Origin of the sequence: Thalassobaculum sp., assembly GCF_040219615.1 — a bacterium.
In the GTDB taxonomy this organism is placed as follows: Bacteria; Pseudomonadota; Alphaproteobacteria; order Thalassobaculales; family Thalassobaculaceae; genus Thalassobaculum_A.
Genome location: NZ_JAVJSE010000010.1, coordinates 444393 through 497998 on the forward strand (window position 1 = coordinate 444393; position 53606 = coordinate 497998).

Genomic DNA, 53606 nt, shown 5'->3' on the forward strand with positions numbered 1-53606 from the left:
AGGTGCTGCTGGTACCGGGCGAGCGGATGGAGGTGGTGGTCGCGTTCGACCAGCCGGGCACGGCGACCCTGCGGACCCTGCCCTACGACCGCGGCTGGATGGGCCCCGGGGTCCCCGACGACGGCGACATGGCCCTGCTGACGGTGGCGGTCACCGCAGCCACGGCGCCGGCCGAAATGCCCCCCCTTCCCGCGGTCCTGCGCAGCATTCCGGCGCTCGGCGCCCCGGTGGTGACCCGACGCTTCGAGTTCGGCGAGGTGATGCCGGGCCACATGCACCACGGCGCCGGCCACGGCATGGCCACGATGGCCGCCGGGGCGAAGCCCGTCGACGCAGCCGCGGGCGGGGCGGCGACCATGACGGGGATGGCCGGCCACGACCATGGTGCCATGATGGCCAAGAGCCCGGCCGCCGAGACGAAGGCGATGCCGGCCATGGGCGGTCACGACCACGCGGCGATGACCGAGGCCGGCAAGGGCATGGCGGCGACCGGCAACCCGCCGGATCCCGGCATGGGCATGGCCTTCCAGATCAACGGCAAGACCTTCGACATGCACCGGGTCGACATCCGCCCGAAGGTCGGCGACGTCGAGCTCTGGGAGATCGTGAACCCGACCGACATGGACCATCCGTTCCACGTCCACGGCACCCAGTTCCAGATCGTCGAGTTCGAGGACGCCGGTGGGGTGCGCAAGCCGCCCTACCGGGCCTGGAAGGATGTCGTCAACGTCCGGCCGGGCGAGACCGCCCGGTTCCTGATCCGCCAGGACATGCCCGGCCTGCGGCTCTACCACTGCCACATCCTCGAGCACGGCCAGCTCGGCATGATGGCCAACGCCGAGGTGGTGGCGGTCGGCTGAGCGCCCGTCCCAGGGGGGGGCCGATGCGACCCGAAGGAAACTCCCGGCCGGACTTGCCGGCGGTGGACGCCGGCCGGCCCGGCACCGATGGCGGCGCCGCCGAGAGCCGGCTGGTCGGCCGGGCCGCCCGCAACAACGCGCTCTGGTGCGATGCGGTCTGCACGGCGCATGGCGCGGCCGGCGAGTTTCACGATACGGTCTGGCTCAACCGGCGGGGTACCCCGCGACTCTACCCCGACCTGGTGACGTTGCAGGACGCGGCCGTCGATCAGATCGATACCGTGGCCGCCCTTCTCGACAGCCCGCGCCCGGGCGGATGGGCGGTGAAGGACAGCTTCGGCCGTCTCGACCTCGATGCCCTGGGCTTCGCCGCGCTGTTCGATGCCGAGTGGATCCATCTCGCGGGCGACTGCGGGGCTGCGCCGCCCGACGGAGGCCGATTCAGATGGCGAGCCGCGAAGGATGCGGCAGGCGTCGCCGGCTGGGAAAATGCCTGGGCCGGCCGACCGGAAGCCGCTTCGATCTTCGCCGGACGCCTGTCCCCGGATGCCGGCATCCGGTTCCTGCTGGCCGTCGAAGGCGACCGCCCGATCGGCGGCGGTATCCTCTATCGCGGCGCAGGGGTCGTCGGGCTCTCGAACGTGTTCGCCGAGGACGGCCGGCTGGACGGGATCTGGGCCGGTCTCGTCGCCGAGGCCCGGGCCGCGTTCCCTGGCCCGCCGCTGGTCGGCTACGAACACGGCGACCAATTGGGCGCCGCCCGGCGGGCCGGATTCGCGTCGATCGGCGGCCTGAGGGTCTGGTACCGCTCCTGACGCCGCAGCGCCGGCGATACGTCCGGAACCGCCGCGCCCGGGTCGGCCGGACTAGGTATATTCAACAGGCGGGCACAAAATCCTGTGATCGCTAACGCTCTCTTCACCAGAGATTGCTAGAACACCGTCAAGACGACCCTTCCTTGACGGAACAGCGATCATGGTCACCCGGAATCCGGCGGTTCGCGCCGGATGCTGCCACATCCATTCTTTTCCCTGCAGGGCCCTGGTGGTCGGCCTGCTCGTGCTGGCGTGCCTGCTGCCGGCCGTCGCCTCCGCGGCGAGGCAGCACTACGTCATCCACGCACCGATCCGACAGGTGCTGGAAGCCGCCGAGGATTCCCGTGCGCTCTGCCACCAGCCGGGCCCCGCGAACGATCACCTGGTCCTGTTCATGCCGGTGCCGACCCGGACGATCCCGGTCTACTGGCACCCTCGCGCCGACCGGTTCATCCAGTATCCGGGGACGACCGGATGCGTCATCTGGAAGCGCCGCAACGCCGCCGCGGGCGGCAGCTAACGCCGCGCGTCGGCCGCCATCCGCACCGCCAGTGCGGCCAGCACCGTACCCATCAGCCAGCGCTGCACGGCGAACCAGGCCGGCCGTCGCGCCAGGAAGCCGGCGATCGAGCCGGCGGCCAGCGCGATCGCCGCGTTCACGGTTACGCTGACCGCGATCTGCACCGACCCCAGCAGCAGCGACTGCACCAGCACGCTGCCCTTCGCCGGGTCGACGAACTGCGGCAGCAGGGACAGGTACAGCACTGCGATCTTCGGGTTCAGCAGGTTGGTCAGCAGCCCCATGAGGAACAGCCGGCCGAGCCCGTCGGGCGGCAGGACGCGGACCTGGAACGGCGACCGGCCGCCGGGCCGAACCGCCTGCCAGGCCAGGTACAGCAGGTAGCCGGCCCCGGCCAGCCGCAGCGCGTCGTAGGCATAGGGCACCGCCAGCACCAGTGCGGTGATTCCGAAGGCGGCGCACAGCATGTAGACCAAGAACCCGAGCGCCACGCCGCCGAGCGAGACCAGCCCGGCCGCCGGGCCCTGGCAGATCGAGCGCGAGATCAGGTAGATCATGTTCGGCCCCGGCGTCAGCACCATGCCGAGCGCGATCAGGGCGAAGGCGGCGACGGCCGCGAGGTCGATCATCGCGAAGGACCTCAGCCGGCGAAGCGTCTGGCGCCGGCGACGCACAGCACCACCGCGACGGCCGCCGCCAGCAGCGGCCAGCCGACCGTCTCGCCCAGCAGCAGGGCGGCCAGCGCGAAGCCCAGGAAGGGCTGCAGCAGCTGCAGCTGGCCGACCGCGGCGATGCCGCCCTGGGCCAGGCCGCGGTACCAGAACACGAAGCCGATCAGCATGCTGAACAGCGCCACGTAGCCGAGCGCCAGCCAGCCGGACGGGCCGACGCCGTCCCACGACTCCGGTCGGGTCAGCACCGCCGCCGGCAGCATGGCGGGGAGCGACAGCAGCAGCGCCCAGCTGATCACCTGCCAGCCGCCGAGCCGGCGCGACAGCCGGCCGCCTTCGGCATAGCCGAGGCCGCAGACCACCACCGCCAGCAGCATCAGTCCGTCGCCGACCAGCGAGGCGTCGCCGCCGCCGCGCAGGGCATAGCCGGCGACGATCGCCGAGCCGGCGAGCGAGAACGCCCAGAACGCCGGCCGCGGCCGCTCGCCGCCGCGGATCGCCCCGAAGACCGCGGTCGCGATCGGCAGCAGGCCGATGAACACGATGGCGTGCGCCGACGTCACATGCCCCAGCGCCAGCGCGGTCAGCAGCGGGAAGCCGACGACCACCCCGAGAGCGACGATGACCAGGGAGACCAGGTCGCCGCGGGTCGGACGTGGCGGCCGCAGTACCGCCAGCAGCAGGATCGCGACGATGCCGGCGATGGCGGCGCGGGCCAGGGTGAGGAACAGCGGGTCGAAGGCCGCCACCGCGATCTTGGTGGCCGGCAGCGAGCCCGCGAATATGGCGACGCCGGCGAGGCCGTTGGCCCAGGCGGCGGCCGCGCGCGCCGGCGGCGCGACAGTCATCGGAATGGCGTTCATGCCGGCGATCATGACCGGCGATGCGGCCGGGCGACAGGGACGCTATAGTACGGTCTGGCCAAACTGTACTGGTCCAAGGAGGAGTACGGATGCCGGCGATGCCTTCCGTGCCCGCGTCCGGCGGGACCCTGGTCGAGGCGGTGATGGCGGAGATCCGCCGGCGCATCGAGACCCGCTCCCTGGCACCGGGCGCGCGGGTCCCGTCGCTGCGCCGGCTGGCCGGGACGCTCGGCGTGTCGAAGTCGACCGTGGTCGAGGCCTATGACCGGCTGGCCGCCGAGGGCGCGATCACCGCCCGGCCGGGCTCCGGCTTCTACGTCACCCGGCGCACCCGGCCGCTGTCGCTGGCGACCGGCCCGCGCCGAGCCGACCCGACCATCGATCCGCTGTGGATCATGCGGCAGTCGCTGGATCCCGCGTCCCAGCGGCAAGGCGGGGTGGCCCGGCCGGGGTGCGGCTGGCTGCCGACCGACTGGCTGCCGGACGCGGCGCTGCGCCGGGCGATGCGGGCGCTGGCCCGCGACACCGGCGCCGACCTCGCGGAGTACGACAGCCCGCTCGGCTTCGCGCCGCTGCGCCGCCACCTCGCCGACCGCCTGGACGGCCGTGGCATCGAGGCCGGCCCGGACCGCATCCTGCTGACCGATTCCGGCACCCAGGCGATCGACCTGGTGTGCCGCTTCCTGCTGCAGCCGGGCGACACGGTGCTGCTCGACGACCCCTGCTACTTCAACTTCCAGGCCATCCTGCGGGCGCACCGGGCGACCGTGGTCGGCGTGCCCTACACCCCGGCCGGACCGGACCTGGAGGCCTTCGAGCGGGCCGCCGCCGAGCACCGGCCGCGGCTGTACGTGACCAACGCCACCCTGCACAACCCGACCGGCGCCTGCCTGCCGGCCGCCAGCGTGCACCGGCTGCTGAAGCTGGCCGAGGCCCACGACATGGTGATCGTCGAGGACGACATCTTCGCCGATTTCGAGACCGCGCCGGCGCCCCGGCTGGCCGCCTTCGACGGGCTGGAGCGCGTGGTCCATGTCGGCAGCTTCTCCAAGACCCTGTCGGCGGCGGTGCGCAGCGGCTTCGTCGCGGCGCGAGGCGACTGGATCGACGGCATGGCCGACCTCAAGCTGGCGGCGATGTTCGGCAACGGCGCGATGGCGGCGCAGCTTGTCCACCGCCTGCTGGTCGACGGCAGCTACCGCCGGCACATGGACGGGCTGCGCGGCCGGCTGGCCAGGGCGATGGGCGAGACCGCGCGGCGGCTGGAGTGCGCCGGGCTGACCCTGTGGACCGAACCGCGCGCCGGCATGTTCCTGTGGGCCCGGCTGCCCGACGGCCTGGACTCCGCCGAGGTCGCCCGCCGGGCGCTCGGGCACGGCGTCGTGCTGGCCCCCGGCAACGTGTTCAGCCCGTCCGGGTCGGCCGCAAGCTACCTGCGCTTCAACGCCGCGCAGAGCGGGTCGCCGCGGGTCTTCGAGGTGCTGAAGCGCGCGATGGAAGAGGCGGCCTGACGCCCGTCGCGCCGTGGGTTGCCGGATCAGTTCCGCCGTCGGCGGTTCTGTCCGGAATGACGGCAAAGAGTGGAACCGACGATCATCCCCCCTCTCGGTCGTCATTCCGGGCAAGCGCAGCGCGACCCGGCAACCCACGAAGCGGCGGGCATCTCACCGCGCCGGCAGCGCCGCCTCGACGAGGCCGACCCACCAGGCCGCCCCGGGCGCCAGGGCGTCGTCGTTGAAGTCGTAGTACTGGCCGTGCAGGCCGCGGCCGCGGCCGGCGTCGCCGCCGTTGCCGAGGAAGGCGAAGCAGCCTTCCCTGACCGCCAGCATGCGGGCGAAGTCCTCGGCCCCGCCGATCGGCCGGCAGTCCGGGTCGACGTTGCCGTCGCCCAGCACGTCGCGCGCCGTGCGCACCACCAGGTCGGTGGCCTCGGCGGTGTTGATGGTCGGCACGAAGGAGTTGCCGTACTCGACCTCGCAGGTGGCGCCATGGGCGGCGCAGACCCCGGCCGCGATCCGCCGCATCAGCGCCTCGACCCGCTGCTGGTGCGCCGGCAGGAAGGTGCGCACGTCGCCGCGGATCCAGGCGGTCGACGGGATCACGTTGCGGACCCCGTCGGTGGTGATCTCGGTGGCCGACACCACGACCGCGTCCGACGGCCCGAAGCCGCGCGCCACGATGGTCTGCAGCGCCATCACCACCTCGGCGGCGATCACGATGGGATCGATCGTGTTCTGCGGCGCCGAGGCGTGGCCGCCGGCGCCGTGGATGACGATCTCGAAATTGTCCTCGCTGGCCATGATCGGCCCGGTACGGACCGCGAGTTGGCCGACCGGCAGCCCCGGCATGTTGTGGATGCCGAACACCTGGTCGACGCCGAAGCGCTCGAAAAGCCCGTCGTCGATCATCGCCTGGGCGCCGCGGCCGTGCTCCTCGGCCGGCTGGAAGATGAATACCGCGGTGCCGTCGAAACGCCCGTCGGCTGCCAGATGCCCGGCGGCGCCGAGCAGCATGGCGGTGTGGCCGTCATGGCCGCAGGCATGCATCACCCCGTCGGTCGCGGACCGGTGGGCGAAGTCGTTCTTCTCGACGATCGGCAGGGCGTCGATGTCGGCGCGCAGGCCGACCGCCCGGTTCGACGCGCCGCGCCGCAGCACGCCGACCACCCCGGTGCCGCCGATGCCGGTGTGGACCTCCAGGCCGAAGGCGGCCAGCCGCTCGGCGATCAGCCGGCTGGTCCGGACCTCCTGGAAGCCGAGCTCCGGGTGCCGGTGGAAGTCGCGGCGCCACTCGGTCATCGCCGCCACCAGCTCGGACGGCAGGTCCTGCGGGCGGGTCATCGGGCCACCGTCCCCGCCACCTCGTCGGCGCCGCGGCCGACGATCTCGCGGTAGATCTCCGGGTCGGTCGCACCCTCGGTACCGATCAGCAGCACCCGGCTGCCGGCGTCTAGGCCGAGCGCCGCCCAGGTCTCGGACCGCTCCCGGGCGGCCAGGAGCAGGGCCAGCCCGGCAACCCCGGACTCGCCGGCGACCACCCGCGGGTCGCCGGACTCGCCGTCGGCCAGCAGCCGCATGGCCGGCGGCACCCAGGCGTCGTCGACCGCCGCGAAGTCGTCGGCGCCGGTGTCCAGGATCTCCCAGGCCAGCGGCGACGGGTCGCCGCAGGACAGCCCGGCCATCACCGTCTCCTCGGCGATCGGGATCTCGGTGCGGCCGCCGCGGCGCGCGCTCTCCAGCAGGCAGGCGGCAAGCGCCGGCTCGACCACCACGAAACGTGGCGCGTCGGCCCCCCAGGCCTCGCGCAGCTCGGCGCATATCGCCGCCGCTACGCCGCCGACGCCGCCCTGCACCAGCACATGGGTCGGGCGCTCGGCCCCCATCTGCGCGACCGCCTCGGCGGCGATCAGCGAGTAGCCGGCCATAACCGCCGTCGGAACCTCGCGATAACCCTCCCAGGCGGTGTCGGACACCACCTGCCAGCCGCGCTCGGCGGCGGCGCGGGCGCATTGCCGCACGCTGTCGTCGTAGTTGCCGGCGACCCGCACGATCTCCGCGCCGAGCGCACGCAGCGCCGCCTCGCGGCCGGGGCTGACCCCGGCATGCAGGTAGATGACCGCCCTGGCCCCGGCCTGCTTCGCACCCCAGGCGACCGAGCGGCCGTGGTTGCCGTCGGTGGCCGCCGCGAAGGTGACGTCGCCGCCGTGCTCGCGAACCAGCCGCTGCACGGCGTAGGCGCCGCCCAGCGCCTTGAAGCTGCCGAGCCCGAACCGCCCGCCCTCGTCCTTCCAGCGCACCGCCGCGACACCGAGCCGGCGCGCCAGGCCCGGCAGGTCGAGCAGCGGGGTCGGAGCGTAGCCGGGCCAGGCCCGGATGGCAGCCTGCGCCTCGGCGCGGGCCTCGTGGGTCAGCACACCGGGCCGCGGCGCCGAACGGTCGGCGCGCGGATTGGCGAAGATCTCGACGGCGGGACGGGAAGCGGTCATGACGGGCTCCGGCGGCTGGGTAGCGAACACCCTAGCAACGCCCGCCGCCGTCAGTCTGCGGAGAAGCTCCTTCGACCGCAAGATTTCGGCGATGATCGCCCGATGGCGCATGAATTCCCCAACTCGTTCGGACCGGCTTCACACTGAGGCATGACAGCCGTGCCGCGCGGCATCGATCTGGCCCGACGACGCCGGCCCCGGTGCCGACATATGCTGGCCCCGACCAGACGCCGGGGAGCCGCATGAGCACAGGACAGACCGGAACCGCCGCGGGCCGCCGCAAGCTGCCGGCCCGTTACGCCGTCATCGTCACCCCGCTGATCATCTCGGTGCTGATGTCGTGCGTGGTGGCCTGCATCTCGACGGTCCGCGGCTACGGCCTGGAGCCGGGCTTCCTGTCCATCTGGATGCAGTCCTGGGGCACCTCCTGGGTGATCGCCTTCCCGATCCTGATCTTCGTGCTGCCGGTGGTCCGGCGGATCGTCGGGAAGATCGTCGAGCAGCCCTGAAGCCACGGCCGCTGGTCAACCCTCGCGGCCCGGCCGTATCGTCGCGTCATGACCACGACGCTCGTCACCGACCGGCTCCGGCTGGAACCTTGCGGCATGGACCACCACGACGGCCTTTGCGTCGTGAACCGCGACCCGGAGGTCATGCGCTACATCGGCGGCAGGCCGCAGACCGCCGAAGAGACCCGTGCCTGGATCGGCCGGGCCGAGACCCGCTGGACCGACCTCGGCTATTCCTGGTGGGCGATCCGGCCGGCCGCCACCGGCGAGATCGTCGGCGCCTGCTGCCTGCAGCACATCGAGAACGATCCGGTCCAGGAACTGGAGATCGGCTGGCGGCTGCTGCCGGCGCACTGGGGCCGCGGCTACGCCACCGAGGCGGCCCGCGCGATGATCGGTTTCGGGTTCCAGGAACTGGGCGCGCCCCGGCTGTTCTCGATCGCCGATCCGCGCAACACCGCGTCGATCCGGGTCATGCAGCGGCTCGGCATGCGCAGCCTCGGCCTGCGGCAGCACTACGGCACCGACGCCGCGACCTACGTGCTCGACCGGCCATGAGCCGGCGCCGGCCCGGAACCCGCGACCGATAGCCAACGGGGAAACGAGCTCGTTCCCGCTTCGGGATTCGCCCGGGCGGATGCATGATCGGGGACGCTCTCGGACCCCGAGCCCCCATAGGAGGACGCGCATGCCGCGAAGCAGCAAGCCCCGGACGCCCCGTGGCCGGCAAGCCCTGGCCGCCCTCGGTCTCTGCGCCGCGCTGGCCGGGCCGGCGGCCGCGCAGCCGCTCGGGACGGCCGAGCGCGGCGGCGCCCTGGCCGAGCGCTGGTGCACCGAATGCCATGCGACCGGGACCTCGCCGCGGGCGTCCGATGCCGGACCGGCATTCCCGACGATCGCCCGCACACGGTCGGACGACTACGTTCGCGGATTCCTCGCCAACCCGCATGTGCGCGGGCAGATGCCGCCCTTCGACCTGTCGACGGCCCAGATCGAAGACCTGGTCGCCTACCTGCAGTCGCTTCGGTAGTCCCGGATCGCCGGCGCCGCCGGCCGCGCCTCAGTGCTTCCGGGCCTGTACCAGGACCCCGATCACGGTTTCCTCGCCGAGGGCGCGGCAGGCCTCCATGCGGTGCAGGCCCTCGACCAGCACGTAGCGCTTGCCGTCGTGGCGCACCAGGATCGGCGCCTTCTGGCCCTCCTCCATGATCGCGGCGGCAAGCTGCTCGACGGTCTCCGGATTCAGGGTCGCGCGCCGCTTGGTCGGCACGTAGATCTCCTCGATCGGGATCTTCTCGTCCTTCATGGTCGTCCCAGTCAGCCGGTTGGTTGCCGGATCACAGCTTCGGCCATGGCCGCCGAGATGTCACTCCGTTCCGGCCCCGACCGGGGTCGGCCCGGACCGCCGGCCGCCGGTCTCAGAACAGCAGCCGGGCCGATACCGCGACGATGTCCACCGAGCTCTCGTAGTTGCCGGTCAGGTTGCCGCGGAACGTGCTCCCGGTGTCGGACGTGCCGAGGTCGAGTTCGGCGTCGGCGACGAACAGGTGGGTGTAGGCGGCGGTGACCGACAGCCACGGTGTCGGCTGGTAGCTGGCACCGGCCGACAGCCAGTAACGGTCGCCGTCCGGGATCCGCGGCGTCCGGTTGCCGGTGTCGAGCGGCGCCTGGTCGTAGGCGACGCCGGCCCGGAAGGTCCACGGCGAGTCGGCCGGCCGGTAGGTGGCACCGAGCGAGGCGAACCAGGTGTCCTTCCAGCCCTCGCGGGTGACGCTGTCGCTCTGGGCGGCGTTGTCGAACTCGATCCGCAGTTCGTCGAACACGCTCCACTCGGTCCACTCCAGGCCGCCCATCACGGTCCACTCCGGCGACACCCGCTGCCGGACTCCGATCGACAGGGAGGCCGGGGTGGTGACGGCGGCGCTGGCGCCGGTATCGCGGAACGCGCCGGTCGCCGCCGCCAGGGCAGTGCCGACCCCGCTGCTGCCGAGGTCGAACGCGGCATCGCCCTTCAGGCCGTGCTCGACCCGCGAGCGGTAGGACAGGCCGATCCGCGTGCCGTCCACCGGCTCGGCGACCGCGCCCAGCGAGTATCCGTAGCCCCAGTCGTCGCCCTGGACCTCGGTGAATCCGTCCTGGCTGCGGCTGCCCGGCACCGCCGCGGAGATGCCGGCCGCCCGGCCGATGGTGCCGAAGTCGACGGCGTTGCTGAGCGTCGCGTCGATGTACTGCGCCTGGATGCCGGCTCCCAGCGACAGCCACGGGGTCGCCCGCCAGGCGACCTGCGGCGAGACGTTGATCGTCTTCACCTGCGAACCGACCGCCTGGTACCGGCCGACCCAGTCGCGGCTGTAGTCGGTCTCGAGGCCGAACGGCACATTGACCGACAGCCCGACCCGCCAGTCCTCCGACGCCTGCCACATGCCGTACAGCGCCGGTACCAGCACGGTCACCGCGGCGTTGTCATCGCTCGCGTTGCCGGCGATCGGCGTCCCCAGGACGGTGGATGCGGCGGCGCCGTCGAGTTCGACCCGCGGAGCGATGTAGCTCAGGTGGAGAGCCGCCCCGTCGCCGGTGAACTGCGTCATCGACGCCGGATTGAAGAACATCGCGCTCATGTCGTCGCCGCCTGCCGCGGCTCCCGCAAAGGCGTTGCCCTGTGCCGTCGCGCTCTGCTCGCGGAGCTGGTAGCCGGACGCCTGCGCCTCCAGCGCCGGGGCCCACGCACCGGCCATGGCGATCAGCAGTATCCGTCCCGACCGGCCGCGACGATCGGTGGCGCAAATGCCCATGCGTCCCTCCCGGTCGACCCGCGGGCTTCCGGTCCGTCGCGTCGCACGGCGGCCTGCGGTGTCCGACTCGCTTGCCGGGCCGGCGGACCGGCATCGACACCCTATGCTAGCGCTCCCGCGCCGATCGACCGAACGGAAACGACGGTCGACGCGGCCACCGGGGTCCGCGAAGATCGGTCGGTACCCGCACCACCCGGGAATCCAATGGACGACTTCGACCGCAAGCTGCTGGCCCTGGTGCAGGAGAATGCCCGGCTGACAGCCGACCAGCTCGGCGAGCGGATCGGGCTGTCGGCCTCGGCCTGCCACCGCCGACTGAAGCGGCTGCGCGAGACCGGGGTGATCGAGGCCGAGATCGCGGTGGTGTCGCCGGAAGCGGTCGGCCGGGCGCTGACCATGATCGTCGAGGTCTCGCTGGAGCGCGAGCACCCGCACATCGTCGACGCCTTCAAGCGCTCGATGCGGGCCACGCCCGAGGTCATGCAGTGCTACTACGTCACCGGCGACGCCGACTTCATCATCGTGCTGACCGCCCGCGACATGAAGAGCTACGAGCGCTTCACCCAGCGGTTCTTCTTCGACAACCCGCAGGTCCGCCGGTTCCGCACCTTCGTGGTGATGGACCGCACCAAGGTCGGGCTCGGCGTCCCGCTGGACGACGACGGGTAACGCTCAGCACCGCCACGGCCACAGCCCGGAGCGGGCGGCGAGGTGATCCAGCGAGAACCGGCCGCCGCCCCAGGCCACCAGCGCCAGCGCCATCGCCGCCCAAGGCAGGTGGAAGTTCGCCCAGCCGTCCGGAATGGTGAGCTGGATGATCGCGGTCATCGCCAGCAGGCCGAAGGCGGCGAACCGGGTGCCGAGGCCGAGCACCAGCAGCACCGGCAGCGCGATCTCGGCGACGCCGGAGAGAAACGCCATCAGGGCCGGCAGCGGGTAGTCGATGGTCGCCCCGAGAATGTGCAGCTTGAACTCCTCCTCGAACAGATACACGGCGCTGTCCGAGAGCTGCAGGAAGCCGTCCCACTTGGTCAGGCCGGACCGGTAGAACGGCACCGCCAGCGCGACCCGCAGCGCGATCTGCGCGACCGGCGGCGCCACCGCCAGCACGCATCCCGCAGCCCGGCACACGGTGACCACCATCGACGGAGCGGTCGCTTCGTCGTCGCCATGCTGGCTCATTCAAGTGCTCCCTGTTCATCGGTACCCGCGAGGCCCGCGACCGCCCCCGCCTCGACCAGCGCGACCAGCGCGCCGCCGGCCTCGAATCCATCGTCCTCCCGCAGCGCCAGCGCGCCGGCCTCGCCGACGCCGGCACCGGCCAGCAGCGCCGCCGCGAAGGCGCCGGCCGCCGGATCCAGCGCCCGGACCTGGACCGCGTCCGCCGGCCGCGTGACCAGCGCGGTCTCCGGCCGCCACGGGCCGGCGAACGCCGGGGCCATTCCGCCGCCCTGGTGGGCCGCCCAGATCGCGACCGCCGGATACCGGCTCGCCACCAGCCGCGCCGCCGGATGCGGCACCACCCGGACCGCCAGCAGATCGTCGCCGCCCCGGTCGGCCAGCCGACCCGCCAGGTCGGCGATGCCGATCGCCGGCGCATCGGCGGCGTGATAGGCCCGGCTGCGCGCCGCCTCGACCGCCGCCACCTCGCCCAGATAGGGCAGATCCGCCGCCGGCTCGAAGCCGGCGACGAAGCCCGGAAACGCCGCGCCGTATTCGAACAGCAGCGGCGAGTCCGGCCTGTGCCCGGCGGCGAACGCCCGCGCCATCGCCCGGAAGAAATCCTCGCCGACGATCCGCTCGGTCACCGGGAATCCGGCCCGCAGCGCGTCGATCGGCCCGGTCGCCAGGTTGTTGCGATACACCGCGAAGCGCCGCACGGGGTCGGCGCCCGGCCGCGCCGACAAGCCCGGCGGCGGTGGGTGGCCGGGATCGGCGAGCGCCGCCGCGAAGGCGGCCAGGGTCGCGCTTTCAGCCATGCCCGGCTCCGGCCCGCAGCGGCTGCCTCGCGCACGCCGCGAGCACCGCGTCGGCGGCCATCGCCTCGGCGTGCAGCACCGGCCAGTCCGGCACGTCGTTGTCCCACTCGACCAGCACCGGCAGCGGCCCGGCCAGCGCCAGGGCGTGGCTGAGCAGCGGCCAGACGTCCGGCCGCACCGCACTGCCATGGGCGTCGATCAGCAGCCGGCCGCCGTCGGCCTCGGGCTCCTCGTCGTAGCCCGCCAGGTGGATCTCGCCGGCATGGCCGATCGGGAAGGCATCGAGATAGCCGTGCGGGTCGTAGCCGAGATTGGCCGCCGAGACCGCCACGTTGTTGACGTCCAGCAGCAGCGCGCAGCCGGTGCCCTCGACCAGCCGGCCGAGGAATTCGGTCTCCGGGATCGTGCTCTCGTCGAACGCCAGGTAGCTCGACGGGTTCTCGACCAGGATCCGGCGCCCGAGCGCGTCCTGCACCTCGTCCACATGCCCGGCGACGCGGGCCAGGGTCGCCTCGGTCAGCGGCACCGGCAGCAGGTCGTTGAGGTATCCGCCGGCATGGGTCGACCAGGCCAGGTGCTCGGACACCAGCCCCGGGCGATAGCGCTCGACCACGGCGCGCAGCCGGGCGAGATGGGAGCGGTCGAGCGGACCGGCCCCGCCGATCGACAGGCCGACCCCGTGGACCGACAGCGGATAGCGCTCGCGCACGGCCTCCAGCAGCCGGTGCGGCGGCCCGCCGGCGCCCATGTAGTTCTCGGCATGGACCTCGAAGAAGCCGACATCGGGATGCGTGCCGAGGATGGCGGCGCCGTGCGCCGGCTTCAGCCCGACCCCGGCCCGCGCCGGGATTGCGCCCGGCACCGGCCGGCGCCGGGCCGGTTCCGTCGTCATCGCGCTCAGGCCTTCGGCACGTCGCGGTCGAGGGCGGTCAACGAACCCTTGCGGCCGCCCGGCAGCTCGATGCCCTCGCAGGTGCCCTTCGGCACCAGCTTCCAGGCATTGCCCTGGTAGTCGACCTTCGAGGTGCCGGCGCAGGTGGTGCCCGGCCCGGCGGCGCAGTCGTTCTGCCCGGCCAGCGAGACGCCGTAGCACTTCTCCCGCTCGGCGGCGATCGCCGGGGCCTGCATCGCGGCGGCGGCCAGGGCGGTCACCAGCGAGCCCAGCAATACGGCATTCACGTCACGACGGTTCATTCGATCCTCCTGTCGGAATCATGTCCTGCGACAGAAGATAGCGCCGCGGCGGGACACCGCCGCTCACAGAAGCGTCAGGCCCGATCACGGCGGAGTCACATCGGCGTGTGGCGGAGGATCGCCACGCCTCAGCCGCCGAGGAACAGCCGCCCGACCTCGGGATTCTCCAGCAGTTCGTCGCCGCGCCCCGCCAGCGCGGTCTCGCCGGACACCAGCACATAGCCGATGTCGGCGAACTCCAGGCCCTTCTTGGCGTTCTGCTCGACCATGACGATGGTCTTGCCCTCGCTGCGCTGCAGGTCGTCGAGGATCTCGAACACCATGTCGATGAACCGTGGCTCCAGCCCGATCGACGGCTCGTCGACCAGCAGCACCTCGGGGTCCATCACCAGCGCCCGGCTGATCTCCAGCAGGCGCCGCTCGCCGCCCGACAGCACGCCGGCCGGCTTGTTGCGGCGCTCGGCGAGCCGGTCGTACTTGGCGAACACCTTCTCGGCCGCCTCCTTGGCCTCGTCGACGCTTTCCTTGAGGAACCCGCCCATCAGCAGGTTCTCCTCCACGGTCATGCCCGGGAAAACCGACTTGTCCTGCAGGATGTAGGCGACGCCGGCGGCCTTCAGCTTCTGCTGCGGCGATAGCCTGGTGACGTCGCGGCCAGCGACCGTGACGGTGCCGGAGAAGACGTTGGTGAAGCCGAAGATCGAATGCAGGACCGTCGACTTGCCGGCGCCGTTCGGGCCGATCAGGCACAGCGACTGGCCCTTGCCGACCCGCAGGTCGAAGTCGTGCAGGATCTCCATCTTGCCGTAGCCGGCGCGCAGCGACTCGATCGACAGGAAGGCCTCGCCGTCGACCAGTCCCTCGAGAGCCGCCACGGTCGGCCGATCCTCGGCGATCGCCTGGGCCTGGCGGACCACGTCGTCGACCGAGATGACCGTCGCGACGTCGCCGCTGCCGTAACCGCGGACCGCGCGCTCGGCGCCGGGTTGCGTCTGGTCGCTCATCAGTGCGCCCCCAGATAGGCGTCGATCACCCGCTGGTCGTTCTGGATCTCCTCCGGCGTGCCGGTCGCCAGCAGCTGGCCATGGGCCAGACAGGAGATCTGCTCGGCCAGGTTCATGATCACCCGCATGTTGTGCTCGATGACGAACAGGGTCACGCCGAGTTCCTGGTTGGCCCGCTTCAGCCGGTCGATCAGCCCGTTGATCAGGGTCGGGTTGATGCCGGCGGTCGGCTCGTCGAGCAGCAGCACCTTGGGCCGGTTCATCAGCGCCATGGCGAACTCCAGGAGCTTCTGCTGCCCGAAGCTGAGGTCGCCGGAGATCAGCCGCCGCTTGGTGTAGAGGCCGACGAACTCCAGCAGCTGCTCGGCCCGCTCCTCGGTCTCGGGGTCGCGCGCCGGGCGGAAGATGCCGCCGAACCCGCCGCCCCGGTGGGAAACCGAGATGACCATGTTCTGCATGCAGTTCATCTTCTTGTAGATGCGGGTCTGCTGGAAGGTCCGCAGCATGCCGAGCCGGGCGATGTCGGGGACCCGCATCCGCGAGATCTCGCGGTTCTCGAAGGTGATCGAGCCCTCGTCGATCGGGTGGTAGCCGACGATCGAGTTGAACAGGGTGGTCTTGCCCGACCCGTTGGGCCCGATCAGGCCGGTGATCCGGCCCTCCGGCACCTGCAGCGAGATGTCCTTGTTGGCGACCACGCCGCCATACGACTTGGACACCCCCTTCACCTCGATCTGGATCCTGCTGCCGTGTGCGCTCATTCGGCGGCCTCCACCTGGGTTCCCCCGGTTCCACGGTCGACCGTCAGCCCGAACGCCTCCGGCCACCTGTCCTGGGCCCAGCCCAATATCCCCTGCTGGAAGTACACGATGTTGACGATGATGATCGCCCCCAGCGCCACCCACTGCCAGCCGAGCAGGTAGGTCCAGGTCCACTCCTTGACCACGTGGAACAGGATTGCGCCCAGCACCGGCCCCCACAGCGTGCCCTTGCCGCCGACCAGGGCCATCGCGACCATGAAGATTCCGAAGGTGGTGGTCGGGAAGGCGACTTCCAGCGGTTCGATGAAGCCCGACATGTTGCCGAACACCGCCCCGCCCATGCCCATGAAGAAGGCCGCCACCGCCCAGGTCAGGACCTTGTAGCGGGTGGTGTGGATGCCCATCGCCTCCGCCTTGTCCTCGTCGTCGCGGATCGCGTTGATGGCGAGCCCGAACTGCGTCGAGTACAGCCAGCGGGCGGTCAGGTGGGCGGCGAGTGCCAGCACGCCCAGCAGGGCGTACCAGACCATGGTGCCCTCGCCGGCCGCCCCGGGGTAGACCGGCATCGAGATGCCGCCGCCGCCGCCGACATAGCCCCAGCCGCTGACCAGTTCGGCCACGGCAACCGCCAGCCCGAGGGTGCCGATTGCGAAGTACGGGCCGCGCAGGCCGAGCATGAACGGCCCGACCACCAGCGCGAAGATCGCCGCCACGACGCCGCCGGCCACGATCCCGAGGGCGAGGCCGGTGTAGTACTGCGCGTCGGTGAACTCGACCACGATGGCGCCGAAGGCGGCGGTGTACTCGGCGACGTCGAAGACCAGCCCGATCTGCACGATCGCCGCGGCGTACATGCCGAGCCCGAAGAAGATCACGTTGCCCAGCGAGTTGTAGCCCATCTGGCCGCCGGTCATGTCCCAGGTGACCGCCATCATGATCATCAGCCACATGACCGCGATCTGGGAGGCGTAGTTCGGGAACAGGACCGGGGCGACGAGGCCGGCGACGATCAGCGCCGCGTAGACAGACATGTCGAGCCTGGCGGCGCTCATCGGACCACCTGCCGCACCCGATAGGACTGCAGGAGCCGGTACATCAGGACGAGCACCAGCATGATGACCACGGCCGCCACCGCGAACTCGGCACCGAACACGAAGCCGGCGACGTTCTCCCACATGCCGAGCCCGAAGCCGGCGACGATCACCCCGGGCAGGTTCCCGAGGCCGGCCGCCGTCACGATGATGAAGGCGCGGATCGAGTAGACGATGCCGTAGTAGGGCTGGATGACCCAGATCATCGCCACCAGCACCCCGGCCGCCCCGCAGATCGAGGCGTTCAGCGCATAGGTGAAGGCGTAGACCTGGTCGGTGTTCACGCCCAGCACCCGGGCCGCCCGCGGATCCTGGGCGGTCGCCCGGATCGCCTGGCCCATGCGCGAGCGCTTCATGAACAGTACGATGGCCGCAGCCAGCGCCGCCGCCATCATCAGGCTGTATAGCCGGACGTTCTGGACGATGATGAAACTGCCGAGATGGACGCTGCCGAAGCCCGATTCCGCGACCTTCACCTCCGGGCCGTAGATCAGGTTGAGCACCTGCTGGATCAGCAGGCTGAGCCCGAAGGTGGCGAGCAGCGAGGTGAACATGTCGCGGTCGACCACGCGGCGGATGATCAGCAGGTAGATCAGCCAGCCGAGGCCGAACATCAGCACGATCGCCGCCGGCAACGCGACGATCGGGTGCAGCCCCCAGAGCGTGGCCTGATAGGCGATGTAGCCGCCCAGGATGACCATGTCCCCCTGGGCCAGGTTCTTCACGTTCATCACGCCCCAGACCAGCGCCAGCCCGTAGGCCACGAGGGCGAAGATCGCGCCGATGAAAAGACCCTGCAGCAACAGGTCCACGCCGAGGATCGGCGCCTGCCAGAGAAGGGACAGATTGTCGAGCATCCGGTGGTCCTTACGTCCGGTTGTCGTCGACCGCGGCCCCGTCCGGCGGGGCCCGGCGCACCGACGGGGCCTGTCGATCCGCAACGACGAAAGGCGGGAGAGGCAAGCCCCCTCCCGCCGCCGTCACGACTGTCGACGCCTCAGTATTTCGGCTTCCGCGGGTAACGCAGCTCCGACGAGGCCCATTTGGACGGCGCGACCACCCTGTACTCGCCGTCCTGGATCTGGCGCAGCACCATCGGCTTGGCAACGTTGTTGCCGGCCTCCGAGAACTTGATGCCGCCGTAGAAGGTCTTCATGTCGGTGGCGGCCAGCGCGTCTCGAAGCGCCTCGGTGTCGAACTGGCCGGCACGCTCGAAGGCGTCGGCCCACACCATCACCGCAGCGGTCGCCTGGGCGGTCTGGTACGGAACCGTCTGGTACTCCGGATACGCCTTCTTGAACGCCACGTCATACTCCGCGGCGGTCCCCATCAGCGGGTCCGAGTAGCTGAGCGTCTCGGCCCACTGGGTCGGGCACAGCAGACCCTCGGTGGCGCCCGCCCCGAACTTGCCGACCACGTCCGCGGCCTCGCAGTGCGTCATGGCGATCATCGGGGTCTGGATCTGCAGTTCCTGGATCTGCCGGCCGGCGGTCGCCGCCCCCTTCGAGTGCCCGGAGACCACCAGGAGATCCGGATTGAGCGCCTTCACCTTGGTCAGGGTCGACGTCATGTCCGACAGATCGCGCGGCAGCTTGTCGTCGACCACGATCTGCATGCCGTACTTCTTGGCGTCATCGACCACGCCGGCGCGAACGTCGAGCGAGAACGGATCGTTCTCGAACGCCATGGCGATCTTGACGTCGGACGGGTCCTTGCCCTGGCCCTTGGCCACTTCGGCGGCGAGCTCGATCGAGCTGGCGAGATACTGCTCGGAGGTCGACAGCACCGCGAAGAGATACTTGTAGCCCTGGGTGAACAGCGAGCGCGATGCGCCCTCGGCCTCCACCATCGGGATCTTGTACTTCTCGGTGACCGGCGCGATCGCCTTGGTCAGGCCGGACGAATACGGTCCGAGCATGAACTTGACGCCGTCCTGGTTGATCAGCCGCTCGGCCAGCTGGGCGCCACGCGCCGGGGTCGACTCGTCGTCGTAGTACTGGACCTTCAGCTTGTAGGACTTGCCGCCGACCTTCACGCCGCCGGCGTCGTTGATCTTCTTGACGGCGAACTCGTAGCCGTTCTGGGCGTGGATTCCGTTGGTCGCGTATTTCCCGGTCAGCGAAATCGCGGCACCGAGGATGATGGTGTCGCCCTCGACCTTGGCCTCGGCCGTGGCGGCCAGGCCGAGAGCCGCGAGTCCGGCCAGGGCCGACGTCAGGACACGTGTGTCCCTGCGCGAAAAGAACATGGAAACCTCCCTTCCCTGTCGTCTCTGCGTCCGTGCCGAGCGTCGGCGGGACGCGCGAAAGCCGCATTTTCCGCGGTCTTGTCAGGCAAGACGGTAGGTAATCCATCCGTCGAATGGAAGGGGTTTCTGCCAGATTCCGATTGTGCAGCGCAATATTCGCGGCATCGCCAGCCCCGCCGCGCTGAGGATAATCAGTCGAGGCCGAACCCTTTCGAGTTCAGGAATCGGGCAAGCTGCTTGCGCTGCGGGGTGGCATACTGGCGAGCCTTGTCTTCGGACCAGCCATAGAACTCGGCGACCCCGTATTCATTGGTCATGCGCTGTTTGTCGGCCGGGGTGCTGAAGCGGGCCTCGCGACGCCGGTCGTAGCCGTCGATCTCTTCCAGCAGGGCGGTGTCGTCGTAGCGATCGGTGTGCACGGTCACCGCCGGCGGCAGCCGCAGGCTGACCCAGCCCTCGCGGGCCGGCCAGCCGAGCCCCATGCCGGCCAGCGGGAACACGTTGTCCGGCAGTCCCAGCAGCTCCGAGACCTCCTCGATGCGGTCGCGGATCACGCTGATCGGGCAGCAGCCGAGCCCCGCCGCCTCGGCCGACCGGATGAAGGTCGCGAGCACGATGCCGGCGTCGACCGCGCAGTTCAGGAAGGAGTCGAGGTGGCCGTTCGGATAGGGCTTGCCGCGGGCTTGCGCGATCCGCCGGATCCGCCGGTTGTCGCCGCAGAACACCAGCAGCGACGGCGCCCCGGGCACCCAGTCCTGGCCGGCGACCAGGGCGTTGATCCCGGCCCGGATCTCCGGGTCCTTGACCACGATCACCGAGCACTGCTGCAGATCCGACTTGGCGGGCGCCGAGAATGCCCCGGCCAGCACCACCCGCAGCAGCTCGTCCGGCACCGGGTCGGGCTTGAAGCGGCGGTGGCTGCGGTGCCGCAGGATCGCCGCCAGCTCGCCCTCCGCCGGCATGTCGCGGCCGTCGTCGGTGGCGAGGCCGAAGCGGTCCTCGATCAGGTCGGCGATCGTCTTGTCGGTCATCGGCTCCTCCTTGGCCCGGCACATTCCGGCGGCTCGGCGCAATCCTGCGCGAAGCCTCCAGCCGATGCCAGCGACAGTCTCGCCCAGGCGGCCGCGTCACGCGTCGGCCGCCGCCCGGCCGCCCGTCACCTCGACGATCAGGTCGCGGAGCAGCCTTTCGGCCGGATCGCCATCGGCCGTCAGCCGCCATGCAATCGAGATGTCGAAGTCGGGCGACTCGAAAGGCAGTGCCCCGGCGCAAAGTCCGGCTCGCCCGGCCAGTGCGTCGGCCAGATAGTCGGGGACGGTCGCCAGACAGCCGCTACCGCGCAGCACGGCGGGCAGCACCGCGAAGCTGGCCAGCGACAACGCGATCCGCCTGCCGACCCCCAGGCGCGCCAGAGTCTCGTCGATATAGCCGACCATGTCGCCGGCGAAGGTCACCAGCACATGCCGGCGCGCACAGTACTGCTCGAGCGTCTCGACCGCACCGCCGCCGGCGTCGCCGACCACGCGGTACCCGACCGTCGCGATCCGGCGGACCTTGGCGGCGGCCGGAAGCCGGTCGAGATATCCCACCACCATCGACACGTCCCCGCGGTCCAGCAAGTCCGCCGCCCCGAGGTAGTCGGCATGCCGCACCGCCAGCCGCGCGTTCGGCATGCGCTCGGCCAGCGCGGACACGATGGCCGGCAGGAACGCCAGCTGGAGGTCCTCGGACATCCCGACGCTGAAGATGCGCTCCGCTGTCGTCGGATCGAACGCCCGCATCGCGGCCACGGAGCCGTCGATCCGGTCCAGCGCCGGGGCCACCGCTTCGAACAGCGCCAGCGCCAGCGCCAGTGCGGTCGGCTCCATGCGACGCCCGGCACGCACGAACAGCTCGTCCCCGACCTCGGCGCGCAGCCGCGCGAGCGCATGGGACAAGGCCGGCTGGCCGATCGAGAGACGGCGCGCGGCGCGGGTGATGCTGCGCTCGCGCATGATCAGCACGAAGGCCCGCAGCAGATTCAGGTCAAGCGAACGGCGATTATCCATGTGCATCACGTATATCAAAGCCATCGATTTGATTCATGATGAACTGCATGTCAGCGAACTCCGGTCGCCATCGACGGGAGAACGAGCATGCCGACGCAGACCGACGCATACCCGGACCTGGGGTCCGGGCGCCTCGATGCCGGGCCGCGCTTCGAGCGCGACGACCGGCGGACCCGCGACCGGGACCTTCTGCCGCGCGACCTGCTCACGGCGGAGGAGCGCTTTGCCGTCCGGCTCGCGGGACTGGCAGCGCTGCCGCTCGACGGTCCGGTGCTGAGCCACGCGTTCGGTGCCCTGCTCGCCGACGGCATGGCCCCCGAGTTCGCCGAGGACATCCTGGTCCAGATGGCCGCCTATCTCGGCTATCCCCGTGCCGCGAAAGCCCTCGACGCCCTTCGCCGCGCCGGCCCGCAGCCGGCCGCCGAGCCCACCGTCGAGCTCGCCGACCTCCCGGATCCGACGGACGAAGAGCGGTACCGGCGCGGGACCGGGGACTATGGCCGTATCAACGCCGCCGCCCTGGAGACGATCCAGGCGGCGTTCGACGAGCTGGCCGGCGACCTGGTCCGGATCACCTTCCGGTCCTTCGGCGACGTGTTCGCGAGCTCCCGGCAGCCGCTGCCGGTCCGCCAGCTCGCCACCGTGGCGGCGCTGGGGGTCCTCGGCGGCGCGGCCCCGCAACTGCGCTTCCACATCGCGGCGGCGCTGCATGTCGGCGTGACCCGCGAGCAGCTGGTCGAGGCGATCGTCTGGGTCCAGTACCTGGCCGGCATGCCCGCCGCCTACAATGTCCTGGTCGAGCTGAAGGGCGCGCTCGCCGCGGGCGCCGACGCGCCGCCCGCCTATCGGTAGTCCGACCGCCGGCTTGCCGCCCGGCGGACCGGCGGCCTACTCTCGCGGAAACGCATCCGGGCCGGGAGGAATCATCATGAAGATCGCGATCGTCGGTTGCGGCGCCATGGGGTCGATCTATGCCGGGCTGATGGCCGATGCCGGCAACGAGGTCTGGGCGATCGACGCCTGGAAGGACCATGTCGACGCCATCAACCGGGAGGGCCTGCGGGTCGAGGGGGCCTCCGGCGACCGGAGGGTGACGTCGATCCGCGCCACCACCGACGGCGCCGAGGTCGGGGTCTGCGACCTGGTGATCGTCGCCACCAAGGCCAGCGGAGTGGCCGCGGCCGCCCGCACCGCGCTGGGCCTGACCGGCCCCGACACCGTTATCCTGACCATCCAGAACGGCCTGGGAGCGGCCGACCGGATCGCCGAGGCGATCCCGACCAGTCAGGTCATGCTCGGCGTGGTCGGCGGCTTCGGCGCCTCGATGAGGGGCCCGGCCCATGCCCACCACAACGGCATGGAACTGGTCCGGCTCGGCGAGATGGACGGCGGCGAGACCGACCGGCTGGCCGGGGTCGTGAAGGTGTGGGAAGGCTCCGGCTTCGCGGCCCGCGGCTTCCCCGACATCCACCAGATGATCTGGGAGAAGCTGATCTGCAACTGCGCCTTCTCCGGGCCATGCGGCGTCACCGGGCTGACGGTCGGGCAGGTGCTCGACCACCCCGATGCCTGGAAGATCGCCAGTTCCTGCGCCGCCGAGGCCGACACCGTGGCCCGCACCAAGGGTATCAGGCTCGGCTTCGAGGACGTCGAGGACTATGTCCGCAGCTTCGGCTCGAAGATCCGCGGCGCCAAGCCGTCGCTGCTGCAGGACCAGGAGGCGCGGCGGCCGTCGGAGATCGATGCGATCAACGGCGCCATCCCGGTCGAGGCCGCGAAGGTCGGCCTGGCGGCCCCGATCAACGCCACGGTCGCCGGGATCGTCAGGGCCCGCGAGAGCGGCTTCTAGGCGGCCCCCGGGGGCGGGCGCGGCCTATCGTTCCTCGACCATGCCGAGCCGGCGCTCCAGCGGTTCCTGGCCCTGTTCGGTCAGCCAGAAATACAACAGCGCCATCTCCGGAAAATTCTCGAAGTAGACCGAGTTCCCGAGGGCCAGATCGTATTGCCGGGAGGCTTCCGCCGGACGCCCGGACTTGCGCAGCATGCGCGCCCAGTAGACATGGACCTCCGACGATTGCGGATTCAGCTCCGCCGCCTTGCGGAAGCTCGCCTCGGCGTCCCGGAACCGGCCCATCTCGGTCTCGGCCACGCCCTTGATGATGTGGCCGGTGGCCAGCAGCACCCGGTTGCCGGTCATCGGCCAGTAGCTCGGATGGATGACCTTCCCGACCGCGTCGATGGCGTCCTGGTAGCGGTCCTCGTGGACGTTCAGGAAGGCGAGGTTGAGATAGCCGATCGGCTGCTGCGGATCGGAGGAGATCGCCTTCTCGAAGTCCCGGCGCGCCATCACCTGGTTCTGCTCGAGCAGCGCCAGGATACCGCGCAGGTTCTCAAGCAGGGCCCGGTGGCCGTGCCGGATCGCGGCCGGCTCCGAGGACAGGGCCTTGTCGATCCGGATGCGCGCCGGCGCCAGGTCCTCGCCGGCCTCGGCCCGGCGGCTGAGGTCGTAGAGCATCGCCAGATAGGGCTCCAGCTTCAGCACCGACTCGAAGGCGGCCTCGCGGATCAGTTCGTCGACGTCCTCGTCGGTGGTGCGACCCTCGACCGTCACGTAGAAGTAGCCGGTCTTCCGGTCGTAGCCGGTCAGCACCAGCTTGAGGTCGGCCTCCTCGCCGACCACGTGCTCGGCGACCGCGCCGTCGGCCGCGGTCGTCACCACCTGCACCCGCTTCTTGGGATCCTCGGCGATGACGCTGGCGACCAGGCTGGGCGGGATCACGCCCATGACGCCCTGGATCGCGCCCAGCGCACTCTCCAGCCCGGCCGCCTGGGCCAGTGCCGCCGAAATCGGCTTGGCCTTGCTGGACTGGATGACCGGCGCCGCCACCAGGGACGGCGTCGAGGTGATCTTCTTCGCCTCGGCGATGAAGATGCCGCCGACCACCGACGGCTCGTAGCCCTCCTCGGCGACGCCCTCGGCGACCGTGGTGTCGAGATACATGGTGTTGGCGTTGACGTAGGTGTCGGTCGCCACCAGGCCGAGCGTCGCGATCGCGGTGTAGAGCGCGGTGTAGAGCGCCGCCAGTGTCGCCGGATCCATCGGATACCCCCTTCGCCGTGCCGCCAATGCCGCATTCTAGAGCCTGATACCGGGCTGGGAAACGACCATTGCGCACCGCCCGCCGCGCCGGTCGTGCCGTTGCGCCGGCTTGCCGCCCGGGTCCATACTCCGGCCGCCAAGATCGCGAACCAACCGGGGAGGCCGAAATGTCGACCGCCTATGCCGAACTCGTCCAGGCCATGCAGCTGTATTTCGACGGCTTCCACGAGGGCGACGTCGAGACCCTGCAGAAGGTCTTCCACCCGAACTGCCACCTGATCTCCGGGACCGGCGGCACGCTGGTCGACGACCCGATGCCGGCGGTCTACGACCGGGTTCGCGGCCGCACCGCGCCGGCCGCCGCCGGACAGCCGCGCCACGACCACATCCTGTCGATCGACCTGGCCGGCCCGGAATGCGCGCTGGTGACCTGCCGGATCGCGATCGCGCCGAAGCTGTTCACCGACTACCTGAACTTCGTGAAGCTGGACGGCCAGTGGCGGATCGTCTCCAAGGTCTTCACCTGGGTGAAGATCGAGGACGCCGCCGGCGCCCACCCGGCCGCCACCGCGCAGGCCGCGGAGTAGCGCCGCGCCGATGGACGCCGGGCACGCCAGCCTGTCGGTGGAGGTCTGGCGCGGGCGCGACAGCGGGGCTTTCGAGACCTACGCGGTCCCGCAGCGCGCCAACCAGACCGTGCTCGACGTGGTCACCTGGATCCAGCGCCATGCCGCCCCGGCGCTGGCCTACCGCTTCGCCTGCCGGGTCGGGGTGTGCGGGTCCTGCGCCATGACCGTCAACGGCCGGCCGCGCTGGACCTGCCGGACCCATGTCTCGAAGGTCGCGAGCGACGGCCGGCTGCGGATCGAGCCGCTGCGCAACCTGCCGCGGATCAAGGACCTGGCGGTCGACCTGACCCCGTTCTTCGAGAAGTGGCAGCGCGCCCAGGGCCGGTTCACCCCGACCGCCAGCCGCCACGACCCGCTGGCCCCGGTCAGCCCGGAGACCCCGGCCCGCAGGGCCGCCGACGCCGGCATCGAGTGCATCAACTGCGCGGTCTGCTACGCCGCCTGCGACGTCGTCGCCTGGGACGACGGCTATCTCGGCCCGGCCGCCCTGAACCGCGCCTGGACCCTGGTCAACGACGAGCGCGACGGCGACCGCCGCGGCGTGCTGCGGGCCGCCAGCGCTGCGGGTGGCTGCCACAGCTGCCACAGCCACGGCAGCTGCGTCGAGCACTGCCCGGTCGGCATCAACCCGACCGCCGGCATCGCCGGGTTGAAACGCCAGTCCCTGATCGACCTGCTGGGCGGGGCCCTGCCGTGACCGGGGGGCTGCGATGACGCCGGCCCGGCTGTTCCTGGCGCAGCGGCTGACGGCGCTGATCCTGGCGCCCCTGGTGCTGGTCCATCTCGCGCTGATCCTGTTCGCGGTCGAGGGCGGGCTGAGTGCCGCCGAGATCCTGGCGCGGACCCGCGGCAGCGTCGGCTGGGCGGCGTTCTACGGCCTGTTCGTGCTGGTGGCTGCGATCCACGCGCCGATCGGCCTGCGCAACGTGGTGCACGAGCACACCGGCTGGCGCGGCCGGTCGCTGGAGGTCGCGATGGTCGCGCTCGGCCTGCTGCTGGCCGGGCTCGGGGCGCGCGCGGTGATCGCGGTGGTGGCGCCGTGATCCGGCCGTCCCGCAACCACCCGGGCTTCTGGGCCTTCGTCGCGCACCGGGTGTCCGGGGTGGCGCTGGCGCTGTTCCTGCCGCTGCATTTCCTCGCCCTCGGCCTGGCCCTGGAGTCCGCCGACGCCCTCGACCGGATGCTCGCGGTCGCCGACAGCCCGGCCTTCAAGGTCGCGGAATGGGGGCTGGTGACGTTGCTGACCATCCATCTCGGCGCCGGGCTGCGGGTGATGGTCCTGGAGTTCCTGCCCTGGCGCGACGGCCGCAAGGGGCTGATCGGGCTGGGCGCGATCGCCGCCGTCGTGGTCGGCACGATCTTCCTGCTGCGGGTGGGCTGACGGATGGAAACCCTTGAGACCGACATCCTGATCCTGGGCGCCGGCGGGGCCGGGCTGTTCGCCGCCCTGCACGCCCTGCAGGCCGACCCGTCGCTCGACGTCACGGTCGCGGTGAAGGGGCTGATGGGCAAGTGCGGCTGCACCCGCATGGTGCAGGGCGGCTACAACGTGGCGCTCGACCCGCGCGACAGCCTCGAGCGGCACTTCATGGACACCATCGTCGGCGGCAAGTGGCTGCCGCGCCAGGATCTGGCCTGGCGACTGGTCGAGGGGGCGGTCGAGCGGGTCCGCGAGCTGGAGAACGAGCTCGGCTGCTTCTTCGACCGCAACCCCGACGGCTCGCTGCACCAGAAGGCGTTCGCCGGTCAGTCCTTCGACCGCACGGTGCACAAGGGCGACCTGACCGGCATCGAGATCATCAACCGGCTGATGGAGCAGGTCTGGGCCCGCAACGTGCGACGCCTGGAGGAGCATCGGGCGATCGCGCTGGTGCCGGCGGCCGACGGCTCCGGCCTGGCCGGCGCGCTGCTGGTCGACATGCGGACCGGCGGCTACCGGCTGGTGCGCGCCAGGGCGACACTGCTGGCCACCGGCGGCGGGCCGACCATGTATCTCTACCACACGCCGTCCGGCGACAAGGCGTGCGACGGCATGGCGATGGCGGCGCGCCTGGGCTTGGCCCTGCGCGACATGGAGATGGTGCAGTTCCACCCCACTGGCCTGCTGGCCGGCCCCGACACGCGGATGACCGGCACGGTGCTGGAGGAGGGCCTGCGGGGCGCCGGCGGCCATTTGCTGAACGGCGACGGCCGGCGCTTCATGGCCGACTACGATCCGGCCGGCGAGCGCGCCACCCGCGACCTGGTCAGCCGGGCGATCTACTCCGAAATGCGGGCCGGCCGCACCACGCCGATGGGCGGGGTGTGGATCGAGATGAAGCATCTCGGGCCGGAGAGCGTGGCGAAGCGCTTCAAGGGTATGGTCGAGCGCTGCCGGGACTGCGGCTTCGACCTGGCCGGCGGCCGGGTCGAGGTAGTGCCGACCGCGCACTACATGATGGGCGGCGTCGAGTTCGAGATCGATACGTCCACCGCGATCCCCGGCCTGTTCGCCGCCGGCGAGGACTGCGGCGGCGTGCACGGCGCCAACCGGCTCGGCGGCAACGGGGTCGCCAACTCCACGGTGTTCGGCGGCATCGCCGGCGAAACCATGGCCGCGTCCGTGAAGGCGGGCGCGCCGCTGCGCGACCCGGACCGAACCGCGATCGACGAGGCGGTGGCGCGGGCCGAGGCGCCGTTCGCGCTGCGCCCCGGCGACCTCGGCGACCTGCGCGAACGGCTGTGGAACCTGATGTGGGACGAGGTCGGCATCCTGCGCACCGATGCCGGGCTGCGGCGCGGGCTCGCCGGCCTGGCGGAACTGCGGGCCGAACTGCACCGCACCGGCCTCGCCGACGGCGACCGCGCCTTCAACCTGACCTGGCACGACTGGCTGAACCTGGAGAGCCAGATCGCGATCTCCGGGGTGATCGCGGCGGCAGCGCTGGCCCGCGGGGACAGCCGCGGCGCCCACTTCCGCGAGGACTTCCCGGAGACCGGCGACCTGGAGACCACCGCCTACACCCGGGTGACCCTCGACGGCGACGGCCGGCCGGGCGTGGCGATGGTGCCGGTCGGATTCAGCATCGTGAAGCCGGGCGAGAGCCTGATCGACGGCGACGCCGGCGCGCCGCCGGCGAGTGCGGCGGGGTGACCGGCAGGCCTAAGCCGCCCGGAAAGGGTTCGCGACCGTCAACCTGCCGTCGATCACCAAGCCGTCCTGCAGGTCCTCGGTGAGCAGGACGCTGCAGCGACCGCGCAAGGCGCTCGCCAGGACCTGGGCGTCGAAGATCCGGAACCGGTGACGCGATGCCAGCCGGAGGGCGTTCACGTGATCCTCGAGGTCGACGTCGAGAACCGGCTGGCAGAGGCGCCGGACCGCTTCGGACGCTTCGGCCACCTCGTGCCACGTCAATCCCAGCTTCCGGTGCGCGACGTTGGCGAACTCGGTGAGCACCTGGACGCTGATCGTGCCGCCGCGTGCCAGCAGTTCCTCCGCCCTCGCCGCCCGCGGATCGTCCGTGAACGCATAGACCAGGACGTTGGTGTCGAGAAATGCCCCGGCCACCGCGGCTACCGGGCGTTCGCGTCGTCGCGGTCGAAGCGCCAACCGGGCGGCAGCGGCCGGCGCAGGGTGCGGATGCGCCGCAGCGCCTGCTCCCGGCCGTCGTCGCGCGCGACCTCGAATGCCCTGTCGCCCACGACCCGGATCTCGATCTCGTCGCCGTCCTTCAGCGCCAAGGCATCGACCACAGCGGCCGGAAGCCGCACGGCGAGGCTGTTGCCCCATTTCGCGACGCGCATCGCCTTACCTTCAACATATACATTCATAACGTATATCCTTCCCTTGCATATCGCAATCCGGCCAGCGACCATCCGCCGCTCGCCAACGCCGCAGCGGCCCGGCACACTGCTTCGGCTATGGGCGGGGCAGGCATGAAGTTCCATTCCGAGCGCGAGGCGCTGACCCTGGAGCTGCACGACCGGCCGTTCCGGCCGATGGCGGCGCCGCTACGGGTCTCGCATCTGGCGATCGCCACCGGCGAGCGCGGCGGCGAGCGCGACCACGCCCAGTTCGCCGCGCTGTGCCGGCGCTACGGCAAGGCCGAGCCTGCCGCCGGCGCCAAGCACTTCACCGTCGACCTCGGCCCGTTCACCGTGAAGTGGGAGCGCCACACCGAGTTCTCGACCTACACCCTGCTGCGCGAGGAGCCGGTCGGACAGCCCTTCGACGAGACGGTGTTCGCCCTGGTGCCGGCGGAGTGGCGCGACGGGCTGTACGGCGAGGTCATGGTCGCGCTGCACCTGACCGTCACCGCCGACGGCGGCGACCCGCCGAACAGCGACGGAGCCGACGGCAACCGGCTGTCGCGCTGGTTCGCCGGCAACCCGGTGTTCGGCTGCGCGCTGGCCGACGGATCGGCGCGGCTGTACGGCGACCTGCGGACCCATGACGACGGCTTCGAGCGACTGCTGCTGCGCGCCGCGGGCTTCGAGCCGGTGCTGCTCGGCCAGCTGGTGCAGCGGGTGCTGGAGCTGGTGACCTATGCCCGCTTCGCCATGCTGTCGCTGCCGATCGCCCGGGCCGCCAGCCCGCGGCTGGAGGGCATCGAGCGCGGCCTCGCCGAGGTCGCCGGGACCCTGGCCGACGCCGGCCGCGGCGAGAGCGACGAGGCGCTGCTGGACCGGCTGTCCGGCCATTCGGCAGAGCTCGAGGACGTGGTCGCCGCCTCCAACTACCGTTACGGCGCCAGCACCGCCTATGCCGAGATCGTCGACAACCGGCTGCGCGACTTGCAGCCGGCGGCGCTCGACGGCCACATCAACCTGGTCGGCTACCTGATGCGGCGGCTGTCGCCGGCGATGCGGACCTGCGCCTCGGTGGCGGCACGCCAGGAGGCGCTGTCGCGGCGCGCCAACCGGCTGTCCAGTCTGCTGCGCACCGGCATCGAGGTGCGGCTGGAGGCCCAGAACCGCGACCTGCTGGAGTCGATGAACCGGCGTTCGGCCCAGGCGCTGGCCCTGCAGCGCACGGTCGAGGGGCTGTCGGTGGTGGCGGTCAGCTACTACGCCATCGGCCTGGTCAAGGTGGTGCTGGAGGGCCTCGCCAAGGCCGACCGGCTGGGCGAGGTCAGCCCGACGGTCGCTACCGCCCTGGCGGTGCCGCTGGTGGTCGCGGCGATCTGGCTCGGGATGCGCCGGCTGACGCACCGGGTGCTGGAGAAGCCGAAGGCGGAGTAGAGCGCCGGGGCTCGCGACGGCGGTCGCCGCGGATCAGTCGTTGGCGCCCTGGATCGCTGCCACGACCGCGTCGGTGACCTCCCTCGTGGTCGAGGTGCCGCCGACGTCCGGGGTTCGGACGCCCGCTGCGCATACCCGCTCGACGGCGCCCATCAGCCGCTCCGCCGCCGCCGGCTCGTTCAGATGCTCGAGCATCTGCGCCGCCGTCCAGAAGGACGCGACCGGATTGGCGATCCCCTTGCCGGCGATGTCGAACGCCGAGCCGTGGATCGGCTCGAACATCGACGGGAAGCGGCGCTCCGGATCGATGTTCGCGGTGGGCGCTACGCCGAGACTGCCGGCCAACGCGCCGGCGAGGTCGGACAGGATGTCGGCATGCAGGTTGGTGGCCACGATGGTGTCGAGCGAGCGCGGCATCCGGGTCATGCGCACCGTCATCGCATCGACGAGCATCTTGTCCCAGGTGACGTCGGGAAACTCCCTGGCCACCTCGGCCGCGATCTCGTCCCACATGACCATGCCGTGGCGCTGCGCATTCGACTTGGTCACCACGGTCAGCCGCTTGCGCGGCCGCGCCTGCGCCAGCTTGAACGCGTAGCGCATGATCCGGGTGACTCCGACTCGGGTGAAGATCGCGACCTCAGTGCCGACCTCCTCGGGCAGGCCACGATGCGCGCGCCCCCCGTGTCCGGAATACTCGCCTTCGGAGTTCTCGCGAACGATCACCCAGTCGAGATCGCCGGGGCCGGCATCGCGCAACGGCGACGTGATGCCCGGGATGATCCGGGTGGGCCGCACGTTCGCGTACTGGTCGAAGCCCTGGCAGATGCGCAAGCGCAAGCCCCAGAGCGTCACGTGGTCCGGCACGTCCGGTGCGCCGACCGCGCCGAAATAGATCGCATCGAACGCGCGCAGCCGCTCAAGGCCGTCTTCCGGCATCATCTTGCCGTGCCTGCGGTAGTAGTCGGTCCCCCAGTCGAAGGTCTCGACGTCGAAGCGGAGATCTCCGACCCGGGCGGCCAGCGCGTTCAGGACCGCCTCGCCCGCCTGGATAACCTCGGGTCCGATCCCGTCCGCGGGAATTGCCGCGATTCTGTACTGCCTCATGACGCTTCCATCTCCCGGAGCCGGCCGTCGATCGTCCCCGCACCCGCGGTGCCGACGTGTCCTGCTTGCTTACATCCGACGTTGCGGGTCGGGCAATTTTCGTAAGATTATATAAATTCAATTTATTATGAGTGACCGATGAACCTGCTGCAGCTTCGGTGCTTTCTGGCGGTGGCGGATACGCTGCACTTCGGGCGGGCGGCGCAGCGGCTCGACATGCTGCCCGCGTCCCTCGGCCGTCACCTCCGCAACCTCGAAGAGGATCTCGGCACCGCCCTGGTCGCCCGGACGACGCGCAACGTCGCTCTCACGGATGCCGGGGCCTCCCTGGTCGAGGGCGCGCGCGACCTGATCGACCAGGCCGACCGCCTGGAACGGGACTTCCGGCAGTTGGAGCACATCCGGACCCCGGTGTTGAAGGTGGGCGCCATCGACAGCGTCGCCGCGGGGCTGATGCCGCAGCTGCTCCCGCACTTCCGCTCTGAGCACCCGGGGGTCCGCATCGAACTCGTGGAGCAGAAGACGATCCGGCTCCTGCCGCGTCTGCTGTCCGGCCGCCTGGACGTCGCCTTCGTCAGGCCTCCCGACGTGCTTGACTCCCGGCTCGTCTTCCGCCCCCTGTTTTCCGAGACGCCGGTGGTGGCGCTGCACACCAGCCACCGGCTCGCGGGTCACGAGACCGTCCGCGTCACCGACCTCGCGGACGAGCCGCTGATCGTCCCCGACCGGGGGTCCAGGCCGCACAGCCACGACCTCACGATCAAGCTGTTCCTGCAATCGGGCCTCACAGCCCGGATCGCCCAGGTCGCCGACGAGAAGCAGACCATCGTCGGACTGGTGAGCACCGGCATCGGCATCGCCATCGTTCCTCGGTGGACGTCGCGGCTGGCGGTGACCGGCGTACGGTACGTCCCGATCGAGATTGCGCCGGAGACGCCGACCTACCGGCTCTCGCTCTCGGTCGCTTGGCTGAAGGGCGTCCGGGACGCCACGCGCGACCTGCTCATGGAGACACTCGAGCGGCATCTCGGCGAGTACGTGGCGAGCGCCTGAATATCGGCACAATTATTCAAGAATAATATATAATTTTGGTGAACTTGAGGCCCTTCGCCACGGTCCCTAGCATCATTGGAAACCCGACGGTCAGCCAGATCGCCGGAGCAATGTCCTCGGGAGGATCGAGATCATGAACCTTGTCGCAAAACTCGCCGCGACCGCCGCGGTGGCCGCCAGCCTCGCAGCGCCCGCCGCGGCTCAGGACCGCGCCGGCTGGCCGTCGACGATCATCATCGGGACCGGCAGCCAGGGCGGGGCCTACTTCACCTACGGGAGCGGCTTCGCGACCATGATCGGCGAGGCGCTCGGGGTGAACGCCAGCGTCGAAATCACCGGCGGACCGGTCCAGAACGTGACGCTCGTCCAGACCGGAGACCACAACATGGGCTTCGTCACCATGGGGCCGGCCTACGAGGCGTTCGTGGGCAAGAGCGAGCTGATGCCCGGCGTCGAGCACAAGGACATCCGGGCGCTGTTCCCGATGTACCAGACCCCGCTGCAGGCGGCCGCCCTGAGCAGCTCCGGCATCCGCTCGCTGGCGGACCTGAACGGCAAGCGGGTGGGCGTCGGTCCGGCCGGAGGGACCGCCGCGACCTACTGGCCGCGCTACCTCGACGCGGCCGGACTGAAGGCCACGATCAGCAATGCCGGTGCCAACGACAGCGCCGGGCAGCTCAAGGACGGCCTGATCGACGCCTTCCTGTTCGCCGCCGGCATCCCGACCGGCGCGTTCAGCCAGCTCGCCGTCGAGAACGACGTCGTGTTCCTCAGCATGTCCGAGGCGGAGCGGCAACTGTTCCTGAAGGCCGAGCCGGCGCTGTCGCCCTTCACCATTCCCGCCAAGACCTACGAGGACCAGCCCGAGGCCGTGGAGTCGGTGTCGCTCTGGAACTTCGCGATCGCCGGCAAGGGCATGCCCGACACCCTGGCCTACGAACTCACCAAGCTCGCGATGACCAACTACGAGCGCATGAAGCAGAACCATGCCGCGGCCAAGGAGACCAGGCCCGAGGCGTACAAGTTCAACTCCTTCATGAGGTTCCACCCGGGCGCCGTCCGCTGGTTCGAGGAGAACGGGTACAAGATCGCCGACAACCTGAAGTGACCTGAGCCTCCAGTGACTTAGAGCGACGGGCGGGGCCACGGGTCCCGCCCGTCCCGCAGCAACCGGACGGCAGTCGGAGACCCGGGATGTCCGCCAAGTCCAGGGACGGGGCAATACCGTCCGCGCAAGACGACAACATTCGGTCGTCGATCGAAGTTCAGGCATCCGGGGTCGACGACGAACCGGCCGCCGGCAATCAGCGAAGCTTCTCCGGAACCTCGCACTGGCTGATCGCCGCCGCCTGCGTGGCCTACTCGGCCTTTCACCTGCTGGTCCTCAACGTCTGGCCGCTGGAGACCTGGGCGTTCCGCCTGAGCCACCTCGGGGGAGGCCTGTTCCTCGGATTCCTGATCTTCGCCGCCGGCACGACCGGCGGCGACGGCGCGAGGCGGTCGGTCGCGGACCGCCTGGTCCTGGCGTTGGCCGCAGCCGGAACGCTCTACGGCACCGCCATGATCGCCGCCGTCTGGGGCAACTGGCTCCTCGGCCTGTCGGCGATGCCGCCGACCTGGGCGACCGCCTCGTTCGGCATTCCGCTGTTCGCCGGGACCTGCGTCGCCGTCGTCCACGGCTGGGTGTTCCCGGATCGTCGCGCGGGACGGACGTCGCCAGCGGACATCCTTCTCGCCATCGCATCGGCGGCGGCAATCGGCTACGTAATCTTCTTCGCCCGCCAGCTCCAGCTGCGGGCCGGGATGCCGATGGCCCAGCCGGGCGACATGTGGGCCGCGATGACCGGTGTACTGCTGATCGCCGAACTGACCCGCCGGCTGGCCGGGGTGGCGCTGGTCGTCATCGCCGGCGTCTTCGTCGCCTACGCCTTTCTCGGGCCCTGGCTGCCCGGCGTCCTGGAACATCGCGGCTACGACGCGAAGCGGTTCTTCTCCTACATCTTCACCGACAACGGCGTGCTCGGTGCACCGATCGCGATCTCGTCGACCTACATCATCCTGTTCGTGATCTTCGCGGCGTTCCTGCAGGCCTCGAAGGTCGGCGAGTACTTCGTCAACGTCGCCTTCGCGGCCGCCGGGCACCGGCGCGGCGGCCCGGCCAAGGTCGCGGTCTTCGCGTCCGGCCTCATGGGCATGATCAACGGGACGTCGGCGGGCAACGTGGTCGCCACCGGCAGCCTGACCATCCCGCTCATGAAGCGCGTCGGCTACCGGCCGCAGACCGCCGCCTCGGTCGAGGCGGCCGCATCGACGGGCGGCCAGATCATGCCGCCGATCATGGGCGCCGGCGCCTTCATCATGGCCGAGATCACCGGGATTCCGTATCTCGACATCGTCTACGCTGCCATCATCCCGGCGATCATCTACTTCGTTTCCGTCTACTTCATGGTCGACATCGCGGCCCAGAAACACCGCATGGCCGGCCTGCCCCGCTCCGAGCTGCCGAAGCTCGGCGGATTGCTCCGGCAGGTCTACCTGTTCACGCCGATCGTCGTTCTGGTCTATGCGCTGTTCGCCGGCTACTCGGTCATCCGCTGCGGGACACTCGCCATGATCACCACGGCCGTCGTCTCCTGGCTGACCCCGCACCGCATGGGCCCGCGGCAACTGTTCCTGGCCCTCGAACTCGGTGCCCGGATGACTCTTCAGCTGGTCGCGGTCTGCGCCGCCGCCGGGATCATCGTGGGGGTGATCGCGCTGACCGGCATCGGGTCACGCTTCTCGGCTGTCCTGCTGGGACTTGCCGACCAGAGCCAGCTCCTGGCGCTGTTCTTCGCGATGTGCGTGTCGATCATCCTCGGCATGGGCATGCCGACGACGGCGGCCTATGCCGTGGCGGCGAGCGTGATCGCACCCGGCATCATCAACCTGGGCGTCGCGCCGCTGACCGCGCATTTCTTCATCTTCTACTTCGCGGTGGTTTCCGCGATCACGCCGCCGGTGGCACTCGCGTCGTATGCCGGAGCCGCCTTGGCGGGATCGGACCCGATGAAGACCAGCGTCGAGAGCTTCAAGATCGGCCTCGCCGCGTTCATCGTGCCGTACATGTTCTTCTACTCCGACGCGATGCTCCTGGCGGGCAGCCCGCTCGATACGCTGCATGTCGGGCTGACCGCCGTCGTCGGGGTGTACCTGTTGTCCGCCGCGGTCCAGGGATGGTTCTTCGGCAAGGCGCCCCTGGCGGTTCGGGTCGGCCTCCTCGCCGGCGGCCTCAGCATGATCGAGGGGGGATGGGCGACCGACCTGTTCGGCCTCGCCCTCGCCGGCACCCTGTACCTCTGGCAGCGGCGCTCCGCTCGCGCGGCGTCCTGAGCCGTCTCGGTCGGGACGCGGGCCCCTGTACCGTCCTCGTCCCGGCCCCTCCCCGCATCGAACGCGGAGGAGAGTCGGGACCTACGCGCCGGGCCTCGTGCGCCCCACCCTCACGGCGCCTCCCACTTCCCGCTGGTCTCCGAGCGGAACAGCGCGTCCAGGATCCGCATGCTCATGATCGAGTCCTCGATGCCCCAGGGCAGCTTCTCCTCGCCGCGCACCGCCCGGCCGAAGGCCTCGGCCTGCAGGGTGTACTGGTCCGAGGCCGGGATGGTCTCGGCCACCGCGCTGGAGCCGTCGGCCGCACCCTCGTCGTCGACCAGGATGCGGGTCTCCTCGCCCTGCGGCGCGTTAACCGGGATCGCGATCTCCAGCCGCGCCTTGGTGCCCAGCACCTGGAAGCGCTGGTAGCGGGCGGCCTGGGTCGAGACCGCGAAGGTCAGCTGCCGGCCGCCGCCGAAATCCATGATTGCGCTGCTCAGCCGGTCGGTGCCGAAGGCCGGGTCGCGGTCGATCAAGGCGATCACCCGGGCCGGCTCGGCGTCCAGCAGGTAGCGCCCGCCGACCATGGCATAGCAGCCGATGTCCATCAGCGCGCCGCCGCCGGTCTCCAGCTTGTTGCGGATGTTGGCCGGGTCCGGGTTGTTGTAGGCGAACAGCATCTGCAGTGCCCGCACCTCGCCCAGCCGGCCGGACCGCACGATCTCGCGGGCCCGGATCCATTGCGGGTGGAAGCGCACCATGAACGCCTCGGCGACGATGCGGTCCTTCGGGCAGGCCCGCAGCCGCTCGGCGTCGGCGGCGTTCATCGCCATCGGCTTCTCGCACAGCACGTGCTTGCCGGCCCGCGCCGCCTTCAGCGTCCACTCGACGTGCAGGTTGTTCGGCAGCGGGTTGTAGACCGCCTCGATCGCCGGGTCGGCCAGCAGTTCCTCGTAGGAGCCGTAGGCGGTCGGTATGCCGAGCCGGTCGGCGGCGGCCCGGGCCTTGGCGAGGTCGCGCGAGGCGATCGCCGCGACCTCGACGTTGGTACCCTTCAGCATGCCCGGAATCACCCGGTCCAGCCCGATCCTGGCGGCCCCCAGGACGCCCCACTTCACCGCGGCCATGGTCGGTCTCCGTTGTCTCAGTCGGTTGTCTCGGTCGGCGGAAAAAGAGAGGCGGGCGCCACGGGATGGGATGCTGGGCGCCCGCCAGTTGCGCAGGCCCGCCGGAACGGTCGGACCCGTCAGGGATGGGTGGTCAGGTCACTTCTTCAGGCAGGTGTCGGCGGTCTCGGCGGTGCAGGTGTCGAGGCCGGTGTAGACGGTCGGGTCGACCTTCTTGCCGGCCACCAGGTCGTGCATCACGAACATCGCCCTGTAGCCCATCTCGTAGGGCCGCTGGCCGACCTGGACGTGGCTGCGACCTTCCTTCAGCGCCTGGATCTGCGGCGGCAGGGTGTCGGCGACCATCATCGCCAGCTTCCCGCTCTTGATCCGGTCGAGATACTGGTCGGTCAGCTGGGCATAGGCCTGCGGCGCGAACTGTGGCCAGCCGCCCTCGGCGATGAAGGCATCGAGGGTCGGATTGGCGGTCAGCACGTCGGCCATCATCTGCACGCCCAGCGCCGCGTCGTCGTTGGTGTACAGCGGGCAGCCGGCGATCTCGGTCCAGCCGCCTTCGCCCTTCAGGCGCTCGACGCCCTTCTTGCCGGCCAGCACGTCGCGCGACCCCTGGGCCCGCTGGTTGATGTTGTCGGCCGCCGGCCCGCCCATGATCAGGCACACCGTGCCGCCCCCGGGCTTGGCCTTCTTCAGCTGCTCGGCCAGCTGGACGCCGAGCTCGTAGTTGTCGGTCCCGACATAGGACGCGCGCACGGCCTGGTCCTTGGCCAGCACGTCGGCGTCGATGGTGATGACCGGGATGTCGGGCTTGCGCCGCTTCAGAAGGTTGGCGACCGCCGGCGCGTTCGAAGGCGAGATCGCCATGGCGGCGACGCCCTTGGACAGCAGGTCCTCGATGATGCGGAGCTGGTCGGCCTCGGTGTGGCTGGACGGGCCGATATACAGGCACTCCGCCCCGTCGATCTCCTTGGCGGCCTTCTGGCAGCCGTCGCGGACCAGATCGAAGAACGGGTTGTCCATCGCCTTCACCACGACCGCGTAGGTCTTGTCCGCCGCCCCGGCAGAACCGAGGCCGAGCGAAAGCGTTATGCCCAACGCCAGTGCGCCTAGCGAATTACGCATGGTTACCTCCCTGGTGGGCTTTTTGATCATATGACCCTATCATGCGATGTCTTGTCGAGCGAGATCGTAAGATAGAACATGAAGATATTCGATACGCCCTAACCGTGCAAAAAAGAGGCGAGCCGATAGCGGGAGGACGGGACCATGTCGGTCCTTGAACTGCAGGGGATCTCCAAGAACTTCGGCGCCATCCGGGCCCTGGCCGACGTCTCGCTGGCGGTGCGGCCGGGCGAGGTGATCGGCCTGATGGGCGACAACGGCGCCGGCAAGTCGACCCTGGTCAAGATCATCGGCGGCAACTTCGCACCGTCGGCCGGCAGCATCCGGATCGCCGACCGCCCGGTGCATTTCAGCCGGCCGGTGGCTGCCCGCGAGGCCGGCATCGAGGTCGTCTACCAGGACCTGGCGCTGTGCGACAACCTGACGGCGGCCGCCAATGTGTTCCTGGGGCGCGAGCCGACCCGCGGCGTCGGGCCGTTCCGGGTGATCGACTACGCCGCCATGTACCGGCGCGCCGGCGAGCTGTTCGCCGAGCTGAAGTCGGAGACCCGGCCGCGCGACCTGGTGCGCTCGATGTCGGGCGGCCAGCGCCAGGCGGTGGCGATCGCCCGGGCCCGGCTGTCGGACTCGCGCCTCGTGCTGATGGACGAGCCGACCGCGGCGATCAGCGTGCGCCAGGTCGCCGAGGTGCTGGACCTGATCCGCCAGCTGCGCGGCCGCGGCGTGTCGGTGATCCTGGTCAGCCACCGCATGCCCGACGTGTTCGCGGTCGCCGACCGGGTGGTGGTGCTGCGGCGCGGCCGGCTGGTCGCCGACAAGCAGGCTACGGACAGCTCGCCGGAAGAGGTCACCGGGCTGATCACCGGCGCCATCGAGACGGTCTGAGACGGAATGCAGCGACGGAGCCCGGCATGTCGGTGAACGCGACCCTGGACACGGTGATCAACCGCAGCGGCGACGGCTTCGTCGCCCGGCTGCTCGGCCGCCACGTGTTCTGGGTATCGGTGGCGGCGGTGCTGGCCTGCCTGTTCATGTCGCTGGCCACCGACACCTTCGCCACCGAACGCAACCTGTTCAACGTCACCCGCAACTTCGCCTTCGTCGGGATCATCGCGCTCGGCATGACCGCGGTGATCATCACCGGCGGCATCGACCTGTCGGTCGGCTCGACCATGGGGGTGTGCGGCATTCTGATCGGCGTGGTGATGAGTGCGGGCTACTCCTTCACCGCCGGCGCCGCGGCCGCGCTCGGCGGGGCGGCGGTGATCGGCCTGATCAACGGCGGCCTGATCGCCTATGCCGGCATGCCGCCCTTCGTGGTCACCCTCGGCATGCTCAGCATCGCCCGCAGCCTGGCGATGGTGTTCTCCAACAACAAGATGATCTACGACTTCGGGCCCGACACCGACCTGCTGCTGGCGCTCGGCGGCGGCACCACCCTCGGGATCGCCAACCCGGTGGTGGTGCTGGCGGTGCTGGCGCTGGCCTTCGGCTTCGCGCTGCGCTGGACCCGCTGGGGCACCTGGATCTACGCGATCGGCGGCAACGAGCAGGCCGCCAACCTGACCGGCGTGCCGGTGCGCCAGATCAAGCTGTCGGTCTACGTGCTGTGCTCGCTGACCGCCGGGGTCGCCGCCATCATGATGGTCGGCTGGCTCGGCGCGGTGACTACCGGGCTCGGCCAGACCGACGAGCTCCGGGTGATCGCCGCCAGCGTGATCGGCGGCGCCAACCTGATGGGCGGGGCCGGCACCGCGTTCGGGGCCGTCATCGGCGCTGCGCTGATCGAGGTGATCCGCAACTCGCTGCTGCTGCTCGGCGTCGACGCCTTCTGGCAGGGCACCTTCGTCGGCGGCTTCATCATCCTGGCGGTGGCGTTCGAGCGGTTCCGGCGGCGGTAGGGACGGCAGGGTTGCGGGCCGGAACCGGCGCGTACATATTTCCGTACAGCGCGGAGGCTCGCCATGGATCACGTCAGCTATACCGAACTGCGGCGCAATCTCGCCCGCCACATGGACGAGGTCAGCGCCAGCAAGGCACCGCTGCTGGTGACCCGGCAGGGCGGAAAGTCGGTGGTCGTGCTGGCCGAGGACGAGTACGAGGCGCTGCGCGAGACCCTGCACCTGCTGAGTTCGCCGGCCAACGCGGCCCGGCTGATGCGCGGCCTGGCCGAGGCGGATGCCGGGCAGGTGTCCGAGCGTCCGTGGGACGATCCGTCGGAGCGACCTGCGTGAACGTCCTGTGGACCGGTTCGGGCTGGGAGGACTTCCTGTCCTGGCTGGACACCGACCCGAAGGCCGTCCGGCGGATCCGGGATCTCGTCGAGGATGCCCGTCGCCACCCTTTCACCGGCATCGGCAAGCCCGAGGCGTTGCGCGGCAACCTGCAGGGCTGGTGGTCGCGGCGGATCACCGGCCAGCACCGCCTCGTGTACCGGGTGACCGGCGCCGACAAGGCGCGACGCCTGGAGATCATCCAGTGCCGCTACCACTACTGACCGACCTGGAAGAGGGACGGCAGCGGGCGTCGCCCCGACCCGCCGGGCGTGCTACCGGTTTCTCCGCCCCGCCACAGCCCCGCCCCGCCCGATGACAGACTCGCCGCAGCCGATCGCGACCGCCGACCTCGAAACGCAGGCCCGCGCGCTGATCGCCGGCTACCCGGCGCGCATGCCGCTGCGGGCCGCCGCCTTCATCGTCACGCTGTACGGCGACGTGGTGGTGCCGCGCGGCGGCACGCTGTGGATCGGCAACGTGATCGAAGCCTGCGCGGAGGTCGGGATCAGCGAGACCCTGGTGCGCACCGCGGTGTCGCGGCTGGTGGCGGCCGGCCGCCTGGTCGGCACCCGCGCCGGGCGGCGCAGCTTCTACAGCCTGACGCCGTCCGCCCGCGCCGAGTTCGAGCGCGCCGCCGACATCCTGTATGCCGGCGACCGCCCGCCCGAGCCGGCGGAATGGACCTTCGTGCTGGCCCCCGGGGGCGAGGCCCGGCCGGCTGTCGAGGCCCTGTCCAAGACCGGCTTCGGTCTGGCCGCCGCCGGCGTCGCCCTGCGGCCCGGGCCGCCGCCGCCGCTCGCCGGCGACGGCCCGCCGCCGCTGGTGTTCCGGGCCCGGCTGGACAATGGCCGGTCGGCGGAGAGCCTGCGGGCGCTGGCGGCATCGGCCTGGGACCTGCCCGGCCTGGCCCGGGAGTACGACGGGTTCGTGGCACTCTTCGAGCCGATCGCGGCGGCGCTGCCCGATGCCCCCCGGCTGGACAGCGCCCTGGCCCTGACCGCGCGACTGCTGCTGGTGCACGCATTCCGGCGCACCGCCCTGCGCGACCCGCAGCTGCCGCCGGACGCCCTGCCCGGGAACTGGAGCGGGCATGCCGCGCGCCGGCTGTTCGGATCGCTGTACCGGGCGCTGTCGCCGGAGGCCGACGCCCGGGTGGCGCGCCGCTTCGTCGACGGCGACGGCCCCATCAGGGCGGCTCCCGGCAGCCTGCAGCGCCGCCTGCGCAGCCTGGCCCAAGAGGGCGGTCGCTGAGGGACAATACATCACGGAAAATTCAGAAACGGGGATTGATATGTGACGTATTGAAGCGTATGGTCCGAGCAATCGGTCGGCGAAAGACGAACCGCGCGGGAGGTTGCGATGTACGCCCAGATGGTGAAGGCCGAGGCGGACCGGCCCCGGACCGCGGACGAGATGGATCCGCAGGAGCGCGCGTTCCAGGAGCGGATCGACGCCGACATCCGGATCGAGCCCAAGGACTGGATGCCCGAGGGCTACCGCCGGACCCTGATCCGCCAGATCTCCCAGCACGCCCATTCCGAGATCGTCGGCCAGCTGCCCGAGGGCAACTGGATCACCCGCGCCCCGACCCTGGAGCGCAAGGCGATCCTGCTGGCGAAGGTCCAGGACGAGGCCGGCCACGGCCTGTACCTGTACTGCGCCGCCGAGACCCTGGGGGTCAGCCGCGACGAGCTGATCGACCAGCTGCACAGCGGCAAGGCCAAGTACTCGTCGATCTTCAACTACCCGACCCTGACCTGGGCCGACATCGGCGCCATCGGCTGGCTGGTCGACGGGGCGGCGATCATGAACCAGGTGCCGCTGCAGCGCTGCTCCTACGGCCCCTACAGCCGGGCGATGATCCGGGTCTGCAAGGAGGAGAGCTTCCACCAGCGCCAGGGCTACGACATCATGATGAAGCTGGCCAAGGGCACGCCGGAACAGCGGGCGATGGCCCAGGACGCGCTGGACCGCTGGTGGTGGCCGTCGCTGATGATGTTCGGCCCGCCGGACGCCGACTCGGTGCACTCGGCGCAGTCGATGGCCTGGAAGATCAAGCTCAACTCCAACGACGAGTTGCGCCAGAAGTTCGTCGACCAGACCGTCCCGCAGGCCGAGTATCTCGGCCTGACCGTGCCGGACCCCGACCTGACGTGGAACGACGAGAAGGGCGGCTACGACTACGGCGCGATCGACTGGGCCGAGTTCTTCGACGTCATCAAGGGCAACGGCCCCTGCAACCGCGAGCGGCTGGCGGCCCGGGTCAAGGCGCATGAGGACGGCGCCTGGTTCCGCGAAGCCCTGACGGCCCATGCCGAGAAGCGGGCCGCGCGCAAGCGCGACGCCGCCTGAGGAGGTTCGCCGTGAGCAGCCCCGCCACCAGCAGCCAGTGGCCTCTCTGGGAGGTCTTCATCCGCGGCCAGCACGGCCTGTCGCACCGGCATGTCGGCAGCCTGCACGCCCCGGACGCCGAGATGGCGGTCAACCACGCCCGCGACGTCTACACCCGGCGCAACGAGGGGGTCAGCATCTGGGTGGTGAAGGCCGCCGACATCACCGCCAGCGCGCCGGGCGACAAGGGCCCGCTGTTCGAGCCGTCGAACAGCAAGGTCTACCGCCACCCGACCTTCTTCGACATCCCCGAGGAAGTGGGGCCGATGTGATGGCCGCGACCGCTCCCGCCGCCCACCCGGCGACCGTGCCCGGCGAAACGCTGTTCGAATACGCGCTGCGGCTCGGCGACAACGGCCTGATCCTCGGCCACCGGGTGTCGGAATGGTGCGGGGTGTCGCCGGTGCTGGAGGAGGACATCGCGCTCGCCAACGTGGCGCTCGACCTGATCGGGCAGGCCACCCTGTGGCTCGGCCTCGCCGCCGAGCTCGAGGGCAAGGGACGCAGCGCCGACGAGCTCGCCTTCCTGCGCGACGCCGGCGGCTTCCGCAACCTGCTGCTGGTCGAGCAGCCGAACGGCGACTTCGCCCAGACCCTGGCACGGCAGTATTTCTTCGACGCCTGGCACCACCCGCTGCTGGCGGCGCTCGCGACGTCGAGCGAGCCGCGGATCGCGGAGATCGCCGAGAAGGCATCCAAGGAGGCGGCCTACCACCTGAACCGCAGCCGCGACCTGGTGGTCCGGCTGGGCGACGGGACGCCGGAGAGCCACGGCCGCATGCAGCGCTCGGTCGACGACCTGTGGCCCTACACCGGCGAGCTGTTCCTGGCCGACCCGGTCGACGAGGCGATGGCCGCCGCCGGTGCGGCACCGGCGCTGTCCGACATCCGCGCGCTGTGGGACGCCGAGGTGTCCGCGACCCTGGCGCAGGCGACCCTGCGCCGGCCCGAGCCCGGCTACGTCCAGAAGGGCGGCAAGCGCGGCGTGCACAGCGAGCATCTCGGCTTCCTGCTGGCGGAGATGCAGTTCCTGCAGCGCGCCTATCCCGGCGCGCGCTGGTGAGGCCCGGCCATGGACACCGCCACCCGGCCGCCGGTTGAACAGATCCGGTCCTGGCTCGACCAGGTGCCCGACCCCGAGATCCCGGTGATCTCGCTGGTCGACCTCGGCATCATCCGCGACCTCGCCTGGGAGGGCGACACCCTGGTGGTGACGGTAACGCCGACCTATTCCGGCTGCCCGGCCACCGCCGTCATCAACCTGGAGATCGAGAACGCGCTGCACGCCCGGGGCATCGCGCGGGTCGAGCTGCGCCGCCGGTTGTCGCCGGCCTGGACCACCGACTGGATCAGCGACGCCGGCCGCCGCAAGCTGCAGGGCTACGGCATCGCCCCGCCGGTCGCCGGCACCGCCGGCTGCAACCTCGGCGGCGACGCGGCCCCGACGGTCGCCTGCCCGCATTGCGGCTCGACCGCCACCCGGCTGGTCAGCCAGTTCGGCTCGACCCCCTGCAAGGCCGCCTACCGCTGCACCGACTGCCTGGAGCCGTTCGACTACTTCAAGTGCCACTGAGGGGGCGCATGATGGAAACGCGCCCGTCGCTTCGTGGGATCCGGCTCCGTCCCGCCGCCGGCGGTCCGGTCCGGAATGACGAAGGAAGAAGTGGGACAGCCTCCCCTTGTCGTCATTCCGGACGGGCGCGCCGCCCTCGGCGCGGCCGAGCCGGAACCCACCCGCTAACCCGCGCTGTCCGCAAGCTGAACGAGTGATCCCGACATGGCGCATTTCTACCCGCTGAGCGTGACCGAGGTCCGGCACGACACCCGCGACTCGGTGGTGGTCACCTTCGAGCCGCGGCCCGAGGACCGCGAGCGCTTCGGCTATGTCCAGGGCCAGTACCTGACGTTCCGGCGCGCCTTCGACGGCGAGGAACTGCGGCGCTCCTACTCGATCTGCGCCGGGCGCGCCGAGAACCGGCTGCGGGTCGGCATCCGCAAGGTCGAGGGCGGCTGCTTCTCGGGCTGGGCCAACGAGGAGCTGAAGGTCGGCGACGTGCTGGAGGCGATGCCGCCGACGGGCAACTTCCACACCCCGATCGAGGCCGACCGGGCACGCCGCTATCTCGGCTTCGCCGGCGGCAGCGGCATCACCCCGCTGCTCGGCATCGTCCGCACGGTGCTGGCCGAGGAGCCGCGGTCGAGCTTCACCCTGGTCTACGGCAACCGCTCGATCAACACGATCATGTTCCGCGAGGAACTGGAAGACTTGAAGAACCAGCACCTGGGGCGGCTGAGCATCCTGCACGTCCTGGAGAGCGAGGATCCGGACGGCGGCCTGTTCAGCGGCCGCCTCGACCGCGACAAGTGCCGGGCGCTGTTCGGCCGGTGGATCGATGTCGCCCATGCCGACCTGGCCTTCATCTGCGGGCCGGAGCCGATGATGCTGGCGGTCGCCGAGACCCTGAAGGAGCACGGCCTGGACGACCGGCAGATCAAGTTCGAGCTGTTCGCCAGCGGCCAGCCCGGCCGCGCCCGCCGGGCCGCGGCCGCCGCCAAGCCGGCCGCCACCGACCAGACCTGCACCGCCACCATCGTGCTGGACGGCACGGCGGTCACCCTGACCATGCCGAAGGGCGGGCAGACCGTGCTGGAGGCGGCGAAGGCCGCCAACATCGACGCACCCTATGCCTGTACCGCCGGTGTATGCTCGACCTGTCGGGCGATGGTGGTCGAGGGCGAGGTCGAGATGGAGGCCAACTACGCCCTCGAGGACTACGAGGTGCGACGAGGCTACGTCCTGACTTGCCAGAGCCGTCCGGTAAGCGACAAGGTCGTCATAGACTACGATCGATAGAGCGCCGCAGGACGTTGCCCCGCAGGACGTTGCCCCACCGAAGGTCCCCACTGCAGCCCCCGGGGAGGGAGCGCCGATGAGCGACGATCTGGACCTGACCGAGTATCTGAGCCACGGCGGCAAGCTGTCGTCGCCGGACAACGCGCCGCCGCGCTATCGCGGCGAGCTGATGCGCCTGATGGCGACCTTCGTCGATTCCGAGCTTGCCGGTGCCGCCGGCTTCGCCGACGTGATCAATGCCGGCCCCGGCATCAAGGAGCGGATCGCCGCCAGCCGGATCGTGTTCGAGAAGCTGGTCAACGCCGACCGGGTACTGAAGATCATGGGCGATTTCGGCGCCGACACCGGCCGCTACGTCAACCACCATCCGTGGGCCGCCCGACTGCCGCGCGACGCCGACATCGGCGCCAGCCGGCACGGCGGCGACATGCGGCTGAGCGTGTTCCACTATCCGATCGACGGCTGGACCGATGCGGTGGTCATGAACGTGCTGATGGGCCGGGCGACGGCGATCCAGCTCGACGAGTTCGCGCACGGCTCGTACCAGCCGCTGGCCGAGGCGTTCCGGGCGATCCTGCCGACCGAGGTCCGCCACGCCGAACTCGGGCTGGAGGGGCTGCGGATGCTGGTGCTGACCGCCGAGGACCGTGCCGCCGCCCGGGCCTCCGCCGCCTACTGGCGCCCGCGGGTGGCGGCCAGCTTCGGGTCGGCCGGGTCGGCCCGCTACGATACCCTGCGGCGCTTCGGCCTGCGCCGCACCCCGAACGACGTGCTGGCCGAGCGCTGGCGCGGCGAAATCGCCGAGCTGCTGGACGAGCTCGGCATCGCCCCGGAGACGGGCACCGAGGAGGGGTCCCGAGCGTGAGTGGAGTCTATGCCTTCGACGGGGTGGTCCCGGTGGTCGACCCCGCCGCCTTCGTGCACCCGGCCGCCGTGCTGATCGGCGACGTTATCATCGGCCCGAACTGCTATGTCGGGCCGCTGGCCTGCCTGCGCGGCGATTTCGGCCGGATCGTCATGGAGGCCGGGTCGAACCTGCAGGAGACCTGCGTGGTGCATTCCTTCCCCGACCTAGAGGTGGTGATCGAGGAGGAGGGCCACATCGGCCACGGCGCGGTGCTGCACGGCTGCCGGATCGGCCGCAACGCCATGGTCGGCATGAACGCGGTGGTGATGGACGAGGCCGTGATCGGCGAGAACAGTATCGTCGCCGCCATGGCATTCGTGAAGGCCAAGGACCGGATCCCGCCGAACAGCCTGGCGGTCGGGGCGCCCGCCCGGGTGGTGCGCGAGTTGAGCGACAAGGAGATCCAGTGGAAGCGAGAGGGCACCGGCGTCTACCGCCAGCTCGCCGCCGAGGCCCGCGGCAAGCTGGTGGCCTGCGCACCGCTGGCCGCGGTCGAGCCGGACCGCAGGCGGGTCAGCGCGCCACGCTACGACCCGCTGTTCCTGGAGCGCCTGAAGTTCGGGGACGGCTGAGCGGCGGCCCGGACCGATAGAGCAGCCCGGCCGCGGCTGTGCTAGCAAGCGCCGCAACGGCAATCTCAAAACCGAGGCCCCGGTGAGAACGATCCTGCATGTCGGCTGCGGCCGGCAGTCCCACGACGCCCTGCCGCCGTTGAACTGGGAGAACGAGTGGCGGCAGGTCCGGATCGACATCGATCCCGCGGTCGAACCGGACATCGTCGCCTCGATCGTGGACATGGCCGGCATCGAGGACGGCTCGGCCGAATGCGTGTTCTCGAAGCACAACATCGAGCACCTGGAGGCCCATGAGGTCCCGCAGTGCCTTGCCGCTTTCCACCGGGTCCTCAGGCCCGAAGGCTTCCTGATCCTGCGGACGCCGGACCTGAGGAGCATCGCCCGGCTGCTTCTGAAGTACGACCCGGAGGAACCGCTCTACACCGTCCAGATCTACGGCAAGGACGTCCGGACTGCCCCGCTGGACATGCTCTACGGCCTGCGCCAGGCGATCGCCGGCGGCAATGGGTTCATGGCGCATCGCACCGGCTTCACCGCCGCGTCGCTGCGCCGGCACCTGCTGCGGGCAGGCTTCGAGAGGATCGAGATCATCGAGAAGCAGGACACCCATGAACTGAACTGCCTGGCGATGAAACGGGTCGACGGCAACCTGCTGCCGGGGGTCCTGGGCCTGTCGGCCTGACGGTGCGAGCGTGTGATCCGGCAGTGCTTCTCGCGGCCGCTCAGCGCACCGCCCGCACCCCCTCGAGGATCAGGGTGGTCGCCAGGTCGGCGTATTCCTCGCGGGTCAGGCCGCCGTCCGGGCGGAACCACATGTAGACCCAGTTCAGCATGCCGAACAGCGACATGGTCACCGGCTTCAGCAGCGGCCGGCCGGAAACGAGCGCCGGGTTGACGGCCTGCAGCACCGCGCCGAAGCGGCCCACGATCCGGCGTTCCAGGGCCTTCAACTCCTCGGCCCGGTCAGACGGCAGGGTCCGCATGCCGATGATCTGCACCTGGTGCAGGTCGTCGGCGTCGCGGTAGCACTCCAGCACCCGGCCGATCAGCCGGCGCAGCCGGCGCTCCGGCGGCAGGGCGGGGTCGTCGGCCTCGGCGACCGCGGCGTCGAGCTCCTCCAGGTGGCTGCGGATGATGTCCTGCAGCAGCGCTTCCTTGCTGTCGTAGTAGTGGTACAGCAGCGCCTTGGAGACTCCGCACTCGGTGGCGACCTGGGCCATCGAGGCGCGGTCGACGCCGTGCTCGGCGAACACCGCCGCCGAGCGCTGCAGGATCGCCAGGCGCTTGTCGTCGTAGTCGGCGGCCCGGGTGCGCGCCATGGTCAGTCCTTCGGCCGCTTGTCGACCACCCGCCGGGCCTTGCCGGCCGAGCGCTCGACCCCGCCCGGGTCCCTGACCTCGACCGCGGCGGTGACGCCGATCACGCTCTTGATGTGATGCGCCAGCTCGCGGGCCGAGGACTCTCGGTCGGCTGCCGCCCCCTCGGCGGCCTCGACCAGCACGGTCATGCGGTCCATGCGGCCGTCGCGGGTCAGCTCGATCTGGAAATGCGGCGCCAGGCCACGGCACTTCATGAGTTGCTCCTCGATCTGGGTCGGGAACACGTTGACGCCGCGGACGATCATCATGTCGTCCGAGCGGCCGGTGATCTTCTCGATCCGCCGCATGGCGCGCGCCGTGCCGGGCAGCAGCCGGGTCAGGTCGCGGGTCCGGTAACGGACGATCGGCAGCGCCTCCTTGGTCAGCGTGGTGAACACCAGCTCGCCGACCTCGCCGTCCGGCAGCACCGCGCCGGTCTCCGGGTCGACGATCTCCGGGTAGAAATGGTCCTCCCAGACATGCAGGCCGTCCTTGGTCTCGACGCACTCGTTGGCGACCCCCGGACCCATCACCTCGGACAGGCCGTAGATGTCGACCGCGTGCATGTCGAAGGCCTGCTCGATCTCCCGGCGCATGGCGTTGGTCCAGGGCTCGGCGCCGAAGATCCCGACCGCCAGCGAGGTCTCGCGCGGGTCCATGCCGAGGCGCCGGAACTCGTCGAGGATCGACAGCATGTAGGACGGCGTCACCATGATGATGCGCGGCCGGAAGTCGGTGATCAGGGTGACCTGCCGCTCGGTCATGCCGCCGGACACCGGCACCACCGTGCAGCCCAGCCTCTCGGCCCCGTAGTGGGCGCCCAGGCCGCCGGTGAACAGGCCGTAGCCGTAGGCGACATGGGCGACGTCGCCGGCCCGGCCGCCGGACGCCCGGATCGAGCGCGCCATCAGGCTCGCCCAGTTGTCGATGTCGCCCCGGGTGTAGCCGACCACCGTCGGCTTGCCGGTGGTGCCGGACGAGGCGTGCAGGCGGGCCACCCTGTCGCGCGGCACCGCGAACATGCCGAACGGATAGGTGTCGCGCAGGTCGGCCTTGCCGGTGAACGGGAACAGCCTGAGGTCTTCGAGGCTGCGCAGGTCGTCCGGATGCACGCCGGCCGCGTCGAACCGGGCCTTGTAGAACGGCGAGTTGGCGTAGGCGTGACCGAGCGACCACTTCATGCGCTCGAGCTGCAGGGCGGCGATCTCGTCGCGCGACGCGGTCTCGATCGGCTCCAGGTCCCCGGGCTTCGGCGACAGGTCTTCCATGGGCGTTCTCCCCCGATACCCGCTTCTCTTACTCGGCGCCCAGCAGGGTTCCGCCGATGGTCCGCGACTGGCCGCGGAACTCGGCGACCGGCTCGCCCTTCTGGTTGGTGACCACGATGTCGTAGATGCCGCTGCGGCCGTAGCGCTGGACCTCGTGGGCGCTGGCGGTCAGCCGTTCGCCCTCGAAGGCCGGGGCGATGAAGGTGATCGAGCAGTGCTGCGCGACCGCCCGCTGGTCGTAGCTGTTGCAGGCGAAGGCGAAGGCGGAGTCGGCCAGCGTGAAGATGTAGCCGCCGTGGCAGGTGCCGTGGCCGTTGGTCTTGGATCCGTCGACCGTCATCGACAGCATCGCCGTGCCGGGACCGACCCCGTCCAGCGTCATGCCGAGGTTTTGCGAGGCCTCGTCGTCGTCCCACATCGCCCGGGCGCAGGCCTCGGCAAGTTCCTGCGGCGACAGCTCGGATGCGGCGCTCATCAGCGCCGTCCCGTGAACGCCGCGGGGCGCTTGCCGGTGAAGGCCGCCACCCCTTCCGCATAGTCCGGGGTCAGCCCGGCCTCGCGCTGCAGGTCGCGCTCCAGGTCGAGCTGGGCGTCCAGGGAGTTGGTGGCGGCCGCCTGGATCGCCCGCTTGGTCAGGCCGAGGCCGATGGTCGGCCCGGCCGCCAGCGACGCCGCCAGCTTGCCGGCCTCGTCCATCAGGCGGTCGTCGTCCACGGCCTGCCAGATCATGCCCCAGGCGGCGGCGGTCTCGGCGTCGAGCGGCTGGCCGGTCAGCGCCAGGCCCTTGGCCCGGGCCTCGCCGAGCAGTCGGGTCAGCGTCCAGGTGCCGCCGGAATCCGGGATCAGCCCGATCCGGCAGAACGCCTGGATGAACTTCGCCGAGCGGCCGGCCAGCACCAGGTCGCAGGCCAGCGCGACGCTGGCCCCGGCGCCGGCGGCGACGCCGTTGACCGCGCAGACGACCGGCTTCTCGATGTCGCGGATCAGCCGGATCAGCGGGTTGTAGAGCTTCTCCAGAGTCTCGCCCAGGTCGGGCTCGCCGGCGGCTTGGCGCGGGTCGACCGCCGCCAGGTCCTGGCCGGCGCAGAACGCCCGACCCGCCCCGGTCAGAAGGATCGCGCGCACCGTCTCGTCCCAGCGCGCCTCGTCGAGGGCGGCGTGCAGGGCGCGGTGCATGGCCTCGTCGAAGGCGTTGAGCTTGTCCGGCCGGTTCAGGGTCAGCCGGGCGACCCCGTCGGCGACCTCGACCAGCACCGTTTCGTTCGGCGCCATGGTGTCGTCCTCCCTTGCAGTGGCGTCCCGCAATCCTGGGGCATCGGCCGGCGATTCCGAACCGGCATCTTGCATCGACCGACCGGTCAGTCAATTATTATCGGCCAACCGCCACCGACCGTTGCCGGGACCGCCGGGAGAGCCCGGATGGCGTATCGAGGGAGAAAGCCATGGCCACGCTGTTCGAGACCCACCGCGCGCTGCTGGAGCGCGCCGTCGCGGCGACCGCCGAGCGCGGCTACTGGACGCCGTATCCGGAGGCGCCGAGCGGCCGGATCTACGGCGAGACCGCCAAGGACGACGGCGAGGCGGCGTTCGAGGCGCGTCTCGGCAAGCCGTTCGCCCTGCCCGGCCATCCGGACGACGAGGGCACCGTCGGCGCCGAGCGCTCGCCCTACGGCCGGGCGCTCGACATCGCCTATCCGGCGGCAAGCGTCGACGCCCTGATCGCCGCCTCACGGGCGGCGGGCGCAGGCTGGGACGCCGCATCCGTCGAGCAGCGCGTCGGGGTGTGCCTGGAGATCCTGGCCCGCCTGAACCGGCGCAGCTTCGAGATCGGCAACGCGGTGATGCACACCACCGGCCAGGCCTTCGTGATGGCGTTCCAGGCCGGCGGCCCGCACGCCCAGGACCGGGCGCTGGAGGCGGTGGCCTACGCCTGGGCCGAGATGACCCGCACCCCGGCGGCGGCCGAGTGGAGCAAGCCGCAGGGCAAGGGCGAGCCGCTGGTGCTGGAGAAGCGCTACCGCATCGTGCCGCGCGGCATCGCGCTGACCATCGGCTGCGCCACCTTCCCGACCTGGAACGGCTATCCCGGGATGTTCGCCAGCCTGGCGACCGGCAACACCGTGATCGTGAAGCCGCATCCGGCGGCGATCCTGCCGCTGGCGATCACCGTCGAGATCGGCCGCGAGGTGCTGGCCGAGCAGGGCTTCGACCCTGACGTGCTGCTGCTGGCGGCCGACGCGCCGGGCGCCGAGAAGACCAAGGACCTGGCGACCCGGCCGGAGGTCGGCATCGTCGACTTCACCGGCTCCAACGCCTTCGCCGGCTGGCTGCGCGACAACGTCCGCGGCACCCAGCTCTACACCGAGGAGGCCGGGGTGAACTCGATCGTGGTCGCCTCGACCGGCGACTTCCGCGGCATGTGTGCCAACATCGCGTTCTCGCTGTCGCTGTACAGCGGCCAGATGTGCACCGCCCCGCAGGACGTGTGGGTGCCGCGCGGCGGCATCGAGACCGACCAGGGCCACAAGGCGTTCGACGAAGTCGCCGCCGGCATCGCCGGGGCGGTCGACGGCCTGCTGTCCGACCCGGCCCGGGCCGCCGGGGTATGCGGGGCGCTGGCCGGCGAGGCGACCCTGCAGCGGGTCAGGGACTCCGCCCGTCTCGGCCGGGTGGTGCGCCCGTCCACGCCGATCGCGGGCCTGGAGGACGCCCGCACCGCCACCCCGCTGATCCTGGCGGTCGACGCCGCCGAGACCGACGCGCATCTGGAGGAGCGCTTCGGCCCCATCGGGTTCGTCGTGGCCGCCGACGACGCCGCCGACGCGATCGCCCGGGCCGCCGCGGCGGCCAAGGCCAAGGGCGCGATCACGGCGGCGGTCTACGCCACCGACGACGCGACCCTCGACGCCGCCGCCGACGCCTTCGCGGCCGCCGGGGTGAACCTGTCCTGCAACCTGACCGGCGGCATCTTCGTGAACCAGAGTGCGGCCTTCAGCGACTACCACGTGACCGGCGGCAACCCGGCCGGCAACGCCTGCCTGACCGACGCGGCCTTCGTCGCCAACCGCTTCCGGGTGGCGACCGTGCGGCGGTTGAAGGCGGGGTGACGAACGCGGGCGCGCCCGTCGCTCCGGAATGACGGTATTGCGGTGAAGGCTCATTCCCCCTCGTCATTCCGGACGGACGCGCCGCCTCGGCGCGGCCGATCTGGAACCCACCCGCCGCCGCACCGACCCCGCCCTTCCCCCTCCCCGACCTTCCCGCTACCCTCGCCTTCCGAGGAAACGCCAACGAGGGCACCCCATGCCCCACGCCCCGAAAATTGCCGCAGACGCCCTGGAAGAGGCCGCCCGCACCTGCATGGCCAAGGCCGGGATCGAGATCCCGGACGACTATCTCGGCGGCATCCAGGAAATGGCGAGCACCGAGCGCGGCGACCTGTCGGCCTTCGTGCTGCGCGCCATGCTGGAGAACTGGGAGGCCGCCAAGGCCGACAGGCGACCGATGTGCGCCGACACCGGGGTGCCGCGCTGGTACGTGAAATACGGCAACGAGGCCAAGGTCGAGGGCGGCCCGGTCGAGGTCGAGCGCCGCCTGCGCCGGGCGACGGCGCGCGCCACCCAGGACGTGCCGCTGCGCCCGAATCGGGTGCACCCGCTGAGCCGCCGGGACAACGACAACAACGTCGGCATCAACGCCCCGGAGATCGAGTACAGCTTCGAGCCCGAGGCCGACTGGGTCGACATCACCACGGTCCACAAGGGCGGGCTGTTCGGCACCGACTACCGCATGCTGTTCCCGGCCGACGGCATCGACGGCATCAAGCGCTTCGTCCTCGACACCCTGGTGGCGTTCGGCAAGCGCGGCCTGGCCTGCCAGCCGGCGATCGTCGGCATCGGGCTCGGCGGCTCCAAGGACACCTGCATGA

The 53606-nt window shown here is 70.8% G+C and carries 61 protein-coding genes (2 of these 61 cut by a window edge); 34 read left to right on the forward strand and 27 right to left on the reverse strand.

Going from position 1 to position 53606, the window contains the following annotated elements; genetic code table 11:
• From RIC31_RS06870 to RIC31_RS06880, 3 genes are all read left to right on the forward strand, one after another.
• On the forward strand, positions 1 to 860 hold the 3' portion of the coding sequence (locus RIC31_RS06870) for a multicopper oxidase family protein (RefSeq protein ID WP_350104612.1). The gene continues 856 nt to the left of window position 1, outside the view; the window shows 860 of its 1716 coding nt (coding positions 857-1716); its start codon lies off the left edge, out of view; its stop codon occupies positions 858 to 860.
• Positions 861 to 883: 23 nt separating this feature from the next.
• The gene (locus RIC31_RS06875; protein ID WP_350104613.1) at positions 884 to 1675 is read left to right on the forward strand and encodes a hypothetical protein; all 792 of its coding nucleotides are present in this window, start codon (positions 884 to 886) and stop codon (positions 1673 to 1675) included.
• Positions 1676 to 1835: 160 nt separating this feature from the next.
• Complete coding sequence (locus tag RIC31_RS06880; RefSeq protein WP_350104614.1) at positions 1836 to 2195, forward strand: hypothetical protein; 360 nt, start codon at positions 1836 to 1838, stop codon at positions 2193 to 2195.
• On the opposite strand, the gene RIC31_RS06885 is transcribed toward RIC31_RS06880, so the two are convergent.
• Positions 2192 to 2824 (reverse strand): LysE family translocator, encoded by a 633-nt coding sequence (locus tag RIC31_RS06885; RefSeq protein WP_350104615.1) that lies wholly within the window; start codon positions 2822 to 2824, stop codon positions 2192 to 2194. The genes RIC31_RS06880 and RIC31_RS06885 overlap by 4 nt on opposite strands.
• A gap of 11 nt (positions 2825 to 2835) precedes the next feature.
• On the reverse strand, positions 2836 to 3729 hold the full coding sequence (locus RIC31_RS06890; protein ID WP_350104616.1) for a DMT family transporter: 894 nt from the start codon (positions 3727 to 3729) through the stop codon (positions 2836 to 2838).
• A 98-nt stretch (positions 3730 to 3827) separates the two neighbouring features.
• Between RIC31_RS06890 and RIC31_RS06895 the strand changes: the two genes are divergently transcribed.
• Positions 3828 to 5240: an aminotransferase-like domain-containing protein gene (locus RIC31_RS06895; protein ID WP_350104617.1), complete on the forward strand. Its 1413-nt coding sequence runs from the start codon at positions 3828 to 3830 to the stop codon at positions 5238 to 5240.
• A gap of 153 nt (positions 5241 to 5393) precedes the next feature.
• Here RIC31_RS06895 and RIC31_RS06900 read toward each other — a convergent pair whose 3' ends face one another.
• Positions 5394 to 6569 (reverse strand): M20 aminoacylase family protein, encoded by a 1176-nt coding sequence (locus RIC31_RS06900; RefSeq protein WP_350104618.1) that lies wholly within the window; start codon positions 6567 to 6569, stop codon positions 5394 to 5396.
• A complete protein-coding gene (locus RIC31_RS06905; protein ID WP_350104619.1) occupies positions 6566 to 7714 on the reverse strand; it encodes a diaminopropionate ammonia-lyase in 1149 nt (382 codons plus the stop codon). The genes RIC31_RS06900 and RIC31_RS06905 overlap by 4 nt, the downstream gene beginning before the upstream one ends.
• Positions 7715 to 7956: 242 nt before the next feature.
• Between RIC31_RS06905 and RIC31_RS06910 the strand changes: the two genes are divergently transcribed.
• The 3 genes from RIC31_RS06910 to RIC31_RS06920 all read left to right on the forward strand — a co-directional run bounded on the left by RIC31_RS06910 (position 7957) and on the right by RIC31_RS06920 (position 9253).
• A complete protein-coding gene (locus RIC31_RS06910) occupies positions 7957 to 8223 on the forward strand; it encodes a DUF2798 domain-containing protein (protein WP_350104620.1) in 267 nt (88 codons plus the stop codon).
• Positions 8224 to 8271: 48 nt separating this feature from the next.
• Positions 8272 to 8781 carry a GNAT family N-acetyltransferase gene (locus RIC31_RS06915; protein WP_350104621.1) on the forward strand — a complete coding sequence of 170 codons (510 nt, stop codon included), beginning with the start codon at positions 8272 to 8274 and terminating at the stop codon, positions 8779 to 8781.
• A 130-nt stretch (positions 8782 to 8911) separates the two neighbouring features.
• Positions 8912 to 9253: a c-type cytochrome gene (locus tag RIC31_RS06920; protein WP_350104622.1), complete on the forward strand. Its 342-nt coding sequence runs from the start codon at positions 8912 to 8914 to the stop codon at positions 9251 to 9253.
• A gap of 30 nt (positions 9254 to 9283) precedes the next feature.
• On the opposite strand, the gene RIC31_RS06925 is transcribed toward RIC31_RS06920, so the two are convergent.
• Positions 9284 to 9529 (reverse strand): ParB N-terminal domain-containing protein, encoded by a 246-nt coding sequence (locus RIC31_RS06925; protein ID WP_350104623.1) that lies wholly within the window; start codon positions 9527 to 9529, stop codon positions 9284 to 9286.
• Between the two features lie 112 nt (positions 9530 to 9641).
• Positions 9642 to 11015, reverse strand: a complete 1374-nt coding sequence (locus RIC31_RS06930; protein WP_350104624.1) for an OmpP1/FadL family transporter — start codon at positions 11013 to 11015, stop codon at positions 9642 to 9644.
• A 204-nt stretch (positions 11016 to 11219) separates the two neighbouring features.
• On the opposite strand from RIC31_RS06930, the gene RIC31_RS06935 reads away from it, so the two are divergent.
• Positions 11220 to 11684, forward strand: coding sequence for an Lrp/AsnC family transcriptional regulator (locus tag RIC31_RS06935; protein WP_350104625.1), 465 nt, complete (start codon positions 11220 to 11222; stop codon positions 11682 to 11684).
• Positions 11685 to 11687: 3 nt separating this feature from the next.
• Here RIC31_RS06935 and RIC31_RS06940 read toward each other — a convergent pair whose 3' ends face one another.
• From RIC31_RS06940 to RIC31_RS06990, 11 genes are all read right to left on the reverse strand, one after another.
• Positions 11688 to 12197: a DoxX family protein gene (locus RIC31_RS06940; protein ID WP_350104626.1), complete on the reverse strand. Its 510-nt coding sequence runs from the start codon at positions 12195 to 12197 to the stop codon at positions 11688 to 11690.
• Entirely contained in the window at positions 12194 to 12994 is an 801-nt protein-coding gene (locus RIC31_RS06945; RefSeq protein ID WP_350104627.1) for an HvfC/BufC family peptide modification chaperone, read from the reverse strand. Before RIC31_RS06945 ends, RIC31_RS06940 begins: the two co-directional genes overlap by 4 nt.
• Complete coding sequence (gene bufB / locus RIC31_RS06950) at positions 12987 to 13886, reverse strand: MNIO family bufferin maturase (RefSeq protein ID WP_350104628.1); 900 nt, start codon at positions 13884 to 13886, stop codon at positions 12987 to 12989. The genes RIC31_RS06945 and bufB overlap by 8 nt, the downstream gene beginning before the upstream one ends.
• Positions 13887 to 13891: 5 nt before the next feature.
• Entirely contained in the window at positions 13892 to 14188 is a 297-nt protein-coding gene (locus RIC31_RS06955; protein ID WP_350104629.1) for a BufA1 family periplasmic bufferin-type metallophore, read from the reverse strand.
• A gap of 128 nt (positions 14189 to 14316) precedes the next feature.
• Entirely contained in the window at positions 14317 to 15192 is an 876-nt protein-coding gene (locus tag RIC31_RS06960; protein WP_350104630.1) for an ABC transporter ATP-binding protein, read from the reverse strand.
• Positions 15192 to 15953, reverse strand: a complete 762-nt coding sequence (locus RIC31_RS06965) for an ABC transporter ATP-binding protein (protein ID WP_350104631.1) — start codon at positions 15951 to 15953, stop codon at positions 15192 to 15194. The genes RIC31_RS06960 and RIC31_RS06965 overlap by 1 nt, the downstream gene beginning before the upstream one ends.
• Positions 15950 to 17005 (reverse strand): branched-chain amino acid ABC transporter permease, encoded by a 1056-nt coding sequence (locus RIC31_RS06970; protein WP_350104632.1) that lies wholly within the window; start codon positions 17003 to 17005, stop codon positions 15950 to 15952. The genes RIC31_RS06965 and RIC31_RS06970 overlap by 4 nt, the downstream gene beginning before the upstream one ends.
• Positions 17002 to 17901 carry a branched-chain amino acid ABC transporter permease gene (locus tag RIC31_RS06975; protein WP_350104633.1) on the reverse strand — a complete coding sequence of 300 codons (900 nt, stop codon included), beginning with the start codon at positions 17899 to 17901 and terminating at the stop codon, positions 17002 to 17004. Before RIC31_RS06975 ends, RIC31_RS06970 begins: the two co-directional genes overlap by 4 nt.
• A gap of 140 nt (positions 17902 to 18041) precedes the next feature.
• The gene (locus RIC31_RS06980; RefSeq protein WP_350104634.1) at positions 18042 to 19292 is read right to left on the reverse strand and encodes an amino acid ABC transporter substrate-binding protein; all 1251 of its coding nucleotides are present in this window, start codon (positions 19290 to 19292) and stop codon (positions 18042 to 18044) included.
• A 191-nt stretch (positions 19293 to 19483) separates the two neighbouring features.
• The gene (locus RIC31_RS06985; protein ID WP_350104635.1) at positions 19484 to 20323 is read right to left on the reverse strand and encodes a nitroreductase family protein; all 840 of its coding nucleotides are present in this window, start codon (positions 20321 to 20323) and stop codon (positions 19484 to 19486) included.
• Between the two features lie 96 nt (positions 20324 to 20419).
• Positions 20420 to 21340, reverse strand: a complete 921-nt coding sequence (locus RIC31_RS06990; protein ID WP_350104636.1) for a LysR family transcriptional regulator — start codon at positions 21338 to 21340, stop codon at positions 20420 to 20422.
• A gap of 87 nt (positions 21341 to 21427) precedes the next feature.
• Between RIC31_RS06990 and RIC31_RS06995 the strand changes: the two genes are divergently transcribed.
• Together RIC31_RS06995 and RIC31_RS07000 are read left to right on the forward strand one after the other, a co-directional pair.
• A complete protein-coding gene (locus tag RIC31_RS06995; protein WP_350104637.1) occupies positions 21428 to 22192 on the forward strand; it encodes a carboxymuconolactone decarboxylase family protein in 765 nt (254 codons plus the stop codon).
• Positions 22193 to 22268: 76 nt separating this feature from the next.
• Positions 22269 to 23189 carry a ketopantoate reductase family protein gene (locus RIC31_RS07000; protein WP_350104638.1) on the forward strand — a complete coding sequence of 307 codons (921 nt, stop codon included), beginning with the start codon at positions 22269 to 22271 and terminating at the stop codon, positions 23187 to 23189.
• Between the two features lie 24 nt (positions 23190 to 23213).
• Here RIC31_RS07000 and RIC31_RS07005 read toward each other — a convergent pair whose 3' ends face one another.
• Complete coding sequence (locus RIC31_RS07005; protein WP_350104639.1) at positions 23214 to 24440, reverse strand: tetratricopeptide repeat protein; 1227 nt, start codon at positions 24438 to 24440, stop codon at positions 23214 to 23216.
• 167 nt (positions 24441 to 24607) lie between these two features.
• Here RIC31_RS07005 and RIC31_RS07010 point away from each other — a divergent pair, with 167 nt between their 5' ends.
• Genes RIC31_RS07010 through RIC31_RS07030 form a run of 5 tightly spaced genes read left to right on the forward strand, consistent with a single transcriptional unit; the run spans position 24608 to position 28202 of the window.
• The gene (locus tag RIC31_RS07010; RefSeq protein ID WP_350104640.1) at positions 24608 to 25027 is read left to right on the forward strand and encodes a nuclear transport factor 2 family protein; all 420 of its coding nucleotides are present in this window, start codon (positions 24608 to 24610) and stop codon (positions 25025 to 25027) included.
• A gap of 10 nt (positions 25028 to 25037) precedes the next feature.
• The gene (locus RIC31_RS07015; protein ID WP_350104641.1) at positions 25038 to 25766 is read left to right on the forward strand and encodes a succinate dehydrogenase/fumarate reductase iron-sulfur subunit; all 729 of its coding nucleotides are present in this window, start codon (positions 25038 to 25040) and stop codon (positions 25764 to 25766) included.
• Between the two features lie 13 nt (positions 25767 to 25779).
• The gene (locus RIC31_RS07020) at positions 25780 to 26112 is read left to right on the forward strand and encodes a succinate dehydrogenase (protein ID WP_350104642.1); all 333 of its coding nucleotides are present in this window, start codon (positions 25780 to 25782) and stop codon (positions 26110 to 26112) included.
• Positions 26109 to 26450 (forward strand): succinate dehydrogenase, cytochrome b556 subunit, encoded by a 342-nt coding sequence (gene sdhC, locus RIC31_RS07025; RefSeq protein WP_350104643.1) that lies wholly within the window; start codon positions 26109 to 26111, stop codon positions 26448 to 26450. The genes RIC31_RS07020 and sdhC overlap by 4 nt, the downstream gene beginning before the upstream one ends.
• Before the next feature lie 3 nt (positions 26451 to 26453).
• Entirely contained in the window at positions 26454 to 28202 is a 1749-nt protein-coding gene (locus RIC31_RS07030; protein WP_350104644.1) for an L-aspartate oxidase, read from the forward strand.
• A gap of 9 nt (positions 28203 to 28211) precedes the next feature.
• Here the strand turns inward: RIC31_RS07030 and RIC31_RS07035 are convergent, their stop codons facing one another.
• Positions 28212 to 28616, reverse strand: a complete 405-nt coding sequence (locus RIC31_RS07035; RefSeq protein ID WP_350104645.1) for a PIN domain-containing protein — start codon at positions 28614 to 28616, stop codon at positions 28212 to 28214.
• A gap of 5 nt (positions 28617 to 28621) precedes the next feature.
• On the reverse strand, positions 28622 to 28852 hold the full coding sequence (locus RIC31_RS07040; protein WP_350104646.1) for an AbrB/MazE/SpoVT family DNA-binding domain-containing protein: 231 nt from the start codon (positions 28850 to 28852) through the stop codon (positions 28622 to 28624).
• A 132-nt stretch (positions 28853 to 28984) separates the two neighbouring features.
• Between RIC31_RS07040 and RIC31_RS07045 the strand changes: the two genes are divergently transcribed.
• A complete protein-coding gene (locus RIC31_RS07045) occupies positions 28985 to 30289 on the forward strand; it encodes a DUF3422 family protein (protein ID WP_350104647.1) in 1305 nt (434 codons plus the stop codon).
• Between the two features lie 33 nt (positions 30290 to 30322).
• On the opposite strand, the gene RIC31_RS07050 is transcribed toward RIC31_RS07045, so the two are convergent.
• Positions 30323 to 31396: a tartrate dehydrogenase gene (locus tag RIC31_RS07050; RefSeq protein WP_350104648.1), complete on the reverse strand. Its 1074-nt coding sequence runs from the start codon at positions 31394 to 31396 to the stop codon at positions 30323 to 30325.
• Between the two features lie 138 nt (positions 31397 to 31534).
• Between RIC31_RS07050 and RIC31_RS07055 the strand changes: the two genes are divergently transcribed.
• The 3 genes from RIC31_RS07055 to RIC31_RS07065 all read left to right on the forward strand — a co-directional run bounded on the left by RIC31_RS07055 (position 31535) and on the right by RIC31_RS07065 (position 35821).
• Positions 31535 to 32449 carry a LysR family transcriptional regulator gene (locus RIC31_RS07055; RefSeq protein ID WP_350104649.1) on the forward strand — a complete coding sequence of 305 codons (915 nt, stop codon included), beginning with the start codon at positions 31535 to 31537 and terminating at the stop codon, positions 32447 to 32449.
• A 133-nt stretch (positions 32450 to 32582) separates the two neighbouring features.
• Positions 32583 to 33557, forward strand: a complete 975-nt coding sequence (locus RIC31_RS07060; RefSeq protein WP_350104650.1) for a TAXI family TRAP transporter solute-binding subunit — start codon at positions 32583 to 32585, stop codon at positions 33555 to 33557.
• Between the two features lie 86 nt (positions 33558 to 33643).
• The gene (locus RIC31_RS07065) at positions 33644 to 35821 is read left to right on the forward strand and encodes a TRAP transporter permease (RefSeq protein WP_350104651.1); all 2178 of its coding nucleotides are present in this window, start codon (positions 33644 to 33646) and stop codon (positions 35819 to 35821) included.
• Positions 35822 to 35931: 110 nt separating this feature from the next.
• Here RIC31_RS07065 and RIC31_RS07070 read toward each other — a convergent pair whose 3' ends face one another.
• Both RIC31_RS07070 and RIC31_RS07075 read right to left on the reverse strand, forming a co-directional pair.
• The gene (locus RIC31_RS07070) at positions 35932 to 36930 is read right to left on the reverse strand and encodes a Gfo/Idh/MocA family protein (RefSeq protein WP_350104652.1); all 999 of its coding nucleotides are present in this window, start codon (positions 36928 to 36930) and stop codon (positions 35932 to 35934) included.
• A 138-nt stretch (positions 36931 to 37068) separates the two neighbouring features.
• The gene (locus tag RIC31_RS07075; protein WP_350104653.1) at positions 37069 to 38049 is read right to left on the reverse strand and encodes a sugar-binding protein; all 981 of its coding nucleotides are present in this window, start codon (positions 38047 to 38049) and stop codon (positions 37069 to 37071) included.
• A gap of 144 nt (positions 38050 to 38193) precedes the next feature.
• On the opposite strand from RIC31_RS07075, the gene RIC31_RS07080 reads away from it, so the two are divergent.
• The 13 genes from RIC31_RS07080 to RIC31_RS07140 all read left to right on the forward strand — a co-directional run bounded on the left by RIC31_RS07080 (position 38194) and on the right by RIC31_RS07140 (position 47734).
• Entirely contained in the window at positions 38194 to 38934 is a 741-nt protein-coding gene (locus RIC31_RS07080) for an ATP-binding cassette domain-containing protein (RefSeq protein ID WP_350104654.1), read from the forward strand.
• A gap of 26 nt (positions 38935 to 38960) precedes the next feature.
• Positions 38961 to 39950, forward strand: a complete 990-nt coding sequence (locus RIC31_RS07085) for an ABC transporter permease (protein WP_350104655.1) — start codon at positions 38961 to 38963, stop codon at positions 39948 to 39950.
• Positions 39951 to 40013: 63 nt separating this feature from the next.
• The gene (locus RIC31_RS07090; protein WP_350104656.1) at positions 40014 to 40283 is read left to right on the forward strand and encodes a type II toxin-antitoxin system Phd/YefM family antitoxin; all 270 of its coding nucleotides are present in this window, start codon (positions 40014 to 40016) and stop codon (positions 40281 to 40283) included.
• Positions 40280 to 40546 (forward strand): Txe/YoeB family addiction module toxin, encoded by a 267-nt coding sequence (locus RIC31_RS07095; RefSeq protein WP_350104657.1) that lies wholly within the window; start codon positions 40280 to 40282, stop codon positions 40544 to 40546. The genes RIC31_RS07090 and RIC31_RS07095 overlap by 4 nt, the downstream gene beginning before the upstream one ends.
• A 91-nt stretch (positions 40547 to 40637) precedes the next feature.
• The gene (locus tag RIC31_RS07100; protein ID WP_350104658.1) at positions 40638 to 41576 is read left to right on the forward strand and encodes a PaaX family transcriptional regulator C-terminal domain-containing protein; all 939 of its coding nucleotides are present in this window, start codon (positions 40638 to 40640) and stop codon (positions 41574 to 41576) included.
• 108 nt (positions 41577 to 41684) lie between these two features.
• Entirely contained in the window at positions 41685 to 42677 is a 993-nt protein-coding gene (paaA, locus tag RIC31_RS07105; RefSeq protein WP_350104659.1) for a 1,2-phenylacetyl-CoA epoxidase subunit PaaA, read from the forward strand.
• Positions 42678 to 42688: 11 nt separating this feature from the next.
• The gene (gene paaB / locus RIC31_RS07110; protein ID WP_350104660.1) at positions 42689 to 42988 is read left to right on the forward strand and encodes a 1,2-phenylacetyl-CoA epoxidase subunit PaaB; all 300 of its coding nucleotides are present in this window, start codon (positions 42689 to 42691) and stop codon (positions 42986 to 42988) included.
• Positions 42988 to 43779, forward strand: coding sequence for a 1,2-phenylacetyl-CoA epoxidase subunit PaaC (paaC, locus tag RIC31_RS07115; protein WP_350104661.1), 792 nt, complete (start codon positions 42988 to 42990; stop codon positions 43777 to 43779). Before paaB ends, paaC begins: the two co-directional genes overlap by 1 nt.
• A gap of 9 nt (positions 43780 to 43788) precedes the next feature.
• A complete protein-coding gene (gene paaD, locus RIC31_RS07120; RefSeq protein ID WP_350104662.1) occupies positions 43789 to 44289 on the forward strand; it encodes a 1,2-phenylacetyl-CoA epoxidase subunit PaaD in 501 nt (166 codons plus the stop codon).
• A 204-nt stretch (positions 44290 to 44493) separates the two neighbouring features.
• Entirely contained in the window at positions 44494 to 45570 is a 1077-nt protein-coding gene (gene paaE, locus RIC31_RS07125) for a 1,2-phenylacetyl-CoA epoxidase subunit PaaE (protein ID WP_350104663.1), read from the forward strand.
• 76 nt (positions 45571 to 45646) lie between these two features.
• A complete protein-coding gene (locus RIC31_RS07130) occupies positions 45647 to 46435 on the forward strand; it encodes a Phenylacetic acid catabolic protein (RefSeq protein ID WP_350104664.1) in 789 nt (262 codons plus the stop codon).
• Positions 46432 to 47049: an acyltransferase gene (locus tag RIC31_RS07135; protein WP_350104665.1), complete on the forward strand. Its 618-nt coding sequence runs from the start codon at positions 46432 to 46434 to the stop codon at positions 47047 to 47049. The genes RIC31_RS07130 and RIC31_RS07135 overlap by 4 nt, the downstream gene beginning before the upstream one ends.
• An 82-nt stretch (positions 47050 to 47131) precedes the next feature.
• Positions 47132 to 47734 carry a class I SAM-dependent methyltransferase gene (locus RIC31_RS07140; RefSeq protein WP_350104666.1) on the forward strand — a complete coding sequence of 201 codons (603 nt, stop codon included), beginning with the start codon at positions 47132 to 47134 and terminating at the stop codon, positions 47732 to 47734.
• 40 nt (positions 47735 to 47774) lie between these two features.
• Here the strand turns inward: RIC31_RS07140 and RIC31_RS07145 are convergent, their stop codons facing one another.
• The 4 genes from RIC31_RS07145 to paaG are packed head-to-tail and all read right to left on the reverse strand — an operon-like array spanning position 47775 to position 50950.
• Positions 47775 to 48371 (reverse strand): TetR/AcrR family transcriptional regulator, encoded by a 597-nt coding sequence (locus RIC31_RS07145; protein ID WP_350104667.1) that lies wholly within the window; start codon positions 48369 to 48371, stop codon positions 47775 to 47777.
• Positions 48372 to 48373: 2 nt separating this feature from the next.
• Positions 48374 to 49678 (reverse strand): phenylacetate--CoA ligase PaaK, encoded by a 1305-nt coding sequence (paaK, locus tag RIC31_RS07150; RefSeq protein WP_350104668.1) that lies wholly within the window; start codon positions 49676 to 49678, stop codon positions 48374 to 48376.
• Between the two features lie 28 nt (positions 49679 to 49706).
• A complete protein-coding gene (gene paaI, locus RIC31_RS07155) occupies positions 49707 to 50153 on the reverse strand; it encodes a hydroxyphenylacetyl-CoA thioesterase PaaI (RefSeq protein ID WP_350104669.1) in 447 nt (148 codons plus the stop codon).
• Positions 50153 to 50950 carry a 2-(1,2-epoxy-1,2-dihydrophenyl)acetyl-CoA isomerase PaaG gene (paaG, locus tag RIC31_RS07160; RefSeq protein ID WP_350104670.1) on the reverse strand — a complete coding sequence of 266 codons (798 nt, stop codon included), beginning with the start codon at positions 50948 to 50950 and terminating at the stop codon, positions 50153 to 50155. Before paaG ends, paaI begins: the two co-directional genes overlap by 1 nt.
• 170 nt (positions 50951 to 51120) lie before the next feature.
• On the opposite strand from paaG, the gene paaN reads away from it, so the two are divergent.
• Together paaN and RIC31_RS07170 are read left to right on the forward strand one after the other, a co-directional pair.
• A complete protein-coding gene (gene paaN, locus RIC31_RS07165; RefSeq protein ID WP_350104671.1) occupies positions 51121 to 52785 on the forward strand; it encodes a phenylacetic acid degradation protein PaaN in 1665 nt (554 codons plus the stop codon).
• A gap of 196 nt (positions 52786 to 52981) precedes the next feature.
• Positions 52982 to 53606, forward strand: partial view of a fumarate hydratase gene (locus RIC31_RS07170; protein ID WP_350104672.1) — the 5' portion only. The gene runs 356 nt beyond the window's last position; 625 of the gene's 981 nt are visible here — the first part of the coding sequence; the start codon lies at positions 52982 to 52984; its stop codon lies off the right edge, out of view.

Coding starts and splice junctions, on each gene's coding strand:
- RIC31_RS07085 (WP_350104655.1), top strand. CDS start 38,961: ATGTCGGTGAACGCGACCCTGGACACGGTGATCAACCGCAGCGGCGAC.
- RIC31_RS06985 (WP_350104635.1), bottom strand. CDS start 20,323: ATGACCGACAAGACGATCGCCGACCTGATCGAGGACCGCTTCGGCCTC.
- RIC31_RS06940 (WP_350104626.1), bottom strand. CDS start 12,197: ATGAGCCAGCATGGCGACGACGAAGCGACCGCTCCGTCGATGGTGGTC.
- RIC31_RS06915 (WP_350104621.1), top strand. CDS start 8,272: ATGACCACGACGCTCGTCACCGACCGGCTCCGGCTGGAACCTTGCGGC.
- paaG (WP_350104670.1), bottom strand. CDS start 50,950: ATGGCGCCGAACGAAACGGTGCTGGTCGAGGTCGCCGACGGGGTCGCC.
- paaE (WP_350104663.1), top strand. CDS start 44,494: ATGGCGCATTTCTACCCGCTGAGCGTGACCGAGGTCCGGCACGACACC.
- RIC31_RS06900 (WP_350104618.1), bottom strand. CDS start 6,569: ATGACCCGCCCGCAGGACCTGCCGTCCGAGCTGGTGGCGGCGATGACC.
- RIC31_RS07050 (WP_350104648.1), bottom strand. CDS start 31,396: ATGAGGCAGTACAGAATCGCGGCAATTCCCGCGGACGGGATCGGACCC.
- bufB (WP_350104628.1), bottom strand. CDS start 13,886: ATGACGACGGAACCGGCCCGGCGCCGGCCGGTGCCGGGCGCAATCCCG.
- RIC31_RS06965 (WP_350104631.1), bottom strand. CDS start 15,953: ATGAGCGCACACGGCAGCAGGATCCAGATCGAGGTGAAGGGGGTGTCC.
- paaA (WP_350104659.1), top strand. CDS start 41,685: ATGTACGCCCAGATGGTGAAGGCCGAGGCGGACCGGCCCCGGACCGCG.
- RIC31_RS07010 (WP_350104640.1), top strand. CDS start 24,608: ATGTCGACCGCCTATGCCGAACTCGTCCAGGCCATGCAGCTGTATTTC.
- RIC31_RS06885 (WP_350104615.1), bottom strand. CDS start 2,824: ATGATCGACCTCGCGGCCGTCGCCGCCTTCGCCCTGATCGCGCTCGGC.
- RIC31_RS07090 (WP_350104656.1), top strand. CDS start 40,014: ATGGATCACGTCAGCTATACCGAACTGCGGCGCAATCTCGCCCGCCAC.
- RIC31_RS07005 (WP_350104639.1), bottom strand. CDS start 24,440: ATGGATCCGGCGACACTGGCGGCGCTCTACACCGCGCTCTACACCGCG.
- paaK (WP_350104668.1), bottom strand. CDS start 49,678: ATGGAAGACCTGTCGCCGAAGCCCGGGGACCTGGAGCCGATCGAGACC.
- RIC31_RS07030 (WP_350104644.1), top strand. CDS start 26,454: ATGGAAACCCTTGAGACCGACATCCTGATCCTGGGCGCCGGCGGGGCC.
- RIC31_RS06905 (WP_350104619.1), bottom strand. CDS start 7,714: ATGACCGCTTCCCGTCCCGCCGTCGAGATCTTCGCCAATCCGCGCGCC.
- RIC31_RS07070 (WP_350104652.1), bottom strand. CDS start 36,930: ATGGCCGCGGTGAAGTGGGGCGTCCTGGGGGCCGCCAGGATCGGGCTG.
- RIC31_RS06955 (WP_350104629.1), bottom strand. CDS start 14,188: ATGAACCGTCGTGACGTGAATGCCGTATTGCTGGGCTCGCTGGTGACC.
- RIC31_RS06995 (WP_350104637.1), top strand. CDS start 21,428: ATGCCGACGCAGACCGACGCATACCCGGACCTGGGGTCCGGGCGCCTC.
- paaI (WP_350104669.1), bottom strand. CDS start 50,153: ATGAGCGCCGCATCCGAGCTGTCGCCGCAGGAACTTGCCGAGGCCTGC.
- RIC31_RS06960 (WP_350104630.1), bottom strand. CDS start 15,192: ATGAGCGACCAGACGCAACCCGGCGCCGAGCGCGCGGTCCGCGGTTAC.
- RIC31_RS06970 (WP_350104632.1), bottom strand. CDS start 17,005: ATGAGCGCCGCCAGGCTCGACATGTCTGTCTACGCGGCGCTGATCGTC.
- RIC31_RS07075 (WP_350104653.1), bottom strand. CDS start 38,049: ATGCGTAATTCGCTAGGCGCACTGGCGTTGGGCATAACGCTTTCGCTC.
- RIC31_RS06990 (WP_350104636.1), bottom strand. CDS start 21,340: ATGGATAATCGCCGTTCGCTTGACCTGAATCTGCTGCGGGCCTTCGTG.
- paaN (WP_350104671.1), top strand. CDS start 51,121: ATGGCCACGCTGTTCGAGACCCACCGCGCGCTGCTGGAGCGCGCCGTC.
- RIC31_RS06975 (WP_350104633.1), bottom strand. CDS start 17,901: ATGCTCGACAATCTGTCCCTTCTCTGGCAGGCGCCGATCCTCGGCGTG.
- RIC31_RS07045 (WP_350104647.1), top strand. CDS start 28,985: ATGAAGTTCCATTCCGAGCGCGAGGCGCTGACCCTGGAGCTGCACGAC.
- RIC31_RS06920 (WP_350104622.1), top strand. CDS start 8,912: ATGCCGCGAAGCAGCAAGCCCCGGACGCCCCGTGGCCGGCAAGCCCTG.
- RIC31_RS07130 (WP_350104664.1), top strand. CDS start 45,647: ATGAGCGACGATCTGGACCTGACCGAGTATCTGAGCCACGGCGGCAAG.
- RIC31_RS06980 (WP_350104634.1), bottom strand. CDS start 19,292: ATGTTCTTTTCGCGCAGGGACACACGTGTCCTGACGTCGGCCCTGGCC.
- RIC31_RS06910 (WP_350104620.1), top strand. CDS start 7,957: ATGAGCACAGGACAGACCGGAACCGCCGCGGGCCGCCGCAAGCTGCCG.
- RIC31_RS07020 (WP_350104642.1), top strand. CDS start 25,780: ATGACGCCGGCCCGGCTGTTCCTGGCGCAGCGGCTGACGGCGCTGATC.
- RIC31_RS07015 (WP_350104641.1), top strand. CDS start 25,038: ATGGACGCCGGGCACGCCAGCCTGTCGGTGGAGGTCTGGCGCGGGCGC.
- RIC31_RS07145 (WP_350104667.1), bottom strand. CDS start 48,371: ATGGCGCGCACCCGGGCCGCCGACTACGACGACAAGCGCCTGGCGATC.
- RIC31_RS06880 (WP_350104614.1), top strand. CDS start 1,836: ATGGTCACCCGGAATCCGGCGGTTCGCGCCGGATGCTGCCACATCCAT.
- RIC31_RS06895 (WP_350104617.1), top strand. CDS start 3,828: ATGCCTTCCGTGCCCGCGTCCGGCGGGACCCTGGTCGAGGCGGTGATG.
- RIC31_RS06935 (WP_350104625.1), top strand. CDS start 11,220: ATGGACGACTTCGACCGCAAGCTGCTGGCCCTGGTGCAGGAGAATGCC.
- RIC31_RS07100 (WP_350104658.1), top strand. CDS start 40,638: ATGACAGACTCGCCGCAGCCGATCGCGACCGCCGACCTCGAAACGCAG.
- paaC (WP_350104661.1), top strand. CDS start 42,988: ATGGCCGCGACCGCTCCCGCCGCCCACCCGGCGACCGTGCCCGGCGAA.
- RIC31_RS06875 (WP_350104613.1), top strand. CDS start 884: ATGCGACCCGAAGGAAACTCCCGGCCGGACTTGCCGGCGGTGGACGCC.
- RIC31_RS06945 (WP_350104627.1), bottom strand. CDS start 12,994: ATGGCTGAAAGCGCGACCCTGGCCGCCTTCGCGGCGGCGCTCGCCGAT.
- RIC31_RS07055 (WP_350104649.1), top strand. CDS start 31,535: ATGAACCTGCTGCAGCTTCGGTGCTTTCTGGCGGTGGCGGATACGCTG.
- RIC31_RS07080 (WP_350104654.1), top strand. CDS start 38,194: ATGTCGGTCCTTGAACTGCAGGGGATCTCCAAGAACTTCGGCGCCATC.
- RIC31_RS07000 (WP_350104638.1), top strand. CDS start 22,269: ATGAAGATCGCGATCGTCGGTTGCGGCGCCATGGGGTCGATCTATGCC.
- RIC31_RS06890 (WP_350104616.1), bottom strand. CDS start 3,729: ATGAACGCCATTCCGATGACTGTCGCGCCGCCGGCGCGCGCGGCCGCC.
- RIC31_RS07065 (WP_350104651.1), top strand. CDS start 33,644: ATGTCCGCCAAGTCCAGGGACGGGGCAATACCGTCCGCGCAAGACGAC.
- paaD (WP_350104662.1), top strand. CDS start 43,789: ATGGACACCGCCACCCGGCCGCCGGTTGAACAGATCCGGTCCTGGCTC.
- RIC31_RS07060 (WP_350104650.1), top strand. CDS start 32,583: ATGAACCTTGTCGCAAAACTCGCCGCGACCGCCGCGGTGGCCGCCAGC.
- RIC31_RS06925 (WP_350104623.1), bottom strand. CDS start 9,529: ATGAAGGACGAGAAGATCCCGATCGAGGAGATCTACGTGCCGACCAAG.
- RIC31_RS07040 (WP_350104646.1), bottom strand. CDS start 28,852: ATGCGCGTCGCGAAATGGGGCAACAGCCTCGCCGTGCGGCTTCCGGCC.
- RIC31_RS06930 (WP_350104624.1), bottom strand. CDS start 11,015: ATGGGCATTTGCGCCACCGATCGTCGCGGCCGGTCGGGACGGATACTG.